The organism is Streptomyces hoynatensis (assembly GCF_003626535.1).
GTDB classification, from domain to species: Bacteria; Actinomycetota; Actinomycetes; order Streptomycetales; family Streptomycetaceae; genus Streptomyces; species Streptomyces hoynatensis.
In genome coordinates, this window is the sequence record NZ_RBAL01000005.1 from 226,534 (window position 1) to 281,667 (window position 55,134).

The following is a 55,134-nucleotide window of genomic DNA, read 5'->3' on the forward strand; positions in this document are numbered from 1 at the left end:
TACCGCCTCAGCCGCGCGCTGATGCGGGACCAGACGGCGGTGACGCCCCGGGGGGCCGACCTGGTGGGCACCGCGGGCAACGTGGTGACCGCCATCCCGGCCGAGGGCTTCGGCGAGGTCCTGCTGCACCTCGCGGGCCAGCCGCTGAAGCTGGCGGCCCGCAGCGCGGGCCCCGTGGCCCGCGGCACCGAGGTGTGGGTGGAGGCGGCACCGACGGCGACCTCCGTCGTCGTACGCCCCGTCGACCGCTGACCGCCGCCCTGCTCCAGGCCCCCGACCGCACCTGCCCGCCACCGGGCAGACCGACGCACCGGCCACACCCGGCCGCCCACCGGCCGGACCGACGCACCGGCCACACCCGGCCGCCCACCGGCCGGACCCGACGCGTCCGTCGCGCCCGGCGCATCCGTCGGCGCCCAGACCCCACCCCAACCCCAACCCCATCCCACCCAACCCACCCACACCCCACCGACCCACCATCACCACACGAATGCGGGGGTACCGCCATGAGTCCCGTCGTCGCGGCGGCCGTTGGAGCCGTCGTCCTGCTCCTCCTGATCGCGCTGATCGTCGTCAGCCGCTACAAGGTGGCCGGGCCGAGCGAGGCGTTCATCGTCACCGGGCGGCGCGGCAAGAAGGCCACCGACCCCGCCACCGGGCGGATCTTCACCGACAACAGCGGGCAGAAGGTCGTCGTCGGCGGCGGCGTCTTCATCGTGCCCTTCGTGCAGCAGCGGTTCACCCTCGACCTGTCCTCCCGGCACATCCCGATCGCGGTGCGCGGCGCGGTGACGCTGCGCGGCATCAAGGCGCACCTGGAGGGCGTCGCCATCGTCAAGGTCGGCGGCACCGAGGACTCGATCCGCGCCGCGGCGCAGCGCTTCCTCATGCAGCAGGACGGCATCGTCGGCTTCACGCAGGAGGTGCTCTCCGGCGCGCTGCGGGCGATCGTGGGCCGGATGTCCGTGGAGGACATCATCCGCGACCGCGCCGCGTTCGCCGGCCAGGTGGCGGAGGAGGCCGAGGCCAGCCTCTCCGGCCAGGGCCTGGTGCTCGACGCGTTCCAGATCCAGGACATCACCACCGAGGGCTCCTACCTCGAGGACCTCGGCCGCCCCGAGGCGGCCCGCGCCAGGCAGGAGGCCGACATCGCCGAGGCCGAGGCGCGCCGGGCCGCGGAACAGGCCCGGCTGAAGGCCGAGGAGGAGATCGCCGTGGCGCAACGCACCTTCTCCCTCAAGCAGGCCGAGATCAAGGCGGAGACGGATGCGGCGGCGGCACGGGCCGCGGCGTCCGGGCCGCTGGCCGAGGCCGCCCGCCGGCAGGAGATCCTCACCGAACAGGAGAAGGTGGCCCAGCGGCAGGCCGCGCTGAAGGACCGCCAGCTGGACACCGAGGTGCGCAAGCCGGCCGACGCCCGCCGTTACGCGGCGGAACAGGAGGCGGAGGCCAAGCGCGTGGCGCGGGTCAAGCAGGCCGAGGCCGAGCGGCTGGCCGGGATCGCCGCCGCGCAGGCGGAGGCCGAACGGGCGCGGCTGACCGGCGAGGGCGAGAAGCAGCGCCGCGGCGCGCTGGCCGAGGCCGAGGCCATCGAGGGCGTCAAGCGCGGCGAGGCCGAACGCGCCCGCCGGGCCGCGATAGCCGAGGCCCTGCGGCTGGAAGGCGAGGCGGAGGCGGCGGCGATCGGCGCCAAGGGCGCGGCCGAGGCGGAGGCGATGCGGCAGCGGGCCGACGCGTTCGCACAGTACGGCGACGCGGCGGTGCTGCAGATGCTGGTCGAGGTGCTGCCGCAGGTCGTCGCGAAGGCATCCGAGCCGCTCAGCGCCGTCGACAAGATGACCGTGATCTCCACCGACGGGGCCGGGCGCATCCCGCGCGCGGTCGCCGACAACGTCACCCAGGGCCTCGAACTCCTCGGCTCCGCCACGGGGATCGACCTCGCCGAACTCCTCGGCAACCTCACCCGGCGCAACGCCGGCGAGGCGGCGCCGGAACGGCCGCGGGACGCCCGGCACAACGGCCAGGTCGAGATCACCAACTGACGCGCCCCGCCCGGCCCGTGGCAGCACGGGCCGGGCGTTGGGCGGGGTACCGCTTGGGGGGCCGGCGAGGATACGGGGGGGCGCTCCGCGGGGGCGGCTCCCCGGTGCGGTTCGCGGGGCGGTTCGCGGGGCGGGTCGCGGGGCGACCCCACGGGGGCGTCCCGCGGCAGGTTGCCGCATGGCAGGCCGTCCCAGGGCGGGGGCGCAACCGGCCGCCGCGGGACGCCGGTCAGAGCTCCTGGCCCGGCCAGCCGAGCAGCCGGGCCCCGATGACCGCGGTCTGCAGGGTGTAACGGTGCACGGGGTCGGCCGGGTTGACGCCGGTCAGCTGGTGGATGCGCGCCAGCCGGTAGGTCAGGGCCCGCACGCTGAGGGCGAGGCGGCGGGCCGCCTCCGCCGAGGTGCAGCCGGACTCGAAGTAGACCTCGAGCGTACGCAGCAGGGGCTCGGCGCCGCCGCGGGCGCCGCGCAGCGGGCCCAGGGCGCTGAGCACGAGGTCGGCCATGGCCTGCCGGTCGCGCGTGAGCACCGGATACACCAGCAGGTCGACGGCGCGCACCACCGGCTCCTCAAGCCGCAGCCGCTCGGCCAGTTCCAGCGTGCTCAGCGCCTCCTCGTACGAGTGGGCCACGCTGCCGGCCCCCGGCTGCGGGCGGCCGATGGCCACCCGGCCGCCGGTCGCCGCGTGCGCCTGCCTGGCGAAGAAGGCCAGCACCTCCTCCTGCTGGCCCGGCGCGATGCAGATCAACTGCCCGTTCTTGGTGGCCAGCAGCACCCGGCGGTCCCCGAAGCGGGCGATCAGCGCGGTGCTCACCCGGCGGGTGACGGGATGGGTGTCGTCGTACGCCTCGGGCCCCTGCGCCACCGCGACCGCATGGGCCCGGGCCAGCACCAGGCCGAAACGCTCCGCCCGTTCGGCGAGCCGGCCCAGGTCGCTGCGGCCGTACAGCAGGTCGTCGATGAACTCCCGCCGCGCCGCCTCCTCCTGCCGCACGGCCAGCCGCTGCGCCCGCTCGTACCCTTCCGCGAACGCGTCGACGGCCTGGGCCACCGCCGCCAGCACGCTGTCCGCGGAACCGGCCCCCGCGGGCCACACCTCCCGCGTGACCTCCAGATGCCGCCGCACCAGGCCGCGCAGGTCGTGCCCGTCGTCGGCGGCCCGCTCCCCGAGGCTGCGCCGCTGCTCCAACTCGTCGCGCGTCGGCCGCCGCCCGGTCGCCCCGACCTCCGCGAGCATCTCGGCATACCCCCGCAGGTACGCCCGCCCCGCCTCGCCCTCACCCACCACGACCCCCGCCTCCCGAACTCCCCGTCGCACACCCCGGCCACGCCCCACACCACTCCCGGCGCGGCACCCCCTCCAGCCTGCCAGAACACGGCAACAACCAGTGGCGCCACCGGCCGGGCCGCAGGCCGGACGCGCCGGCCGGGGGAGGCTCCCGGCCGGCACGCCGTGCGGGGAGACGCCTCGCCCTCGCGGCCCGGGTCGATCGCGCGGCGCTTGCCCCACCACGTGCGGGGACGGCCCGCGGAGCAGTCCGCGCTTCGGCACGGCTCCACGGGCGGCGGTGCGGGGGCACGTTCGGCGGAACCCCGGGAGTAGGCCCGAGAGGAGTTTTCGGCAGCGCTGCGGGAGCACTCCGGAAGAACCCCGGGAAAATAAGGCCATGTTGCGGCTGGGGATCGTCGACGACCATCCGGTGGCGCGCCGGGGGCTCGCGGCCATTCTGGGCGAGGACCCGGAGATGGCGGTGGAGGCGTCGGCCGCCCTGCCCGCCCAGCTGCCCGACCCGGCCGGCCTCGACCTCGTGCTGTGTGACCTCTACCTCGGGGACGACGTTCCGGCCGTGGCGTCGGTGCGGGCACTGGCGGCCGTGACCCGGGTGCTCATGGTCTCGGCCGCCAGCCGCCCCTCGGACGTGCTGGCCTGCGTCGCCGCCGAGGCCGCCGGTTACGTCACGAAGGACGCCGACGAGGCGGCGCTGCGGGAGGCCGTGCGGCAGGTGGCCGCGGGGGGCTTCCACGTCTCGCCGCAGCTGGCCGGCATCGTCGGCGCCGCCTCGCGCAGCGCCTCCGCCGCCGGCCGCGCCTCGCTGCTGTCACCCCGCGAGGAGGAGGCGCTGGGCTGGATCGCCCGCGGGATGACGCACGGCCAGGCCGCGCGCCGCATGGGCGTGGCAACGTCGACGGTGGACACCTACATCCAGCGCATCAGGGCTCGGCTGCACCTGGGCAACAAGGCGGAACTGGCCTGGTTCGCCCGCAATCTGGCGGAGGCGATGGGGGAGGGAGCCCGGGATGGCGGAGCGGCGCTCGCGACGGGCGGCGGCGACCCGCGCACCGGAGACGAGGGCTGAGGCGACCGCCGCCCGCCCGCGGCCGGGTGGCGGCGACGCGGCAGGGCCCGGCGGCGATGTGGCAGGGCCCGGCGGCGACGGGCCGGCGCGTGGCACCGCGCACGCGGGGCTCCCGCAGCCGCCGGTGCGCCCCCGGTCCGGGCCGCCCGCGCCCGGTGAGGCAGGCGCCCGGGTCGTACGGATGGAGTGGTGGGCGCTGCTGGCCGGCCGGGCCGCCGCCCTGCTCAACGTGGGCGTCGCGCTGGGTACCGGAGCCGGCGGCGGGCAGGTCTTCGTGCTCGCCGCGGCGCTGGCCGCGGCGCTCGCGCTGGAGTCGGCGGCGCTGGTGGCGGCCTTCTCGCGGTGGGGCCGGTTGCCGCAGTGGGCGGGCTGGCTTGACCTCGCGGTGAGCTGTGCGGCGCTGGTGGCCAACGCCGCGCTCGTGCACGGGCAGGACGTCCACACGTGGGGCTTCTTCGCCTACCCGTACACCCTGGTCGCCTCGATCGCCTGCGGGGTGCTCCTGCGCGGGCCGTGGCGGATCGGCGCGGCGCCGGTGTGCCTGGCGGTGGTGTACGCCGTCAGCGACCACCTCTCCAGCGGGCAGCCGTGGCCCAATGCCGTTCCCAACGCCGCCAGTTACCTCGGCATCGCGCCTGTCGTCGGCGCGGTGGCCTGGCAGTTGCGGCGGATGGCGGCCGAGTTGGACAGCTCGCGGGCGGTCGCGGCGGAACTGGCCGCGCGCGAGGCCGTGGTGCGGGAGCGATCCCGGCACGCGCGGCTGCTGCACGACCGGGTGCTGCAGACCCTGGAGACGCTCGGCAAGGGCGCCTGGATCGCCGACCCGTGGATGCGCGACCAGGTGCGGGCAGAGGCCGGCTGGCTGCGGTGGCTCGTCGAGCGCGGTCCTGAGGCGGTACGGGTGGACGGGCAGGTCCCGGCCGAACGGGCGGCGCCGGACGGGCAGAACGGGCACGGCGGGCAGGCCGAGGCCGCCGGGCTGGAGGCCGGGCTCCAGGCACTGGCGCAGGAGCGGGTACGGCAGGGGCTGCGGGTCACCGTGAACCTGCCGCCGGCCGGGGCCGACTTCTCGCGGGTACCGGGTCCGGTCGCCGACGCCCTGCTCGGCGCCTGCTACGAGGCGCTGACCAACGTGGGCAAGCACGCGGGCGTCGACCGGGCCACGATCTGGGCGGCCGTGGACGGCGACGAGGCGGTGGTCGGCGTCGTGGACCAGGGAAGCGGGTTCGAGCCGGCAGCGCGCCCGGAACGGGCCGGGCTGTCCCGGTCGATCCGCGGCCGCATGGCGGAGGTGGGCGGGACGGTCCTGGTCGACTCGGCCCCCGGCGAGGGCACCAGCGTGGAACTGCGCGCCCCGCTGCCCCCGCCCCCGGTGCACGAGGGCGGCTGAGCGGACTTGGCCGCCGCGGCGGCCTGGGCTCACGAGGTCCCGCGCGGTACAACTCGCCCGTTTCGCAACGCCGTTGTCCCCTAAATTGAGACGTGGCCCGGCACCGCGTGCGGCCCGTACAACACCGGGTATGGACGCCTCGGATCTGGCCCGCCGCCTGCTCGGCCCGGCCCTCACCGCCAACGGCACCCCGCGCGCCTTCCCCCTGCCAAAGGAGGCGCTCGGCCGCGATCCCGCCCTCCGGGCGGCCTGGGCCTCGTGGCAGGAGTGCCCTGGGCGCCCCGAGTCGGTCACCGCCTTCCGCGTCGCCCTGGAGGAGGCGCTGAGCCGCGACGAGGAACTGCGCCGGCTGGCGTTGGCCGCGACGGCCCCGCCCACACCCCCGTCCCGGCCCCCCGCGCCGCCGCCCCGGCCCCCGCTGCCGCCGCCTTCCGCCTCGCTGCCGCCGCCTTCCGCCCCGACGCCGCCGGGCCCGCCGTCGTGGCGCCGCGCGAGTCGCCCGGATCGCCCCGGCCGCCCGGGTCGCGCGAGCCGCGCGAGGAGGGCGGCGGTGCTCGCGGCGGCCGGGGCACTGCTCGCGGCCGCGGCCACGGCCCTCGCGATGACCGGCGGCTCCCCTGCGGGCGGCGGGGACCGCACACTCCACCACACCTTCGACATCGCCGGTACGACGGACAGCGACGCCGTCCACGCCGACATGTCCCTGACCATCGGCCCGGCCGACCCGCACCCCGCCTGCGGCACGCCGGGCGCGGACAGTGCCGTCTACCCGGTGACGGTGTCCCTCCACAACCTCGACGCCCAGGGGTGGACGGACGCCGACGACCGCGCCACCTGGCCCGGCCTGCAACTGGCGCTGGCCGGCACGGACCGCGACACCCTCCCGTCGGCCGACGACAGCGACCCGTTCGCCGTGGCGGACCGGGGCTGCCGGGCGTTCGGCGACGTCTCCGCCGAGCTCACGGACCTCCCCGCCTACGGAAGCGCCGCCCTCCACCTGGAAGTCCGGGCCCCGCGCTCCGTCCCGGCGCGGCAGATGGAGATCATTGCGCTGCTGCAGGCCGACGGGTCCGTCGAGCCGACGACGGACGACATCGGCGTGTGGGAGGTGCGGTTGGACGGCACCGAGACGAGGCGGTACTCCACCCCGGGCCCGGACGGCACCGCGAGCCGTGAGACGAACGGGCCCGCCGCCCGCACGGCCTGCGTCTCGCTCGGCGTCGCCGCGGACGGGACGGCCACCGCCGAGGTCAGCGGCCTGCAGGACGGCACGGTCTCGATGGTCGTCGACAACGAGGGCGGCGACAACGACACCCCGGTCCTCACCACGCACGTCGCCCCCGGCCCCGGCCACCAGGTCGAGGCCGTCGCCTACGCCGAAGGCCACCTCGCCGGGAGCGTCCTGCTGCACACCGGTGACACGGCACGCGAGGCCTACCTGTGCATGGAAGGCGACGGCACCGAGATCCGGCGCGCATACGGCGGCTACGCCATCGACGGCATCCCCCAGCCCATCGGCATCGCGATCGACGAGACACCGCGGGAAGAACAGGCCCCGGACGGCGAAGGCGCCGTCACCGCCTTCCCCGTCGAGGGCGCCGGCACCGCCTACGGCGGATCGGCGGAACTGCTCAAGTCGGACGAGGACGGCAACGACGACGTCGACGGCGAGCTGTTCTTCGACTCCCCGATGTCCGGCTGACATGCGCGACGCCGGCCCGGATCGCACCGACCACAACGGCCGGGACGCCCCGAGGGCCGCGCGTCCACGAGGCTCATCGCCCCGGCGAGAGCCGGCCGGACCTCGTCGGCGTTGACTGCCCAAGTCCACGGCCCGGCGCCCGCGGTTCGGCCCGAATCCGCCGGGCCGATTCGGCACCGGCCGGCGTGCCGGCGAGCTCTCGTGGGCTGCGTCCTGATGAGTGGATCAGCGCAGGCCGGCGAAGAGATCGTTCTCGGGTACGGCCGCGCCGGTGGCGTCCCGGACACGGACGAAGGTCTCCACGCCCATCAACTCGCCGAACCTCTCCTTGCCCATCCTGAGGAAGAAGATGTTCTCGCCCTGACTGGCGTGCGCGGCCAGCGCATCGAACTTCCGGCCGCTGAACGCGGTGGTGTCCACCCACGTGGTGATCTCCTCGTCGGGGAGGCCGATCTCGGCCATCGCGGCGGCCTCGGCAGGAGCCGGCTCCGGCAGGTCCGGATGAAACTCGCGCATGATCTCACCGAACCGCTGCATCATCGAGCGGGGCGTCGTGGTCCAGTACACCTTCGGTGTCAGCGCGATCGTCTCCAGCGCCGCCATCGTGATGCGGTGGGCCTGGATGTGGTCGGGGTGGCCGTAGAAGCCGTTCTCGTCGTAGGTGACGACCACATCGGGCCGGTAGTGCCGCATGAGTTCCGCGAGTCGGGCCGCGGCTTCCTCCACGGGGGTCTGCCAGAAGGCCCCGGGAGCCTCGTTGCTCGGCCAGCCCATCATCCCGGAGTCGGCATAGTCCAGCGTCTCCAGATCGCTGACCGCCAGAACCTCACAGCTCGCCTTCAGTTCCTGCCGGCGCATCGAGGCGACGGCCGCCGGATCGTGCCCGGGATCGCCCGGCTTGACACCCCCCGGTCCGTCACCGCAACGGCCGTCGGTACACGTCACAAGAACCGTGCGGATGCCTTCCGCCGCGTACCGCGCGAGGATTCCTCCGGTTCCGGTGGCCTCATCGTCGGGGTGGGCGTGCACCGCCATGAGCGTCAAGGGCCGGTCGGTCATCAAGCAGTCCTCCTGCGGAAATACGTCCTGGTCCGAATGCGCGGCGGGCGGACCGCGATCCCGGGGCCCCGATCCCGGCGGGGCGGATGGCCTCGTGGTCTCCGAGTTGCCCGCCCCGTGCCGCGCCGATCCCTCGGCCAAGGCAACAGCGCCGGCCGGAGCCGCTGTTCCCCGTGCGGCTGCACATCTCGCCGCCAGGCCGGTTCCGACGTCCAGTCGGCAGCAGGGCGCGCTCCGGCTCTTGGCAGCCCCCCGCGAATAACCGAACCGTTCGCGGCGTCGTCCGCTCAGGCGGACATGGGGCCTGCTCCTCAGCCGTCGGCCCTGATCCGGGAGGCGGCTCGGTGAACACGGCGAGACATGGCGGAACTCGCCTCGGTGTCCGTCCTGCAGCGAGTACGGGCGCCAGTCGAGGGAGGAGGAGCCGCGCAGGGTCCGGGTGTTCCGCCGGGCCGGCTCGCTCCCGCCCGGGAGCCGGATGCACAAGCCGGCTCCCCAATGGCTCCCAAGGCATCCCCGGAAACGGATCAGGGCCCTGGTCCTCAGTGAGGATCAAGGCCCTGATCTGATACTCCACAGTCGGGGTGGCGGGATTTGAACCCACGGCCTCTTCGTCCCGAACGAAGCGCGCTGCCAAGCTGCGCCACACCCCGGTGTAGCGAGCCCTACTCTAGCTGACCTGCTCCCGTACGGGAAATCAGGTTTCGCGGGGGGTGAGGGTCAGGAGGGTGGCCTCCGGGGGGCAGGCGAAGCGGACCGGGGTGTAGCGGTTGGTGCCGCAGCCTGCGGAGACGTGGAGGTAGGAGCGGTTGCCCTCGGACTCGTGGGTGGACAGGCCCTTGACGCGGGCCGGGTCGAGGTCGCAGTTGGTGACCAGGGCGCCGTAGAAGGGGACGCACAGCTGGCCGCCGTGGGTGTGGCCGGCCAGGATCAGGGGGTAGCCGTCGGCCGCGAAGGCGTCCAGCACGCGCAGGTAGGGGGCGTGGACCACGGCGAGGGAGAGGTCGGCGGCCGGGTCGGGGCCGCCGGCGACCTCGGCGTAGCGGTCGCGGCGGATGTGGGGGTCGTCCAGGCCGGTCAGCGCGATCTCCGTGGTGCCGATCTTCAGGCGGCCGCGGGCGTTGGTGAGGTCGGCCCAGCCCGCCGCGTCGAAGGCGTCGCGCAGCTCCCACCAGGGGTTGCGGGGGACGTTGCGCGCGGGGGGCCTGCCGTTGAGCCCGTAGCGGCCGGAGGCGCGCTCGGCGAGGTAACGCGCCGGGTTGCGGAACCTCGGGGCGTAGTAGTCGTTGGACCCGAAGACATAGGCACCGGGGAACTCCAGCAACGGGCCGAGGGCGTCGAGCACCTCGGGGACGCCCTCCGGGTCGGAGAGGTTGTCCCCGGTGTTGATCACGAAGTCCGGGCGCAGTCCCGCGAGGGAACGCAGCCAGCGCTGTTTCTTGCGCTGACCGCTGACCATGTGGATGTCCGAGACCTGCAGTAAGCGCAGGGGCGGCATCCCGGCCGGCAGCACCGGCACGGTCACCCGCCGCAGGCGGAAGGAGCGGACCTCGTAGCCCGCGGCGTAGCCGACGGTGGCGGCGGTCACGGCGGTCACGGCCAGGGCGGCGTTCAGGGGAATGCGGTATCGCGCGCGCATGAGGCCATCGTTTCACGGCTGTCACAATGGTCTGCATGACCACCTTCAAGTCCCGGATTCAGAACGACCTGACCGCGGCGATCAAGGCGCGTGACGAGCTGACCTCCGCCACGCTGCGGATGGCGCTCGCGGCGATCACCAATGAGGAGGTGGCGGGCAAGGAGGCCCGTCGGCTCTCGGACGAGGAGGTGCTCAAGGTCCTCGGCCGGGAGGCGAAGAAGCGGCGCGAGGCGGCCGAGGCCTTCGAGAAGGGCGGGCGCCCCGAGCAGGCGGCGCGGGAGCGCGCGGAGGGCGAGGTGCTCGCGCGGTACCTGCCGAAGCCCCTGGAGGACGCGGAGCTCGCGGAGCTGGTCGACGCGGCCGTGGCCGAGGCCAGGGCCGGCGGCGCCGAGGGCCCGCGGGCGATGGGCGCGGTGATGAAGATCGTGAACCCGAAGGTCGCCGGGCGGGCGGAGGGCGGCCGGGTGGCCGCGGCCGTCAAGAAGGCCCTGGCGGAGGGCTGATCGGGAGGACGGCGCCGGCCCGGCGGGGGATCGCCGCGGCGGCCCGGACGGGGTGAACGGCCGCCGGATCGGGCGGCGGCCCCGCGGCCCGGGAGGAACGCGGCCCCAGACATACGTGGCCCCGGACGAACGTGGCCCCGGACGAACGCGGCCCCGGCCCCCCGGCGTGGTGCCGGGTGCCGGGGCCGGTGTCGTGTCGGCCGGGTGGGCTTACGGCCAGTTGCCGCCGTTCCCGTTGCCGTTGCCGCCGTTCCCGTTGCCGCCGGGCAACCCCGGGAGGTCGGGCCAGCCGTCGTCCCCGCCGTCGCCGGCCCCGCCGGCGTCGCCCCCGCCGCCGGCGCCGCCCCCGTTCCCGCCGTTGCCGCCGTTGTCCCTGTCGTCGTCCCCGTTGCCGTGGTCGTCGCGGTCCTCGTCGTCGTGATCGTTGCCGCGCGGCACGTTGACCTCGGCGAAGGAGGACGGGGGAACGCCCTGCAGCGCGCCGGTCATCGCCTGGCGCCAGATGGGTCCCGCGACGCCGCTGCCGCTGGCCTTCTCGACGTAGCGGCCGCCGATGTAGAGGTCCTCCATCGGGAAGGGCTCCGCGTCGCCGCCCACCCGGACCGCCGTGGACACCTCGGGGGTGTAGCCGACGAACCAGACGTCCTTGCGCTCGTCCGTGGTACCGGTCTTGCCGGCGTTGTCCCGGTCGGTCAGGCCGACCTGCGAACCGGTGCCGTCCTCGACGACGCCGCGCAGCATCACGGTGACGCTGTCGGCGGTGTGCTCGGACATCACCCGGTGGCAGTCCGCGTCGGGCACCTCCAGGTCCTCGCCGTCCGCGTTGGTCACCCGGGTGATGGAGACCGGGCTGCAGTACGTGCCGTGGTTGGCGAACGTGGCGTAGGCGTTGGCCATCTGCAGGGGGGCGATGGTCTGGCCACCGAGGGTCAGCGTGGGGAGGACCTCGAGAGGCTGGTTGTCGCCGCGTTCCACGCCCATGTCGGCGGCCAGGTGGGCCACCTCGCACAGGCCGGCGTCCCGTTCGAGGTTGGCGAAGTAGGTGTTGATCGACTGGCCGAGCGCGTCGGTCATGTCCCAGGTGCCGCGCTCGCTGTCGAGTTCGTTGCTGACCTCCCAGGTGCGCTCGCTCGCGGAGCCGAGCTCGTTCCCGTCGCAGTCCTCGTAGTCCGCCATGGGGATGGAGGTCTCCGAGTCGGTGTGGTAGGTCTGCGCCGGGCTGATGCCCTCCTCCAGGGCCGTCGCGGCGACGATCGGCTTGAAGGTGGAGCCGACCTGGAAGCCGTAGGCGGAACCGCCCATCTCGTGGGAGACGTTGAGGTTCAGCTGGGTCTGGTGCTCGTCCGCGTTCAGGCCGTAGGGGCGGCTCTGGGCCATCGACAGGATGTGGCCGCTGCCCGGCTCGACCTGGACGACGGTGGCCGCCGCCTCGTCGTCCGGGTTGGCGCCGTCCGTCGCGGCCTGGTTGGCGGCCTGCTGCGCCTGCGGGTCGAGGGTGGTGGTGATGGTCATGCCGCCCAGGTCCCACAGGGCCTGCCGCTCCTGCTCGGTCTCGCCGAAGACCGGGTTGCTCAGGAACTCCTCCCGCACGTAGTCGCAGAAGAAGCCTGCGCCGTCCTCCGCGGTGATGCAGCCGTTGCGCGGCTCGCTGAGGTTCAGGCCGAGGTCGTGCTGCTTGGCCTCCTCGGCCTCCGCCTCGCTGATGTCGCCCTCGGCGGCCATGTGGTCGAGGACCGTGTTGCGCCGGTTGAGCGCCGCCTCCTCGTTGACCGTCGGGTCGTAGGCGCTCGGCGACTGCACCAGGCCGGCCAGCAGGGCGCCCTCCCACAGTTCGAGGTCGGCGGCGTGCTTGGAGAAGTAGCGCTGGGAGGCGGCCTCGATGCCGTACGCCTGCTGGCCGAAGTAGGTGATGTTGAGGTAGTTCTCCAGGATCTCGTCCTTGGTGAGCTCCTGCTCGACCTGTATGGCGTACTTCATCTCGCGGATCTTGCGGCCGACGCCTTCCGCGCCGCTCTGCGAGGTGGCCTCGTCGATCGCCGCCTGGTCGTCGCCGGCGGCCTCCACCAGGACGTTCTTCACGTACTGCTGGGTGAGGGTGGAGGCGCCCTGCTCCACCCCGCCGGACTCGACGTTCTGCGTGAGCGCGCGGATGATGCCCTGCAGGTCGATCGCGCCGTGGTCGTAGAAGCGGGCGTCCTCGGTGTCGACGAGCCCCTGGATCACGTAGTCGGACATCTCCTCGAGCGGGATGACCGTCCGGTTCCGCGAGTAGACGTCCGCGATCTTGTTGCCCTCGGCGTCCAGGATCGTCGTCTTCTGGCTGAGCGGGGGCCGCTCCATCATGGCGGGGATGTCGTCGAAGCCCTCCATCGTGCCCGCCGCGGCCAGTCCGAGGGCACCGACGGCCGGCAGGGCCAGGCCCGCGAGCACCGCACCGGAGACGACGCTGACGCCGAGGAACTTGGCAGCCTGCTGCGTCGCGCTCAGTCCGCCACCCGGCCGTTTCCTACCCATGGCGCAAGCCTACGTTCTCAAACGCCGGACAGTGGTCCACCTGTTCGCCTAAGCTGCCTGACGGCCCGCGAACGCGACGGCCCGGGCGGCCCTCCGGGGCCGGATGTCGAACGCCTTCGAGTGAGGCGGTCGCGGAGGTCTCGCGAAGACGCGAGACAGCGCGCGGAGACACTGTGCCCTCCCGAGCACCACTCCCGCAACCTGCGCCTTCTCCCTCACCCACGCGGGTGATCTCGCCACGCGCATAGTCCGAACGGGCCATTCAAGATTAGGCCCCATGGGGGTGTTGTGGGGTGCCTGCCTTCCGTAACGTCCTCAACTGGCAAGGGACGAAACGCCCCTTGCCGCCGTGGGGGAGCCTCGATTCGGGAGAGGACGGCACCGGCATGAGCTGGGTTAGCGACTGGAGTGCGCAGGCGGCCTGTCGCACGACTGATCCGGACGAACTGTTCGTACAGGGCGCGGCGCAGAACCGCGCCAAGGCCGTCTGCACCGGGTGCCCGGTACGGACGGAGTGCCTTGCGGACGCGCTCGACAACCGCGTGGAGTTCGGTGTGTGGGGCGGGATGACGGAGCGCGAGCGGCGCGCGCTGCTGCGCAGGCGCCCCACGGTCAACTCCTGGCGCCGGCTGCTGGAGACGGCGCGTTCCGAGTACGAGCGCGCGGCCCGCCCGCATGGCGAGGCCGCCGAGGCCACGGGCGGGGAGCCCGCGGAGTTCCCCTACGCCCAGTACGCCAACGTCGGCTGATCCTCCCGCCGCCTGTGCCGGCCCTCCCCCGCGGCCGCGGGGGACGCGCCCGCGGGCGCACGCCGGGGCCGCGCGTACGCGGCGCCCGCGCGGGTGGGAGGGGCGTGCGGCGGCTAGTCCGCGCCGGAGGCCAGGCGTTCGCCGATGGCGCGCAGCCCCGCCAGATCGTGTACGTCGCCGGGCAGGGCGGCCACCTCCACCATGGGCACCCTGGGGTGCACCGCGGTGAAGCGGGCCCGCATCCGGCTCTCGCGCGCCACCTGCCGCATGCGTTCGGCGTGGACGCGCAGCAGCCCGGCGGCAAGGCCGTCGGTGTCCTGGCGGTCGGCGGCCTCCTCGGGCTGCGCGGGCCGCCGCGGATCTTCGGTTGTCTCCGCGGTCTGGGGGGTCCTCGGTGTGGGAGGGGCGTCCGCCGGGGGATGGGGCTCGGGAGAGGGACGGGCGCTCCGCAGTCGATCCTGCCCCCGCGAGTGATCCACAATGCCGCCCGGGGCAAGATTTTTTGCCCCGGGGGCCCCGGGCGCACCGCCGGCCCCGCCGGCATCCCCGGCCGGCCCGGCGGCGGCCGGCCCCGCGGGGTCGAGGATCTCGGCCGCGGCGAGGGCGCGTTCCGCGCTGAGCCGGGCCGCGGCCGAGGCGTGCACCCGGTTCAGCACGAGCCCGGCCAGCGGCATCCGGTCGGCGGCGAGCCGTTCCACGAAGTACGCGGCCTCCCGCAGCGCGTCCCGCTCCGGGGCGGCCACCACCAGGAAGGCCGTCCCCGGCGCCTGGAGCAGCCGGTAGGTGGCGTCGGCCCTGGTGCGGAAGCCGCCGAACATCGTGTCCATGGCGGCGACGAAGGTCTGCACGTCCCGCAGGAGCGCCGTTCCCAGGACCTTGCCGAGGGTGCCGGTGAACAGCTGCAGCCCGGCCATGCCCAGGCTCATCACCTTCCGGCCGGCCCGGCCGCCCGCCTTCGCCGGGGCGGTCAGCACCCGGATGAAGCGGCCGTCGAGGAAGGAGCCGAGCCGCTGCGGGGCGTCGAGGAAGTCGAGGGCGGAGCGGCTCGGCGGGGTGTCCACGACGATGAGGTCCCACTCGCCGCGGGCCGCGAGCTGGCCGAGCTTCTCCATCGCCATGTACTCCTGGGTCCCGGCGAAGCCGGCGGAGAGCGACTGGTAGAAGGGGTTGTCCAGGATCGCCCTGGCGCGCGCCGGGTCCGCGTGCGCCTCCACGATCTCGTCGAACGTCCGCTTCATGTCGAGCATCATGGCGAAGAGCTCGCCCCCGGCGGCCGGGTCCGTGCCCGGCACCGGCCGCGGCACGTTGTCCAGCTCGCCGAGCCCCATGGACTGGGCGAGCCGGCGCGCGGGGTCGATCGTCAGCACCACGACGCGGCGCCCGCGCTCCGCGGCCCGCAGGCCGAGCGCGGCGGCCGTGGTCGTCTTGCCGACGCCGCCGGCGCCGCAGCACACCACGATCCGGGTGCCGGGGTCGTCCAGCAGCGGGTCCACGGGCAGGCGCGGCACCTCGTCCGTGATGTCGGTAATGTCGGCAATGTCGGCGATATCTGCGATATCCGTGGTGTTCGCCGGGCTCGCCTGACCCGTGGGGCTCGTCGGGCTCACCGCGCCTCGCCTCCCTGCCGTCCCTCCCGCGCGCCGCCCCCGTCCGGCGCCTTCCGTCCCCCGCCCGCCGCGCTCGCCGCCGGGCGCACCGCCGCGCTCGCCGCCGGGCGAGTCGCCGCGCTCACCACTGCGCTCACCACCGCTGCTCCCGCAGCAGCCTGGCCAGCCGGTAGAGCCCGGCCAGGTCGACGCCCTCGGCGAGCAGCGGCAGTTCGTGCACCGGCAGGCCGAGTCCCGCGAGCTCGGCGCGCTGGGCCGCTTCGAGGGCGAGCCGCGCGGCGTACTCGCGGCCCTCGGCGAGCAGCGGCCCGGCGAGTCCCGCGGCGCCGCCGAGGCCCGCCCTGGCCAGTGCCTCGGCCAGGGCCGCGGGGTCGCCTTCCGGCCGCGGCGGGGCGGCGAGGACGGGCGGGCGGACCATGTTGACCGCGACCACGCCCACCGGCAGGCCGGCGGCGCGGAGTTCGGCGATGCCGTCCGCGGTCTCCTGCACCGGCATCTCCTCCAGCAGCGTCACCAGGTGCACGGCGGTCTCCGCCGACTTCAGCACCCGCATCACGGCCTGGGCCTGGTGGTGCACCGGGCCCACCCTGGCCAGCCCCGCGACCTCGTGGTGGACGCCGAGGAAGCGGGCGATCCGCCCGGTCGGCGGGGCGTCCATGATCACCGCGTCGTACGCCCAGCGGCCGTCCTGGCCGCGCCGCCTGACCGCCTCGCACGCCTTGCCGGTGAGCAGCACGTCGCGCAGCCCGGGGGCGATGGTGGTGGCGAAGTCGATGGCGCCGATGCGCCGCAGGGCCCGGCCGGCGCCGCCGAGCTTGTAGAACATCTGCAGGTAGTCCAGCAGCGCCCGCTCGGCGTCGATCGCCAGGGCGAAGACCTCGCCGCCGCCCGGCCCGATGGCGATCCTGCGCTCCTCGTAGGGCAGCGGCTCGGTCTCGAAGAGCTGCGCGATGCCCTGCCTGCCCTCGACCTCGACGAGGAGCGTGCGCCGCCCCTCCTCGGCCAGGGCGAGCGCGAGGGCGGCGGCGACGGTCGTCTTGCCGGTGCCGCCCTTGCCGCTGACCACGTGCAGCCTGCGCCCTGAGCTCACTTAGGCGAGCCTAGGACACCCCGCCCCCGGGGCAGGAGGCGGACTTCGGTGACTCCGGTCACCGAACGCCTGCCCGCCCCCGCCCCCGCCGGGCGCGGCGCCGTTAGAGTCTGGGGCATGACGAAGTGGGAATACGCGACCGTGCCGCTGCTCGTGCACACCACCAAGCAGATCCTGGACAACTGGGGTGAGGACGGCTGGGAGTTGGTGCAGGTGGTGCCGGGGCCGAACCCGGAGCAGCTGGTGGCCTACTTCAAGCGCGTCAAGGCGCAGGGAGGCCCCTCGTGAGCGCCGTGGAGGAACGGCTCGGCGCGCTGGGCCTGACGCTGCCGCCGGTGGTCCCGCCGGTCGCCGCGTACGTGCCCGCGCTGCGGACCGGGCCGTACGTGTACACCTCGGGGCAGGTTCCGCTGGTGGACGGCAAGCCGGCCGCGACCGGGAAGGTCGGGGCCGAGGTGACCGCCGAGCGGGCCAAGGAGCTGGCGGGGATCTGCGCGCTCAACGCGCTGGCCGCCGTCAAGTCCGTGGCCGGCGACCTGGACCGGGTCGCCCGGGTGGTGAAGGTCGTCGGCTACGTCGCCTCGGCGCCTGACTTCACGGGCCAGCCGCAGGTGGTCAACGGCGCCAGCGAGCTGCTCGGCGCGCTCTTCGGCGAGCGCGGGGAGCACGCCCGCAGCGCGGTGGGCGTCGCGGTGCTGCCGCTCGACGTGCCGGTGGAGGTCGAGATCCAGGTGGAGCTCGCCGATGACTGACCCGGCCGGCCGGAACCCGGAACCGCGCCCCGGCGGGGCCCCGGGCCGGGACCCGGGCACCGCACCCGCCTGGGAGCAGCGTTTCCTGGCCCCGCGGGTGAGCCTGCCGCAGTGGGCGCTGCACGCGCCCGCCCGCTCGCTGTTCGTCTCCAACGCCACCGGCACCTTCGAGCTGTACGCCTGGGACCGGGCCACGGGCGCGCAGCGGCAGGCCACCAGCCGGCCGAACGGGACGGCGCACGGGACGCTGAGCCCGGACGGCGAGTGGATCTGGTGGTTCGCGGACACCGACGGCGACGAGTTCGGCGTCTGGCAGCGGCAGCCCTTCGGGGGCGGCCCCGACGAGCCCGCGGTGCCCGGCCTGCCGCCCGGATACCCGGCGGGGCTCGCGCTGGGGCGGGACGGCACCGCGGTCGTGGGCCGGATGACCGAGGAGGAGGGGACCACGATCCACGTGGCCCGTCCGGGGGCGGAGCCCGTCGAGATCTACCGGCACCGCCAGTCAGGCGGGGTCGGCGACCTGTCGCAGGACGGGCTGCTGCTGGCCATCGAGCACACCGAGCACGGGGACGCGATGCACTCGGCGATCCGGGTGACGCGCCTGGACGGCAGCCCGGTGGCCGAGTTGGACGACACGAAGGGCGGCACCGAGGAACTGGGCCTCGCGGTCCTCGGCTTCGCGCCCGTCGAGGGGGACTCCCGGCTGCTGATCGGCCACCAGCGGCGCGGCCGCTGGGAGCCCGCGGTGTGGGACCCGCTGACCGGGGAGGAGACCGACCTGGGCCTGGAGCTGCCGGGCGACGTCGGCGCCCGGTGGTTCCCCGACGGCAGCGGCCTGCTGATCGACCACAGCCACCACGCGCGCGACGAGCTGTGGCGCTACGCGTTCGAGGGGCGCAGGCTGAGCCGGGTGACGACGCCGCCGGGCACCATCGGGGGCGCCACGGCCAGGCCCGACGGCAGCACCGAGTACCTGTGGTCCTCGGCGGCCGAGCCCCCGCGGGTGCTGTCGACGAGCGGGCGCACCGTGCTCGACCCGCCGGGCCTGAAGGCGCCGCCCTCCCTGCCGGTCGCCGACGTGTGGGTCGAGGGCCCGGGCGGGAAGGTGCACGCGCTGGTGCAGCGCCCGGCGGAGGGGGAGGGCCCCTTCCCCACCGTCTTCGACATCCACGGCGGCCCGACCTGGCACGACAGCGACGCGTTCGCCGCGGGCCCGGCCGCCTGGCTCGACCACGGCTTCGCGGTGGTGCGGGTCAACTACCGCGGCTCCACCGGCTACGGCCGGGAGTGGACGGACGCGCTGCGGCACCGCGTCGGGCTGATCGAGCTGGAGGACATCGCGGCGGTCCGCGCGCACCTGGTGGACACCGGCCTCGCCGACCCGGCGCGTCTCGTGCTGACCGGCGGCTCGTGGGGCGGGTACCTGACGCTGCTCGGCATCGGCACCCAGCCCGAGTCCTGGACGGTGGGGGTGGCCGCGGTGCCGGTTGCGGACTACGTCACGGCCTACCACGACGAGATGGAGGCGCTGAAGGCGATGGACCGCACGCTGCTCGGCGGCACCCCGGAGGAGGTGCCGGAGCGGTGGGCGGCCTCCTCGCCGCTCACCTACGTGGACCGGGTGCGGGTGCCGGTCTACATCTCGGCGGGGGTCAACGACCCGCGCTGCCCGATCCGGCAGATCGACAACTACGTGGCCAGGCTCGCCGAACGCGGGGTCGAGCACGAGGTCTACCGGTTCGACGCGGGCCACGGCTCGCTCGTGGTCGAGGAGCGGATCAAGCAGGTGGCCCAGGAGATCCGCTTCGCGCGAAGGCACCTGGGGCTGGACTAGCGGGCTCGGGGACGAGGCCGAGCGCGGCGTCGCGCCCGGCCTCGACCTCGCGCCGCAGCAGCCGGTACCACATGAAGACGGCGAAGCCGGCGAAGACGAACCACTCGGCGGTGTAGCCGAGGTTCTGGAAGGCCTGGGCGTCGAGCCCGGTGCCCTCGGGCGCGGTGGGGGGCACGGCCCGCATCGGGGGCTCGGCGTCCCGGACGGTGAGCCAGGCGTCGGTGACCTCGTAGGGCAGCACGTTGATCAGGGAGGCGGCGCCGATCACGCCGAGCTGTCCCGCGGGCAGCCCGGTCGTCGGGCCGGGCACCTTGCCGGCGGACTCGGCGGCCTGGAGGGCGCCGGAGACCGTGACCAGGCCCTCGGGGGGCGCGGGCACGGCGGCCGGGTCGGCGTCCCCCGGCAGCCAGCCGCGGACGACGGGCAGGGCGGGTCCGCCGTCCTCGGGCCGCAGCGGGGTCAGGACGTAGAAGCCGCGTTCGCCGTCCAGGGTCCGGTGCGGCACGAGGAGCTGGTGCGCGGCGTCGTAGCGGCCCCGCGCCGCGGCCTGGTCGCCGACGGTGTCGGTGGTGAGGGGCAGCAGTTCGGCCAGCGGGCGCGGCGCCTCGTGCGAGGTGGCCTGCCGCTCCTGTTCGCGGTGGTGGTCGACCCGGTCCTGGAACCGCGCCAGCTGCCAGAGCCCCGCGACGAGGCAGACGGGGACGGCCAGCGCCACGAAGACGTTGATCGCCCACCAGCGTGGCGTCAGCAGGAACCGGTACACGGCCTCAACGGTACTTCCGGCGCGCGGCCCTCAGACGGCCGGGGCCTGGAGAACGCCCGTACGGTAGACGGTGCCGGCGCAGGCCCCCTGGAGCCGGAGCGAGGCCGCCTCGGGCTCGCCCGCGGCGGGGGTGTAGCGCAGCAGCACGCCCTGCTGCGGCTCGGGTTCCTCGCCGCCGTCGCCGCCGCCCGCGTCGCCGCCCGAGCCGTCGCCCGGGTTCTCGGTGCTTCCGTCGTCCGGTGGCTCGGTGCTTCCGGTGTCGCCGCTGCCGCCCTCGTTGCCCTCGCCCGGGGTGCCGGTCTCCCCTGACGTGCCGCCGGTCTCGCCGCTGCCGCCCGCCGACTCCCCCCCCGTGCCGGTGTCCGGGGTGGGGTTCTCGCCGGTGTCGCTCAGCGTCTCCTCGCCTGCGGTCTCGCCGGTGCCCAGCTGGGTGGCGAGGCCGGAGCCGGAGTCGACGACGCAGCTGCCCACGCCGTCGGGCACCCAGGCGAACCGCACCTCGTACGCCTCCCCCGGCGGCAGCACCAGCTCCTCGTAGGTCTCGTCCGGGGTGGGCAGCCCGGTCGCCCGGTCGCCCGGGGTGCGCTCGACGACCTGCACCTGGGTGGCGAAGGCGGAGGGGTTCAGGGGGAGGACGGCCAGCTCGCCCCGGCCGGAGACGCGGCAGGGGTCGTCGGAGACGTTGACGAGCCGGAAGTAGCCGTAGACGTTGCCCTGCGCGTCGGGCGCCTGCGTCGCCGTCTCGGCGGCACCGAGCTGGGCGCGTTCGCAGGTCGGGGCGGAGACGACGAGGTTCGAGGGGTCCTCGGTGTCCTCCCCGCCGAGGGGGGACTCGTCGGAGCGGTCCTCGCCCTCGCGGCCCGGGGTGGAGCCGTCGGCGTCCCGGGGAAGGGTTCCCGGGTCGCTCGGGTCCGTCTCCCCGCTCCCGGCGCCCTCGCGGGACCGGTCGCCGTGGGCTCCGGCCGCGGCCTCGTCGCCGCCCCCGACGACGCCCTCGGCGGCGGAGAGCATGACCGGGGTGCCCAGGCCCAGCACGGCGAAGGAGGCGGCCACGCCGAGCAGCACCTGACGGCGCCTGCGCCGCCTGGCGGGCACGGCGTGCCGCAGGTGCTGGAGCGAACCGGTGGCCGGCTCGATGCCGCCGACCGCCTCGCGCAGCAGGCGCCGCAGCTCCGCCTCCTCCCCGGCGGCCTCGGGGTCGTGCGGGTCGCCGAGGTCCGTTTGCTCGTGCGGGTCGCCGGGGTCCCCGGGGGCGTGCGGGCCGGCGGGGGGCGCGAAGGGTGCCCGGTGCACGCGGTCGAGCAGCGCGTCGAGGGCCGAAGGGGGCGCGGCGGCCGCTGCCGGCTCCGCCTCCGCCCTATCCGGCTCCGCCCCCGCCTTCGGGGCCGCCTCCGCCCTATCCGGCTCCGCCTTCGGGGCCGCCTCCGCCTTCGGGGCCGCCTCCGCCTTCGGGTCGGCCTTCCGGTCTGCCGGGGCGGCGGGTTCCGGCTCGGGGGCGGGGCGGTGGGGCAGTGACTCGCGGGGACCTGGGCCCGGTTCGCGGTCGCTCATCTCGCCGACTCCAGGGCGGCCCGCAAGGCGGCGATGCCGCGCGAGCCGTACGCCTTGACCGAACCGGCCGAGATGCCCAGCGTCCTGGCCACCTCCGCCTCCGTCATGTCCGCGAAGTAGCGCAGCACGAGCACCTCGCGCTGGCGCCGCTGGAGGCCGCGCATCGCCTTGATCAGGTCGGCGCGCTCCAGCTGCTCGTACGCGCCCTCCTCGGCGCTCGCCATGTCCGGCAGCGGCTTGGTGAGCAGCTTCAGGCCCAGGATGCGGCGGCGCAGCGTGGAGCGGGAAAGGTTGACGACGGTCTGCCGCAGGTAGGCCAGGGTCTTCTCCGGGTCGCGCACCCGGCTGCGGGCGGAGTGGACGCGGATGAACGCCTCCTGGACCACGTCCTCGCAGGAGGCCGTGTCGTCGAGGAGCAGGGCGGCGAGCCCGAGGAGCGAGCGGTAGTGCGCCCGGTAGGTCTCGGTCAGGAAATCGATGGTGGTGCCTTCGGCCGTCGCCACGTCCGCGGCCTCAGGGCTGCCCTGGGCACGGGAGGGGGAGGGCCGCGAGGCGGGCAGGGGAGCGATCACGGGCATGCCCCCGCCCCGGCCCGGGTGCGGGAGTCGTCGCGGGCGTGCTGCCGTGATACCAAGGACCTCTGCCACGCCAGTTGGACACGCTCTCCCCCGCAAAGGTTGTACGGTGCGGGCAGGGCGATGGGTGCCGGCATCCGCGCCCTCACATCTGTCACCTGCCCCCAATGTCTCGCGCTTTGCGCGCCTGGTGAGGCGGAAGGGCCTCTAAAGACGCTCCCCGCACCGCAGTTGGTTGTTCAGCGGTGCGGGGAGTTGAAATCGTGCCCCGGGCAATTGGTCCGGAGCAAGCCATCCGGCCCTACGAATTGGTCACGAGAGCTTCACATCCGGCCAATACGTGACTATTCCCCGGCCGGGTCCTCGTACGGTCCCCGGCGGTTCCCCGTGCGGCCCCGGCCGGGCGGGGGCGGCTCAGCGCCCGGTGCCCCCGTAGACCACGGCCTCGTCCGTGTCGCTGTCGAGGCCGAACGCCGTGTGGACCGCGCGCACCGCGGCCTGCACGTCGTCCTTGCGGGTCACCACGGAGATCCGGATCTCCGAGGTGGAGATCAGCTCGATGTTGACCCCCGCGTTCGACATGGCCTCGAAGAAGGTGGCGGTGACGCCGGGGTTGGTCTTCATCCCCGCGCCGACCAGGGAGATCTTGGCGATCTGGTCGTCGTAGCGCAGGGCCTCGAAGCCGATGAGCGGGCGGCGCTTCTCCAGGGCGTTGATGGCCTGGCGGCCCTCGTCCTTGGGCAGCGTGAAGGAGATGTCGGTCAGGCCCGTGGCGGCGGCGGAGACGTTCTGCACGACCATGTCGATGTTGATCTCGGCGTCCGCGATGGCCCGGAAGATCTTGGCGGCCTCGCCGGGCTTGTCGGGCACGCCGACGACCGTGATCTTCGCCTCCGAGGTGTCGTGGGCGACGCCCGAGATGATTGCCTGCTCCACCGGTTGACCCCCTGGCGGTTGGTTGCTTACCCAGGTGCCCTTCAGGCCGGAGAAGGACGACCTCACGTGGATCGGGATGTTGTAGCGGCGCGCGTACTCCACGCAGCGGTGCAGCAGCACCTTCGAGCCGGAGCTGGCAAGCTCCAGCATGTCCTCGAACGAAATCCAGTCGATCTTGCGGGCCTTCTTGACCACGCGCGGGTCGGCGGTGAACACGCCGTCGACGTCGGTGTAGATCTCGCACACCTCGGCGTTCAGCGCGGCGGCGAGCGCCACGGCCGTGGTGTCGGAGCCGCCCCGGCCCAGCGTGGTGATGTCCTTGCTGCTCTGCGAGACGCCCTGGAAGCCGGCGACGATGGCGATGTTGCCCGCGTCGACGGAACTCTGGATGCGGCCGGGGGTCACGTCGATGATCCGCGCCTTGTTGTGCACGGCGTCGGTGATGACGCCGGCCTGGCTCCCGGTGAAGGACTGCGCCTCGTGGCCGAGGGAGCCGATGGCCATCGCCAGCAGCGCCATGGAGATCCGCTCGCCCGCGGTCAGCAGCATGTCCAGCTCGCGGCCCGAGGCGACCGGGGACACCTGACCAGCGAGGTCGATCAGCTCGTCCGTGGTGTCGCCCATCGCGGAGACCACGGCGACCACCTGGTTGCCGTGCTTCTTGGCCTCGACGATCCGCTTGGCGACACGCTTGATGCCCTCGGCATCGGCGACGGAGGAGCCGCCGTACTTCTGCACGACAAGGCCCACCTGTGCTCGCTCCTCGTTCTCTCACACTCCGTGACCGAAAGGACGGTCACGGCCGGATGAATTCTACCGAGCGGCACCGACCGCCGCCCGCCAGCGTGCACCCCTGCCCGCACCCGCGGGACCACACACGAAAACGCCGCGGAAACGTGCCGGAACTCACACCGTCACCGCGCCGCGGCGAGCGTCGCCCCCGGCCCCGGGGCGGATCGGCCGGACGGGCAGCCGAGTGGGGAACCGGCATATCGGTGCATATGGTTCTCTCATGGGAGTAACCGATCCCGGCGTGCGCCCTGCGGGGCCCGGCACGGACCCCGAGGTGCTGGAGTCCGGCCTCGAATGGGTCGTGCGCGAGTCCGGCGCCTCGGTGGGCGGCGTCGCGCTGCTCGACCCCGAGGAGCGGGTGCTGCGCATGGCGGCCCTGGCCGGGCTGCCGCCCGACATGGCCGCGCCCTGGCTCAGGATCGGGCTCGACGAGGACGTCCCGCTGGCCCAGGTGGTGCGCAGCGGGCGGCCGAGCTGGGTGCCGGTCGGGGACCTGCCGCGCCGCTACCCGCAGCTCTCCCTCCTGCTGCCGTACCCCTTCGCGCTGGCCGACGTCCCGATCTCCGCCGGCGGCACCTGCTGGGGCGCCCTCAGCCTCTTCTTCCCGAGCAACCACCCGCGGGAGCTGTCCCGCCGGCAGTGGGCCGTGCTGGAGGCGGGGTGCCGCCGCATCGGCACGATGCTGTGCAGGGCGGCGGAGCAGGGCCGCCCGGTGCGCGCCGGGGACAACCCCCACCTGTGCCGCCCCCGCGGGTACGTCCACTCCCCCGAGGCCGCCCAGGCCGCGGCGGAACTGCTCGACCTGCTGCCCGAGGGGCACTGCCGCCTCGATCTGGAGGGCCGCGTCACCTACGGGGACGCCGCCGCCGCGGAACTGCTCGGGACCGACCTGCGCGCGCTGCTCGGCAGGCCGCCGTGGCAGGCGCTGCCCTGGCTGACCGACCCGGTCTACGAGGACAGGTACCGCTCGGCGCTCTTCAGCCGCAGGGCGACCTCGTTCACCGCCCTGCGCCCCCCGGACCGGGCGCTGCGCTTCCAGCTCTACCCCGGCGCTTTCGGCTTCAGCATGCGCATCAGCCCGGCGCCGCAGGCCCCCGCCGAGCGCCGGCCGCCGGCCGAGAGCCGCGCGCCCGTGGGGGCGAACGCGCCGGGCGAGGGGCGGGCCGAGGGGGGTGCGCCGGGCGAGGGTGCGCCGGGCGAGGGGGGCGCGCAGGCCGCCGGGGGCGTGACCGCCGCGCCCGGCGGGGGAGTCGCGCCGGTCGAGGGGGTGGAGCCGACCAGGGCCGGGGTGCTCTACCAGATGATGCGGCTGGTCAGCACGCTCACCGAGACCTTCGGGGTCAAGGACGTGGTGTCGGTGGCGACCGACCAGATCATGCCCGTGCTCGACGCCCAGGCCCTGGTGCTGTTCGTGGTGGACAGCGGCAGGCTGCGCATCGTCGGGCAGCGCGGCTACGAGCCGAGCGTCCTCGACCGGTTCGACGCCGCCCCGCTGCGGCCGCCCGACACGCCCTCGGCGCGCGCGGCCGAGGAGGGCAGGGCGCTCTTCTACGGCTCACCCGGCGAGCTCGAACGGGACTACCCCGACGTGGTGCTCGTCGCGGGCAAGGGCGCCTGGGTGTTCCTGCCGTTGATCGTCTCCGGGCGCCCGGTGGGCGCGTGCGCCGTCGCGTACGACCGGCCGCGCTCCTTCACGCCCAACGAGCGCACGCTCATGCCCTCGATCGCCGCCCAACTCGCCCAGGCCCTCGACCGCGCGCTGCTCTACGACGCCACGCAGCAGTTCGCGCGCCGCCTGCAGACCGGACTGCTGCCCAGGACCCTGCCCCAGGTGCCGGGTCTCGAGGTGGCCGCCAGGTACCTGCCCGCGACCAGGGGCATGGAGATCGGCGGCGACTTCTACGACGTGATCCGGCTGAGCGGCAACGAGGCGGGCGCGGCCATCGGCGACGTCCAGGGCCACAACATCAAGGCGGCGGCCCTCATGGGGCAGGTGCGCACCGCCGTGCACGCCGGCGCGGGCACCGCCCCTGGCGCCGTCCTGGCCCGGACGAACCGGCTGCTCATCGACCTCGACCCCGGCCTGTTCACCAGCTGCGTCTACGCCCACATCGACCTGGGCAACCGGTGCGCCACGCTGGCCAGCGCCGGGCACCCCCCGCCGCTGCTGCGCCACCCGGACGGGCGAGTGACGGTGCTGCGCATCCCGCCGGGGCCGCTGCTCGGCGTCGTTCCCGAGGCCGGATATCCCGAGATCGACGTGCAACTGGCGCCGGGCACCGTGCTGTTGATGTACACCGACGGGCTGATCGAGCGGCCGGGGGGCGACCTCGACGAGGCGGCCGGGGAGGTGGCCGCCTACCTGACGCGGGAGACCGACTCCGGCGGGCCCCTGGAGGACCTGGCCGACGCGCTCATCCGCCGCTACACCGGCGCCGAGGAGGTCCGCCGCGACGACGTCGCCCTGCTCCTGCTCGGCGTCAGGCAGTAGCCCGCCGCGCCGCCGGGGCGGCGGCCACCGCCGTTCCCGTTCCCGCCGTTTCCGGCTCCGCGGTGCCCGCCGTTCCCGCCTCCGCGGTGGCGGCGTCGTAGGCGGCACGGGCTTGCAGGACCTCGTCCATGTGCTCCTCGGCCCAGCCCTTGATCGCCCGCATCAGCGGCAGCAGGTCCCGGCCCAGGGGCGTGAGCGCGTAGTCGACGCGGACCGGCACGGCGGGGGTGACCGTGCGGGTCAGCAGGCCGTCGCGCTCCAGGCCGCGGAGGGTCTGGGTGAGCATCTTCTGGCTGACGCCCGCGAGCCGCGTGGCGAGCTCGCCGTACCGCCGCGGGCCGTCCGCCAGGGCGGTGACGACCAGGCTGACCCACTTGGCGGCGATGCGGTCCAGCAGCTGCCGCGCGGGGCACTCGGCGAGATAGGCGTCGTAGGCGGCGGCCGCCTCGGCCCGCCGCTGGGACGCCGTGCGCGTGGCCATCGACGGCTCTCCTTCCGGTGCCCTGGGCACCTTGAGGTGCCTACTTCCCGATGGAGAGTAGCTCTCCATAGGTTCCTTGCGGAAGACGGGAGGGCCGGGAGCGCGGATCGCCGCGGCGCCGGCCACGGAGAAGGGAACCGATCAGACATGCGCGCACTCGTGGTGAGGCGATACGGCGGCCCCGAGGCCATCGAGGCGGTGGACGTGCCCGTTCCGCAGGCCGGTCCCGGACGGCTGCGCATCCGCGTGGAGGCCGCCACGGTCAACCCCGTGGACCTGGCGACCAGGTCGGGTGCGCTGGCGAGGAACGGCCTGATGGCCGCGCGCGAGGTCACCGGACTCGGCTGGGACGTGGCGGGCGTCGTGGACGCGGTCGGGCCCGGGGTCACCGGCTTCGCGCCGGGCGACCGGGTCATCGGGCTGCGGGACCTGCTGGACTCCTCGCTCGGCACCTACGCCGAGCAGGTGGTCCTCGACGCCTCGGCCGTCGCCCCCGCGCCGGCCGGCCTCACGGCAGCCGAGGCCGCCACGCTGCCGCTCAACGGGCTGACCGCCCACCAGGCCCTGGACCTCCTCGCCCTGCCGCCGGGCGAGACGCTGCTGGTCACCGGGGCGGCCGGGGCCGTCGGCGGCTTCGCCGTCGAACTCGCCGCCGCCCGGGGGCTGCGGGTGGCCGCGGTGGCGGGCGCGGGCGACGAGGAACTGGTGCGCGGCCTCGGCGCCACGTGGTTCCTCCCGCGCGACGTGGCGGACCTGGCCGCCGAGGCGCGGGCGCTGGTGCCGGGGGGCGTGGCGGGAGCGCTGGACGCGGCGCTGCTCGGGGTGCGGGCACTCGCCGCCGTCCGCACGCGGGGCGCGTACGTCACGGTGCGCGAGTCGGCGCCGCTGCCGCTGCGGGGCATCCGGGTGCTGACCGAGTGGATCGCGGCCGACGGCGCCGCCCTCGCCGCGCTCTCGGGGCTGGCCGCGAGCGGCCGGCTGACGGCGCGCGTCGCGGAAACCCTCCCCCTGGAACGCGCCCCCGAGGCGCACGCCCGCCTCGCCGCGGGCGGCCTCCGCGGCCGCCTCGTCCTCGTGACGGCATAGGCCAGGCGGCCGGCGCGACGGCGGGGCGGCGCGAGGCCGGGCGGCGGGGTGGCCAACGCGGTCAGGCGCGGCCCGACTTGAGGCCCAGCGGGGTGGCGATCTCCGCCTCCATCACCCGGCCCGCCTGCCGCTCCAGGTCGCCGTCCTCGGCATCGCTGTCGGTGTCGAGGCCGTTCAGCTCGGCCAGGGGCGTGTCCAGCCGGACGTGCGCCACCACGGACTGCAGCGCCCGCAGGGCCGCGCTCGCCGTCGGCCCCCAGTTCGACAGGTAGGAGAACTGCCACCACCACAGGGCCTCGCTGACCCGGCCCTCGCGGTAGTGCGCCATGCCGTGCCTGAGGTCGGAGATGATGTCCGCCAGGTCGTCGGAGATCCGCGCCGCCACCGGGGCGCTGCGCGGCACGTACGGGTCGAAGACCTCGGAGTAGACGTCGACGGTCGCCAGCAGCCCGGCCAGCCGCTCCCGCAACTCGTCCATGTCGGGCTCGGGGCCGGTGTCGGGCTCGTACCGCTCCTCGGGAACGATGTCCTCGTGCGCGCCGAGTCTGCCCCCGGCGAGCAGCAACTGCGAGATCTGCAGCAGCAGGTACGGCACCGCGCTGTCCGGGTCGTCGCCCTTGGCGACCTCCCGCACGGCCATGGTGAAGCTCTCGATCTGGTCGGCAATCTGCACGGCGAAGTCGTCCGGGCCCGAGCCGTTGCCCATCGGATGATCCTGCGGCTGCGTGGCCTTGGCCATCACGCGGTCGCCTCCCCAGCGGTCACTGCGTCCCTGCGCGCCTGCCCTACACGTCGAGCAGCCGCCTGCCCTCGAAGGCACGTCCCAGCGTGACCTCGTCGGCGTACTCCAAGTCTCCCCCCACGGGCAGGCCGCTGGCTAGCCGGGTGACCCGCAGGCCGAAGGAGCCGACCATCCGCGCCAGGTAGGTGGCGGTCGCCTCGCCCTCCAGATTGGGGTCGGTGGCCAGGATCAGCTCGGTGACGGAACCGTCCGCGAGGCGGGCGAGCAGCTCCCTGATCCGCAGGTCGTCGGGGCCGACGCCGTCGATGGGGCTGATCGCCCCGCCGAGCACGTGGTACCTGCCCCGGAACTCCCTGGTGCGCTCCACCGCCACCACGTCCTTGGGCTCCTCGACCACGCAGATCACGCTCGGATCGCGCCGCGGGTCCTGGCAGACCCGGCACCGCTCCTCCTCCGCGACGTTGCCGCAGACCTCGCAGAACCTGACCTTCGCCTTCACCTCGGTCAGCGCGTGCGCCAGCCGGCGGACGTCGGCCGGCTCGGCCTGGAGGATGTGGAAGGCGATCCGCTGCGCGCTCTTGGGGCCCACCCCGGGGAGCCTGCCCAGCTCGTCGATGAGGTCCTGGACCACGCCTTCGTACACGGAATCCCCCGCTCTCCTACCGGTTCCTCGGCTCCGTCGCTTCCCTCAGATCCCTCAGAAGGGCAGGCCGGGGATGGCCCCGCCGCCGCCCAGGCCCTGTGCGAGGGGGCCGAGCCTGGTCTTGGCCAGCTCCTGGGCCGCGTTGTTCGCATCGCGGACGGCGGCGACCACCAGGTCCGCGAGGGTCTCGGTGTCCTCGGGATCGACCGCCCTCGGGTCGATCTCCAGGGCCGTCAGCTCGCCGGAGCCGGTGACCGTCGCCTTGACCAGGCCACCGCCCGCCGATCCCTGGACCGGCGTCTCGGCCAGCTCCTGCTGCGCCGCGGCGAGCTCCTGCTGCATCTTCTGGGCCTGCTGCAGCAGCTGCTGCATATCGACCCCACCACCGGGGAACACGGCCTCACTCCTGCTCGTCTGCGTCGCGTACGTCGTAGCGGCCGGCGCTGGCACGGGCCCGCCGGGGCGCCGCCGTGGGCGCGTACCGCCGGGCCGCCACCGCGACCGCCGCGGCTTTCCTTACCCCCCGAGCGTACGGGCTCCGGCCACGGAGGTCTCACTCGTGGTGGAACTCCTCGATGACCGTCGCCCCCAGCTCCCTGACGATCAGCTCGTAACCGGCGAGGGCCGTGTCCTCCAGATCGGGGTCGTCCTCGGCCGGCACGTCGTCGTCGGCGGAGACCGGCGCGGCCGCGGGGGCGGGCGCCGTGGGCCCCGCGCCCGCCGCGCGCGCCGCGGCGGCCGCGCGCCCGGAGCCCGCCGGGGGCCCGGAGGGCGCGGGCGAGGCCGGGGACGGGTCGGCGGAGGGCCCGGGAGCCTGCGGGGCGGCGGCCGGGCGCGGCACCGCGGGGGCCTGCGGGGGCGCCTGCCCCGCGGGGCGGCCACCCGGCCGGGCGCCGCCGAACCCGCCCGGAGGCCCGCCGCCGGGGCCCGGGCCGCCGGGGCCGCCGCCCTGGCCGGAACCGCCCGGGTCGACGACGGCCTCGATCCGCCACTGCACGCCCATCGCCTCGCCGAGCGCCTGCCGCAGCACGTCCTCGCTGCCGCTGTTCACGAAGCTGTCCCGGGCGCCCGCCGTGGCGAAGCCGAGCCGCAGCACGCCTCCATCGAAGCCGGCGACCTGGGCGTTCTGGCTGAGCAGAATCCAGCTGAACCTGCGCTTCCCCTTCACCGCCTCCAGGATCTCCGGCCACAGCTGACGCACCCGGGCCGCGTCCCGATCCGAGCCGCCCGTGGGCGCCGGCGGCGCGGAGGAGGCCGCCGCGGGGGCCGCCGCGGACGGGGGGGCGGCCGGGGGCTGCCCCTGGGCGGGGGGCGGCGGGGCCTGCCGGGCGGGCTCGCCGCCCGCCGCGCCGCTCCCCGTGGGCCATGCCCCGGGCCGGGCACCGCCCGCCGGGCCGCCGCCCGCCTGTGGGCCGCCACCCGCAGGGCCGCTCCCCGTCGGCCAGGCACCGGGCCGGGCACCGCCGCCCGGCGCGGCCCCGCCGGGGGCGGGGGCGGACGGGGCAGGGGCGGGCGCCGGGGCCGCGGGCGCTTCGGGCGCCGGCGCGCCCGGCCCGGAAGCCGCGGGCGAGGCCACGGCCGGGGCGGCGGGCGCGTTCGCGGGCGGCGGCGCGGCAGACGGCGCGTTCGCAGACGGTACGGGGGCGGACGCCGGGGCGGCGGCCACCGGCCCCGGGCCCGCCGCCACGGGCGGCGCGGCGGACGTGCCCGCCCCGCCACCGCCGAACGCCGCCCCGCCGCCCGCGAACGCCGCCCCACGCTCCAGCCGGTCGATCCGGCTGAGCAGCGCCTGCTCGCCCCCGTACGCCGCGGGCAGCAGCACCCGGGCGCAGATCAGCTCCAGCTGCAGCCGCGGGGAGGTCGCCCCGCGCATCTCGGTGAGGCCCGCGTTCACCAGGTCGGCGGCCCGGCTCAGCTCGGCGGGCCCGAGCCGGCCGGCCTGCGCCCGCATCCGTTCCAGCACGTCCGCGGGAACGTCGATCAGCCCCTTCTCCGCCGCGTCGGGCACGGCGGCCAGGATCAGCAGGTCCCGCAGCCGCTCCAGCAGGTCGGCCACGAAGCGCCGCGGATCGTGCCCGCCCTCGATCACCCGGTCCACGACCCCGAAGGCCGCCGCCCCGTCCCCCGCCGCGAAGGCCTCGACCACGTCGTCGAGCAGCGCCCCGTCCGTGTAGCCGAGGAGTGAGGTCGCCATCTCGTACGTGACGCCGCCCTCGTCCGCGCCCGCGAGCAGCTGGTCCATGACGGACATCGAGTCGCGGACCGATCCGGCGCCCGCCCTGACGACCAGCGGCAGCACCGCGCCGTCCACCGCGATGGCCTCCCGCTCACAGACCTCGCGCAGGTAGTCACGCAGGGTGCCCGGGGGCACCAGCCGGAACGGATAGTGGTGCGTGCGCGACCTGATCGTCCCGATGACCTTCTCCGGCTCGGTGGTCGCGAAGATGAACTTCAGGTGCTCGGGCGGCTCCTCGACCACCTTCAGCAGGGCGTTGAACCCCGCCGAGGTGACCATGTGCGCCTCGTCGATGATGTAGATCTTGTACCGGCTCGCCGCCGGCCCGAAGAACGCCTTCTCCCGCAGCTCCCGCGCGTCGTCCACACCCCCGTGCGAGGCGGCGTCGATCTCGATCACGTCGATGGAACCCGGCCCGTTGCGCGCCAGGTCCAGGCAGGACCTGCACTCCCCGCAGGGCGTCGGCGTGGGGCCCTGCTCACAGTTCAGGCAGCGGGCGAGGATCCGCGCGCTCGTCGTCTTGCCACAGCCGCGCGGCCCGCTGAAGAGGTACGCGTGATTGACCCTGTTGTTCCGCAGGGCCTGCTGAAGCGGGGTGGTCACGTGCTCCTGCCCGATGACCTCGGCGAAGGTCTCGGGTCGGTAACGACGGTACAGCGCGAGGGACGACACGCCTCCGACGATATCCGCCGCCACTGACAGCGCCACAGACACGACAGGGCCCCTCACGCACCCGCCAGAGCTCACCTACCCTTGCTGCCTTCCGGCCCTGGGGGAGTTCAGCGAGATGACGCCACGCGAGGGGCTGCGCCCAACCCTACCGGATCTCCGGACCGTGCAAGACGGTTCGCGACCACACAGGCTCGTCTTGTATCGTTTCCCGCGGAGGATTCGCCTAGAGGCCTAGGGCGCACGCTTGGAAAGCGTGTTGGGTTCACACCCTCACGAGTTCGAATCTCGTATCCTCCGCACCCGCCTGAACAGGCGAAACGAGGGGCCCCGTTGATCATCGACGGGGCCCCTCGCCATGGGGCGCTACCCCTCGTTGTCCTGGTTTTTGTCCACAGAAGGTGTGCCCGGAGCTCCCCACAGGGCGTCGGCGATCTTCCGGGCCACGTCCTTGAGCATGGCGTCCGGCACGTGGAGGTACCTCGCACGCATGCGCGCCGAGGTACCCGGCTCCCATCCCATGATCTGGTCGATGACGCGATCCGGGACACCGAGCAGCATGAGGACGGTGGCGGCGGTGTGCCGGGCATCGTGCAGCCGCGCGGCCCGAACCCTCGCGTCCACGAGCAGCTGCTTCCACTCGTGATAGTCCGTGTTCGGGCTCAGCGGGCCGCCGAGCCGCTTGGTGAACACGTAGTCCGACTCAGCCCACAGGTCGCCGGCCGACGCGCGCTCTCCCGCCTGGGCCTCGGCGTGCAGGCGGAGCATGGCGACCAGCGGCCCCGGAAGCGGCACCGAGCGTCGCCCAGCTCGGGATTTGGTGTTCTTTGTCTCACGCCGGACCTGCACCCGGGCCGGGCAGTACCCCGCCTTCCGGCCGCACGCCGCGGCTTTCCCGCATCCGTGCTCGTACCGGGGGCGCAGACGATTCCGGCGCAGCTTCAGGTACTCGTTGTCCAAGTCGACGTCGGACCAGCGCAGCCCCAGCGTCTCGCCCTGCCGCAGGCCGAGCGCCAGCGCCAGCACCCAGCGGGCGCTGTTCCGCCTCTTGTTGGCCTCGAGTAGCAGGCGCTGAACCTCCTCCACCGAGTACGGGTCGACCTCGGTTTCGTCCTCTTCGATCCGCGGCGGTTTCGCCAACGCGGCAGCGTTCTTGGCAGCATGGCCGCGCCGCACCGCCTCGCCGAGGGCGGTCCTGATGGTCCTGTGCACCTGATGAGCCGTGCCTGCCCGGCTCCCGCTTTGCTGCATCCGGCGATACAGACTTTCCAGGTGCTCGGGCTCCAAGCGGTCGATGCGGTGTTTTCCCACGCCGGGCACGAGGTGCACGCGAACCGCCACCTCGTAGCCGTCGTACGTGTTCTCGCTCACAACCGGCTTGGCGATGTTCTCCACCCAATGCCAAAGCCACTTCTCGACCGTCCAGGGCTTGCCGGGCTGACGCGCCGAGCCCTCGTCACGCTGCTTCTCAAGCCGCCGGACTTCCTCGACCAATTCCCTGCGGGTCGGGCGCGTCAGGTGCCGGCGGTACGGCGTTCCGTCGTCCTTGTAGCCCATCGGGACGCGGGCGTGCCAACGGCCGTCCTGCCCGAAGTAGATGGCCGATTCGCCGTTGGCGCGGCGAGTGCGCTTCTTCTCCTCCGCCACGGGCGGCTCCTTCTTGGATGCGCGGAAAAAGCACGGAGCGCCGCCCGCTGGGGCGGCGCTCCGGCCGAAGTTGAAAAGGGTCAGGCGGCGCGCAGGCGGGCGCGTCGTCGGGCGACGTATTCCGAAAGGGCGTCGACAGGAATACGCCGGAGACTGCCGATCGGGATGGATTCCAGTTCTCCGCTCCGGATGAGCTGATAGCAGGTGGTCCGGCCAATGCGGAGTCGGCGAGCGGCCTCTTCGACGGTCAGCAGCACGAGCGTGGGATCGATGGCGTCGGCAAGCCGAGGCGTGTCCATGGATGGGGCACTCCTTCGTCTGACTGCGGGGTGAGCCGGGTGGTTCGTCCCTCCCCTTCCGAGGGAGCCGCTACATCCGCTTTTCCGCTACATCGCAGGTCAGGGGCCTGTTTCGGGTAGCGGGGGGTGCGGATGTAGCGGCTACGTCGGCTTCCGGTGCGTGTGATGCGGATGTGGGGCGGAAGCCGGTGTTGTGGATGCGTAGCCGCTACGCGCGGCGGTCCGCGCTACAGCGGCATGGGCTCTGAGCTGGGCTGTAGCGGTTGTGGCGCTTGTGGCGGAACTCCGGGCGGCGGGGGGCAGTACCTCTGCCAGGCGTCGTGAAGGTCGCCGGCGTAGTAGCCCTTGAGCACGCCGCCGCTCGTGCGGATGTTGCGCGAGGCGATCGGTTCGTTGTCGGCGGTCACGTACTCGCTGAGCATCCGGGACAGGCGGCGGGAGTCCAGCGGCTTGCCGTGCAGGTCGGCCCACGGGGCGTCGTCGAGGGCGTTCAGGCGGTCGATGATGGCCACCGTGGGAAGGCGGTCCATCCCCACCATGACGTGATCGCGCAGATCCGTGAGCAGCCGCACGCCGAGGCTGCCCTTGTCTGTGGCTTCGGCGGCCTTGACCAGGGTCAGGCAAGCTTTTCTTGCCCGCCGGGGCCAGTTGCCGCCGGCCGCGTCCGCCACCGCGAGCAGCGGTTCCCACACATCCGCCGGGCGGTCGGTGACGCCCTCGGGCATCTCCGGCCACAGGCCGGTGACCTGCTCGCGGACCTGCTCGGCCCACGCGGCCAGGCGGTCACGCAGGGCGTGGCCCTCCTTCTCGTGCACGCGCGCACGGAACGCCTCGACCTGCTCCGTTCGCGCCCGGCGGCGCATGCGGATGATGACGGAGCGGGTGAGGATGGTGTCGGGCAGGGAGCCGAGTCCCGCGAGGGCGACGGCGCAGTAGGAGGGGAAGGCGACGACGGACTGTGTGGAGCCGTCTCCGACGCAGCGGTAGGTGACGCCGGAGCGGCGGTGTCCGGCGTTGAGGAACCCCCTCAGCTCTTCGTTCTCCCCGGCTTTGGGGCCGAAGACGGTGTCGATCTCGTCGAAGAGGATCGTCGGGCGTCCTTCCAGGCCGGAGACGGCGCGGAAGAGCGCGGCGGCCGAGGCGTTCACGGCCACCATCGGGTGGGGAACCAGGGTCTCGACAATCTCCAGCGCGCGGGACTTGCCCGAGCCCGGTTCGGGGCTGAGGAAGGCCAGGCGGGGGGTGGAGTCGAAGGCGTCGAGCAGGTGGGCGTGTGCGTCCCACAGGACGACGGCGACGTAGGCGGCTTCGGTGGGGAAGGCGTTGAACCGGCGGTGGAATGCCTCGACTTCGTGCAGCAGCGCGGCGCCGTCCACAAACTGTGTGCTCATGCGGCCTTCCTCCTCTCGGGGGCGGGCGTGCGGAGGGGGCAGGTGTCGCGGTGGGCGGTGTGGTCGGCGATCAGGGCGGCCACCCGGCGGCGGCCGATGACGCGTTCGTCCCGGCCGCACACGCACCACGAACGGGCCGTCGGCACCGTCTGCCAGTCGGGCGGGGCCACGATGTGGAGCCATGCGGCGGGGCGGCGGCCGTCGCTCTGGTGCGGGTCAGGGCTTGAATCGGACGGCCTTCGGCCGACGTTCTTCACGGCGCCCTCGACAGTGGGGGGTGCGGGCGTGTGCGCGGCGCCGGGCCGGGGCGGGGCAGGAAGGCTTTTCAGCCGGGGATGTGGGCGGGGGCGGGCGTTCATGCCGCGTCCCGGGGGCGGGCGGTGCGGAGGGACCACTCCAGGGCGCTGCGCAGGGTGGAGCGGCACTCGTGCGGCGTGAGTCCGGCCGCCTGCCCCGCCGCCTGAAAAGCCTCCTCAACCGCGTGGCGGGGGATATCGCCCCAAGCCACGAACCGCCCCATGGCGCGCGCGGCCACGAACAGCCGGTACTCACGCTGCCCCTGCGGCGCCGAGGCAACCGCGGTGCTCTCGCGTTCCAGGGCCACGACCGCCACCCGCCTGCCGTCCCGGACGGGGGCGAGGGCCACCGGGGTGGCGGGCGGAGGCGGCGGGGTGAGCGCGTCCCGCAGCCACCCGGGCAACGGCGCCACCGCGGCGGGATCGATGACCTCGTAGGTGCCGCGGGGGGTGATGCTGCCGGGGGCGACGACGTAGCCACCCCAGGCGCGGGTGTCGATCCGCGGGCCGAGCCTGCCCGCGCTGTTCCGCAGCCGCACCCCGGTGGGTGCGGCGAAGTACAGGTGCTGCCCGCCGCTCGCAGTCCGGATGCGGTATGTGGTGGGGACGGCAGCTCCGGCGCGCTCGCAGAGCGCCTGGAAGGTCGTCACGCCGCAAGGCGTGCCCGCTTCATCCCCGGGCTTCGCCGCGTCCAGGTCGACCACGACCAACCCGGCCGGACCCGTCGCAATCCCGACGTTGTAGGGGCGGCGGGCCCAGGCGGCGCGGATCAGGCCGGGGTCGAGGGTGGCGCGCTGTTCCCACTTCAGGTGCCCGCCCGCGCACCGCCCGGCGCGCGGGCAGCGGTCCTCGGAATGCCCGGCGGGCCGCTTGTCCCCGGGCCGCAGCGGGAAGACGGGCCAGCCGCGCTCGACGGCGGCCAGTGCGGCATTCAGCAGCGCCACACGAGGGTCATGGGCCATAGTGGAGGTGTCCTGTTCTCTCGTTGGGACGGGTCGAATCGGGGCGGCGGGAAGTCCTTGGCGTGGAACCCGCCGCCTCGCCTTTGTTCGTGGTCAGAACCAGTTGTCGGGGTCGTCCTCCTGGTCCTCGTAGGCGCGCTGGTCGCAGTCCGGGCAGCCGCAGTAGGTCCACGAGCCGTCGATGAACTCGGCGTAGCACTCGAAGTCGTCGTCCATCAGGGGCCTTTCAGCGGTGGTGGATGGTGCCGTTGGCCTTGCCGAACAGGCCGGTGGCGGTGATGTTCTGCGTGATGTGGGTGGTGGGCTCCTGCTCGGCGGCCTCGGCCAGGCGGCGCCGGAAGGCGGTGCGCAGGAGCATCGCGGCGGCCCCGACGCTGCCCGAGGCGATGGCCAGGGCGACGGCCGCGGTCATGAGTCCCCCCGAGGCGGATGCGATGAGTCCGGCGCCGACGCCCACACCGGCGCTGGCCGCGCCGAGGCCCGTGCCGCCCGCGGCGACCATCAAGGCGGTGTCTTTGGCGCGACCCGACATACGTGCGTCGGCCGTGGCGACCGGCGCGGCCACGGGTGCGGGCGCGGGCGCGGGCGCGGGCGCGGCGGCCTGCTGGTGGATGAGTGCGGCGAGGAGGGCGAGTTGCTGAGGGGTGAGTTCGGCCGTTCGCCCGGGGTGGTGGGCGAGGGGGTAGGTCGGGGTCGGGGTGGGGTGCTCGGGGCGGTAGAGGGTGACCTCGGGCGAGTCGGGTGCGGGGTTCACGGCGTTCTCCGGCTTCGGGTGTGGCTTGTCGTCCGGGTTGTCGTGCGCCTTGTCGCTTGTCTTGTCTTGTCGCTTGTCGTCTCGCAGGTCAGAGGGGCGTTTCAGGGGGCCGCACGGGTGTGCGGCCCCCTGACGGCGAGGGGACGACAAGGGGTGCGTCAGGCGCCGGTGGGGGGCTTGGGGGCGTGCTGGCAGTGGACGTAGCGGGCCTTGGTTCCGGTGCCGACGCGGACGGCTTCGCCGCTTCGCACCCATGCCTTGAGCCAGCCGACGACGGTTTGCCGGGAGGTGCCGAACTCGCCGGCCAGCTCCCGCGCGATGGCCGAGGCCCCGGTTCCCTGGGGTCCCGCGGCGAAGAGAAGGGCGAGCGCGGCCTCGCGGGCATCGGTCTGCTCGGGCTGCTCGCTCTCGCGGCCGGTGGTCCAGGTTGTGGGGTCCGACCAGTCCGTGCCGTCGTCCTGCTCGTGGTCGTCACCGCGCTCCGGGATGGCGTCGGGGGCCTGGAACATGGCCTCCAGCTCCTTCACGCTGGGCGTGGTGACCTCCCGGGGCTGGTCCCAGGAAGCGGTCGCCTTCCACTCGCGCACCGGCCGCCCTTCCCCCGCTTCGGTCGTGCGGCCGGCGGCGAGGGTGGTGGCGTGCTGGTCGGCCCACAGGTGGCCGCAGCGCTCCAGCGTCCAGCGGTCGGTGTAGTCGGCCCCGGCGGCCTTGAGCGAGGGGCCGTCGAGGGTGGGTCGGCGGGTGGCGGTGGCCGCACAGACCTCCTCGATCAGGGAGGGGGTGATGCGTTCCTGCCGCCCCTTCTCGGGGGCCTTGCCCTCGGTGCCCACGAGCAGGGAGCCGGGTCCGTCGAACGCGTCCTCGATGCTCAGGGCCCGCCAGCCGAAGGTGTAGCCGAGTTCGGAGTCCTCGGTGGCGCCGGTGCACACCCGGTTGGACGCCTGCTTGCGCACCATGGGATCGGGAAGCACGTCCTGAGTGACGCGCAGCACGGAGACGACCGCGCGGATCGCCATGGCGCGGGCGATGCGGATGACCTCGGAGATGCCGGCCATGACCTGCCGGGCCTCGCGGGTGGCGGCGACTTCGGCGCCCTCGTCCACCACGATCACGATCTCGGGCAGGGTGGGGCCGACGGGAAGCTTGTCGTCGTCGGCGTCCCTCATGTGCTGCTGGTAGGCGACCTTGCGGGCCTTGGCGATGCGCACCGCGGCCCGCAGCATCCTGGTTGCCTCCTTCGGGGTGGAGGCGGCCCAGTCCACGCCGGGGGCAGGGATGTCGGCCCCGGACCAGCGGGAGCCCTCGGCTCCAGTCTGCGCCTCGCGCCAGGCGTGCAGCCAGGGCAGGGCCAGGGAGCCGCCGTTGAGGTCGATCACCCACACCAGCGTGTCGTTGGTCTGGTTCAGGCGGGCGATGAGGCGGTGCAGCCAGTTCGTCTTGCCCGTGCCCGTGGTCCCGGCCACGATCGTGGAAGCCTGCCGCAGGTCCAGCTCCGCGGCCCCGCCGTCGGACAGCAGGGCCAGCGGGATCGGGTTGTTGACCGTGGTCACCTCTGCCATCTCGGCGACGGGGAAGGGGAGTTCCTGTCCGGCCAGAGACTTGGTGGTCACCTTGATGAGGACCAGACGGCGCGAAAGCCCGTCGTGAACGCTGATCCCGCAGCCCGTGGGCAAGTCGAGGTCGGCGGCCAGCGCCGGGCCGCGCTCGGCGATGGCCTTGCGGGTCACCCCTCCGGCGGGGAGCTTGACTTCGAGGGTGTAGCCGCAGCCGGTGGGCCAGTGCTCGATGCCGACGACTTCCACGCCGTCGATGCGGCAGACCCGGGCGATCCGGTCGATCCAGTCGGCGGCCATCTGGCGGCGGGTGCCGATGGCCAGCAGCGTGGCGCGCCGCGACTGCTCGGTCACCTCGTGCGCCGCGAACCCTGCCCCGAGCGTTCCCGCGGCGACGCCGCCGACGGCGAGGACGCCGAGGGCGGTCAGGGAGGCGGGCCCGCCGGTGGCCAGAGCCCACGAGGACCAGCCGCCGGCGGCCAGGCAGCAGGTGGTGCGGAAGGCGACGCTGGCACGAGACAGGCGGCGGCGGATACCGGCGGCGGCCGTGCCGAGGGCTCCCGCCGCTCCGGCCGCGGCGGCCCAACCGGCGGGCATCCCGGCCGCCGAGGCCAGGGCGGTGGTGGTGAACGTCCCGGCGGTGGCGTTGAGCGTGCCGGACACCATGCCGTGTCCCGCACTCCAATCCACCCGGGCCGTAGGGTTCTTGCTGCTCAAGACGCTGCATCCTTCCTGGAACAAGGCCGCGGCCCCGGCCTCGTTGCGAGGTCTGGGCCGCGGCGGCCGTTGTTCGGTGTGGGGTGGGTGGGTCAGACGTTCCACTTCCGCTCGGCGTCCAGGCCGTTGCGGGGGTTCTCGCCGCGCTCGATGTCCGCGGCGTGGACGCGGCGGTAGACCACCGGAACCTCCTCGAGGGCGGCCACCACGCGGTTCATCACGCGGTACCCCTCGCCCATCTCCTCGACCACCTTCGGGTCGACCGGAAGCTTCTCCCGGGAAATCTCGGCCAGGACCCGCAGGGTTTCCTGCACGGTGCCGAGGGCGGTGGGCAGGTCGTCGATGAGCGCCTGGAACTCGGGCATGTACTCGGGGTCGAAGGTCTGGGCGGCCTGAAGCATCACCTCTGCCGCATCCGACAGGCGCGTGAAGGCCGTGCCGGTCGTCTCGGACATGGAACCCTCCCTCGGGGTGTTGGACTTGCCGAACTCCACGCGGCCCGCCGCCTGGCCCGCGCCCACCGGTGCCTTCGTCCGCTGCCGGCGGCGGGCGGGGTCGTTGACCTGCTCGGCGGGAACCGGCACCTCCTTGGGCGGGTTCGTGCCGAGGACGGCCGCGTCCCTCTTTGCTCGCGCGGCGCGCGCCCGGTTCGACAACCGGGCCCACACCGCGCGCATGTGGCCGAAGGCGCGGCCGGGGTGGCGCCAGTTCCACAGGCCCGACAGCACCCCCACCGCGCTGGCCATCAGACCCGCACCGGCCATCCGGGCCCGGTAGCGTAAGCCGGAACGACGCAGCGCCTTCGCCGTGGCCCGCGGCCCCGGCGCCTTCTCTCCCTGCAGCGGGGCGCCGGGCTTGGGGTCGAGCCCCGCGCTCTTGCGGGCCCTCTCCACCCCCTTGGCCACCCGCCGCGCCGCACGCCGGTCAGCCTTCGCCGCACGCGCCGACGCCCCGGCCTGCCAACGGTTGCGGCCCTGCGCGACCCACGCGCCCGGGCCCTGCCGACGACCGGCACCCGCGCGCTCGCCCCGGCCGGGGGAAGCCGCCCGGTCGGCCCCGGCCGGGCCCTTGTCCGGACGCCTCGGGAACCCGCCCGTCGTCGGCCCGGCCCCGCCCGCGCCCTGGGACACGCGGCGAGGTGAGGGCGACGGGCCGCGGCGCGGCGAAGGCACCGGGCCCCTACGGCCCGCACCGGGCGCCGGGGCCGGGGTTCGGGCGAAGGTTCCCCACCCAGCCGCGGCGTGGTATCCGCCGGCCGGGGCACGGTGACGGCCGTGCGGCCTTGGCGGGCGGGCCGCCGAGGCCGGAAAGCTGAAGGCGCCACGGCGGCGGTTGACCACCCGCCTCACGGCACCACCCGCCGCCGCCACGCCCACCGCCGCACCCGCCGCGGCCAGCCCCACGGGGCCCGCGACGGACAGCGCTCCGGCGGCCACCAGACCGGCCGCGTTCGCCCCACCGGCCAGCAGCGGCCTTCCCGGCAACGCGCCCGGCACGGCGGCCGGAGTGGCCGGACTCGGCGGTTCCGGTGGCGGAATCGGTGCTTCCACCACCACCTGCGTGCTCGTATCCGACATGCTGAAGTCCTCCATCACCCGTCGTGGTTGTTGGGGACCGGCGCGGCCCACGTGCTGCCAGGCCAGGGGGCCGCGCCGGGAATACTCACAAGCCGAACAGGTCGCGCTGGGCCGCTTCCGGGCGGCCACGGGCGGCGCGGTTGGCGGTGCGTCGGGCGCCGTCGCGGCAGGGCGGGCACCATGCGCGCAGGTGCTCGCGGGCAAGGCGGGCGGCGGCGAGGCCGGTGACGGTCGGGTCGGCCGGGGCGGCGATCAGGCGCACGGGGCCGCCGCGCTTGCGGGCGGGCCGGTCGTGCTCGTGCGGGCAGCGTCCCTGCCCGGACTTGTGCGGGTTGCCGCACTCCCCGCGGCACTGGCAACGCCACCCGGCCGCACGCATCACCCGACGCCACGCGTCGGCGTAGGCGATCGGCTCGCTCATGCCGCCTCCCAGGCGATATCGAAGGCGAGTTGGTGCGGGCGCGGGCAGGAGATGACCTTCAGCACCCGTTCCCGCCACCTGTGTGCGTAGCGCAGGCAGTTGGCGCAGTTCTTGTGTCCCGAGCAACCGGGCAGTGGTGGCCGGCGCCGGGCCTCGAAGGACCAGGCCAGGGAGTCAGCGGAGGTCAGGGAACTGCCGCATTCGGCAAGTCCGAGTACCTTGAACCCGAAGCCATGCAGCCGGTAGCCGCGCCCGGCCAGCGTGCCAACGATCTGCGCTGCTTCACCCGTAGCCTGGCGGCGGCACACCGAGCCGAGGCCGACGACCGGTTCGGCGGCGAGATCGATCCCGGCCCGCTCGTAGCGGTCGGCACAGTCCTCGTAGTCCTGCCTGCGCCATCCCTGAATGACCGGGATGATCTTTAAGGCGGGGTCGATGGACTTCAGATCCAGGTAGTTGCCCACCGTGCGGGCCAGGTGTTCAGATAGCGGCAGGCCGGTCTTGGCCACAATCCACGGCTCGCACATCCAATCCTGAGGAGCCGCCCAGGCCATCTGGCCGATCTCCCCGGCATACCGGCGTACCGCGGCGGCGTACTCGCGCGGCGGCACGGTCCAGGCACCATGCATCGACAGCTCCGTGAACCCGCCAGAGTCCAGCGCCCACCGGGAAGCCGCGCGAGGCAGTCCCTTGCGCCCCTTCAGCCGACGGTGCGAGACGAACAGTGGCACGCCCGCGGTAGCCAGCCACGCCGGGTGATGGGTGCCCAGATAGAACAAGACACTCACGCCCCCACCCCTTCCAGCTCTCCATTGGCCTTCCGAACCTCAGAGAGACGGGCGCAGACCCAGCCGACCGACCAGCCGGTCTGGGCGGCCAGGTCACGTACCGGGGTGCCGTGAACGGCGCCCTGACGGATCGCCTCGCGGGCCTTGGCCTCGGTCATCTTCACGCGTTCACGCGTCACCTGGCCTTGCCCGGCAGGCTCCCCGCTCTGTTCACGAGGGGCCTGTTCCGGCACCCCGCCGGACTCGTTGCGCCGTTCATGAACAGCCGGAAGCGCGGGAGCGGGGGCTGCCTGTTCACGCCGTTCAAGCGCCTCCGCCGCCCGCTCCGCCTCCCGCTCGGGCCGCTGCTGGGCGGACGCCTGGCGGGCCTGCCCGCGGGGCGCTTCCGGCCGCTGAGGCGCCTGTCGGTGCTCGGCTCGGGCCAGGGCGGCGGCGTGTTCGAGGCGCTGCCGCTCCATACGGGCTTCGTGCTCACGCTCCTCGCGGCGCCGGGCCGCCTCCCACTCGGCGCGTTCACGCGCCAGCCGTTCGGCGTGCTCGCGATCCTGCCTCGCCTGTTCACGCGCGGCCTGTTCACGGCGTTCAAGCGCGGCCTGTTCACGCTCCCGCTCCTCACGGGCCAGGCGTTCACACTCCCTGCGCTCTTGGCGCTCGCGCTCCTCGACGGCCCGCCGCTGGTCCTCCAGCCGGGCCAGTGCCCGGGTGATGGCGCGGCGGTAGGCAAGGCTAGTCTCCGCGGTGACGATCAGCAGCAGCGGGGCCACCGCATGGACGGCGACGCCCACCGGGTCACGGGCAAGCGCGGAATCGGCGACGTTCAGACCGAGGGTCATCAAGCCGGTCATCCACCGCAGCAGCAGCGGCCAGCCCCCGCCCTTGGCATCCAGCCGGGCGAGCACGGCGTCCAGCCGCACCACGATCACGACGGCCGCGTCCACCACCAGCGGAAGAATCGGCGCCGTGGCCTCCCAGCCCGAGGGCGTGTGCCCGAGCATCAGCGGCGTGACCGTCAGGATGCTGTAGAGCATCGCCCCGGCCACGATCAGCCACGTCCCGGCGTTCAGCGCGCGCTCGGCAGCCACCACCGACTTCAAGTCCGACCGCGTCCCCGCGCCGGCGGGGAACCGGGCGCTCACGGCGTCCCGCCTTCGACGTAGAGGAAGCGGAAGAGCGCCTGCTGAAGTTCGAGCAGATCCTCGCCGCTCTTCACGGGCGGGTAGCCGTGCCGCTCAAGCACCGCGGCCACCTCGATCGCCAAGCCGAAGGTGAACCGCCTGTCGTCGCTCGGCACGGGCCGAATCGGGTAGGCGCGTTCGCTCACCAGACACCCCCGGCACCGAGCAGCGCGGCCAGCGGCAGGGTGACCGCGCTGCCGACCGTGCCGAGGACAGCCGCGGCAACGTCGAGCAGCGCCAGCGCGATCGAGACCTTCGCCTTCATCGCGCGACCACCGGCCCCCCACCCCACCGCGCGGCGAGCGCGAGGGCGTGAGTCTCGATCGCGGCCAGCGCCAGCGTGGTGACCGGCGCGGCAAGGTCGGGGTCGTCGGCCAGGATGTCCGCGCCGGCGTCCAGCCGCGCGGCCCGCTCCTGCTCGCTCTCGCCCTCGACGCCGAGCCACAGCTCGGGGTCGGTGCCCATGCCGAGCGCCAGCTCGACTAGGTCCTCGTCACTCAGCACCTCGTGGGTGCCGACGAACTCTCGCATGTCAGTGTCCTGCTTCTCTCGTTGGGACAGGCAGGCGAGGCCGGTGGGCGTCCTGTTGGCGTGGAACCCACCGACCTCGGGGAATCGCTCGTCAGCGGGCCGTGCCGCCGAGCGGGGTGGTCATGCTCGCCTCGAACAGCTCGGCAGCCCTCCGGCAGTCAGACCGTCAGCGGGTCGAGGGTGAAGAACACCGGGTTGGCATCGGCCATCTCCGGGTGCTTCTCGGTGATCTGGGCGCGCAGGTAGTCGTAGACCTCCTTGCGGCGCGCCCCCGGGCGCAACCGCAGCTCCCCGGCCCAGCTCGCCTGGCCGCGGCCGGGAAGGTTGAGCGTGAGGATGTAGAAGTGCGTCAGCTCGGGGGCGGACTGCTCGGGCATGCGGCCTCCAGGGATGCCACGGAACACGGGACTGTCCCGGCTCCCCTCACCGCCGGTACGCGACCGGCGGATCGGGCAGCCGTCAGGCCGCGATACCGGCAGCGACGGCCAGCCACCCCTTGTGCCAGGACTGATCCAGCAGGTAACCCGCCGCCGGGTCCCGCCGAAGCCACTTCCCCTTACCGAGGCGGTGGGCGGCCCGGACCAGACCCCTCGGGGTTTCGTCGCGCCAGTGCCCACCGTGCCGGTCGGCGTAGTAGTGCGTGACCGCGGACACGGCCAGCGCGGCGGCGGCGCGACCGGGGCGAACGCCGAGCTTCAGCGTCCGGTTCGCGGCCCACAGGGCGGCGGCCTGAGTCGCGGTGTACGTGGCCACGTGCCGCAGGCAGGCACGGGCCCCCTCCGGCCCGTTGTTGCCCTTGGCGCCGGCGTCTTCGTCCCGCTGCCCCCAGTGGTCGGCCACCTCGTGCGAGGCGGTCAGCACCGCATAGACGGCGGCAAATCGGGAAGCTCGGCGGCTCATCGGGAACCGCCCCTCGACGTGGTCAGCGCGGCGACGGCCTGACCGTGCCGCCTGAGCTCGGCCTCGGCCTTCTTCCGGGCCTCCTCAGCCTTCTTGGCGGCCTCGGCCGCCTCCTGCGCGCTCGGCGCACTACGATCCACGAAGGATCACTCCCTATGCCTGTAGGTGAGTTGGTCTCAGGCCCCGGCCGGTGTTGCGAGCGCCGGTTCGGGGCCGTCTCGTGGGGCAGTCCTGCATCCCCCCGCGCATCACCGCGGTCGCGCCGATGGACGGCGGTGCGCGGTGATCACGGGCAGCTCAGGCGTCTGCGGGTTCGTGTGGCCCGAGGTGACGCGGCGGGCGTTGCCTCCTGCGCTGGTCCGGCGCCAGGCGGCACGCCCCGGTACTTCGACGAATCACTGACCCTCCCTTCGGCCGACGTGACGGGGAAAACGCACTGCAAGGGGGACTCGCGGTCCCCACCCTCCGGCCGTTGCTCGCGGTCGCCGGGCCACCTCGCCAGTACGGGCCGAAACCCTGTTTCACCTGGCCTTTAGCGGGATTGCAGCGTCCCCGCCCTCAGCTTCGGAGCAGCACAAAGAAGGCCCTCCGCGGCCCGCAGTCCCGGGACTGCGGGCCGACGAGCAAGAGCATGCACCCGCAGTCCCGGGACTGTCAACAATCCCGGGACTGTGACGTTCTGTGTTTCACTGGCAGGGTCGAGAGGAGTCCCCGCATGGCGCCGAAGTGGCAGGAGCTGGCCGACGAGTTGCGCGCGCTGATTGTCAATGGCGACCTCAAACCCGGTCAGACATTGCCGCAGATCAGGGACCTCGTCGAGCAGGGAAAGGGCTCAAAGACCACGGTTCAGGCCGCATACAAGGCCCTCGAAGCGGAGGGGCTTATCGCTCCGTCGCGCGGACACGGGACCGTCGTGCTGGAGCGGCCGGTCCTCAAGCGCCTCGGCACGGAGCGCTACGACAAGGCGAAGTGGCGCGACGGCGACGAGGTCGCCTTCATCGCGGATCGGAAGGCGTCGAACCGGCCCTACCAGCGCAGCGACCAGACACAGACCGTCAGTCGAGTGCCGGCCCCCGCACAGGTCGCCGAGGCGCACGGACTTCCGGCCGGGGCGGAGGTCTACGCGCGCGCCCGGCTGGTCAAGGAACAGGGGCGGCCGACGCACACCCTCACCAGCTATTACCGACCCGAGCATGTGGAAGGAACGCGGTTGGTCGACCCGACGCCCGGGCCCGCTGGCCGCGGCGGCGGGTTTCGTGTCCTCTATGAGGCCGGATACGAGCCGGACTCGATGAAAGAGGTACTGCACTCGCGCATGCCGACCCCCCAGGAGAGGGAACTTCTCCAATTGCGCCCCGGCGAACCGGTCGTTGAGTTGCACAGGACCACGTACACAGCTGACGGCACGGTGATCGAATACGCCATCGGCGTGCACGCGGCGTCTCGCTTCTCATGGGAGTACCGATTCCAAATTCCAGATTCGGCCCACGTCCAAAAGGGGGTGCCGCAGAAATGAGCAGCGAGGTGTCGCCACAAAACTGGGCGGACGCGGGCATTATCTGGGAATTCCATCAGATGCACCATGCGCTGCGTCCCTGCTCGGTCGCGATTGGACTCGGTAGTCACGACCTCGGCGTCGCCGAGACCACCGCCGAACTGTACGGAATGGGCCTCGCCCCCATCATCGTGTTCACCGGATCAAGCAGCCCAACGAGCCGCAGCCGCATGCCCAGAGGCGAAGCCGTCCACTACCGGGAGCGTGCACTGGAACTCGGCGTACCCGGCTCGGCCATCCTGGTGGAGCCGGAAGCGAGAAACACGGGCGAGAACATCCGTTTCTCTCGACGCCTCCTTGAGAAAAAGGGGGTCGAGGTGTCCTCGGTCCTGCTGATCAGTAAGCCGTACGAGGAACGAAGAGCGTTCGCTACCGCCCGCAAGCTGTGGCCTGAGGTGGATACCGTCAGTGCTTCCACGCCTATGACGTTGGAAGAATACGTCGCCTCGATCGGAGATGCGCGACTTGTCATTGACATGCTGGTCGGCGCATTGCAGCGGCTCATCATTTACCCGCGGCACGGATTCATGATCGAACAGGCGATCCCGCCAGAGGTCACCGCGGCTTTCGACGCACTCTGCCAGGCAGGCTTCACCAGCCGACTCGTGCCCAGCACGGCGAAGTGATTCGCCTCGCGCCGCCGACAGCGCCGGGCAACCACAACACACCGAAGCGCCCAACAGCGGCACGTCATCAGCACGAGGTCATGCTCGCCCGCTGGCGCGTCTCATTGAGCACGGGCCGTTGTCCTGGTCTTTGTCCAGTTCACGGACGAACGTCGCCGTTCACCGCCGTACGCGCATCCCGCCTGAGCTGCGCGGCGTACGCCCGCGAACGCCCCCGAACGGCCAGGCGGACAGTTGGAAAGCGTGTTGGGTTCACACCCTCACGAGTTCGAATCTCGTATCCTCCGCACCGGCTACCAGCCAGGATGAGGCCCCGACCGTGATCACGGCCGGGGCCTCGCCCGTTCTCCGTCTCACTTCCCGTCTCGGTCGGCCGCCGAGTCTCGCCGGAGCGCGCCACCCGACCTGGCCCGCGACCTGCTTCAGCACCGGGACCTGCTTCAGCACCGGGCCCGGTGACGCGCACGTTCCGCGCCCGGCAGCCGAGCCGCCCCACGAGAGACCCACCGCGTGATCGCGTCCACGACGGCCTCCGGGACACCGAAGATCTGCAACGCCGTCGTGGCGGTGTGACGAGCGTCATGCCCCCACGCGTCTCGGACCCCGGGGTCCCACAGGAGCCGCTTCCACACCTTTTAGTCGGTGTTGGGACTGAGCGGCCCACCGCTGGGCGAGGCGAAGAGGCAGCCCTTGCCGTTCCATACCAGACCGGTCGCCAGAGGTTCGGCCTCCTGCTCTTCCCGGTGCTTGCGGAGCAGCCTGACACGCACTCCGCCCATGCGTCACAATGGCCGGCCTCCTCTGCCGGGTCTGCGGAGGCGCCGCCGACCGCAACGCACATGGCATCCTGTGGCTACTGGGTGAAGCATCCGATGCTCCGAACACCTGGCCCCAGGGCCTGGAGACGAACTCACCCCCGGTGTGCCACCCCTGCGCAACAGCCGCAGTCCGAGGCCGCCCCCACCTCAAGCGGCGCCACGTCGCCCTACGAGTCCGGCTGGACCCCGGCCGGAGTCCACGGCGCCCTCTACGAACCAGCCCGAGCCGTACCGGGGCCGGCGCCCCGGGCGGTCGGCCGCGTTCCCGAACGGGAGGCTGCCGCATACGGTGATTCCCAAGCTCAGAGCGCGAGTTCGATTCTCGTCGCCCGCTCCAACGATAGTGGCCCAGGTCAGGGACATGGTCCCCAGCCTGGGCCGTTGCGTTGTTGGGATAATGGGGGGCGGTGTGCCAGAGCGATCAGGCGACCGTGAACTCCGCGTCGCCGAAGTCCGCGACCACGCGCAACCGTCCGCCGAGGGCCTCTACGTAGGACCGGAGCGTCGCCAGCTCCGCGCGGTCGATGTCACCATGCTCGATCGCCGACACACGTGGGGCGGAAACCCCCATGGCCGTGGCCACGGCGCGCTGAGTGAGTGCCTGTTCCTGTCGGATCTCCGCGAGGCGGTGGGCGCGCACCTCGGCGACAAGCCGGTCCATCGCCTCCCGCTTCTCCGCCGACGAACGCACGGGCAGCCCGGCAGCCGCACGGCGCTCACGCGCCCTGCGCTTCGTTTCCTCCCAGCTGACCGCACTCATTGGTACTCCCTGCCCTCAAGATCGGCTATATGTTCCCGGTAACGCTCTTCTGCGATGGGGATATTGGCCTCATACCAACCCCGCCAATTGCCGGCCTTATCACCTGCCACCAGCAGCACCGCCCGGCGTACGGGGTCGAAGGCGAAGAGAATGCGGATCTCGCTGCTCCCCGACGAACCCGGTCTCAGTTCCTTCAGATGGTGGTTCTCGGCACCCTTGATCCGGTCCACCAACGGCCGACCCAGCGTAGGCCCCGTCTCGGCCAGCAGATCAATGGCGTCCTCTACCTGCTCGGCGCTCTCCCAGTCCTCTTCAGCCAGCCTGTCGAACCACGCCGCGACCTCCGCGACAAGTACTACCTCCCATTGAGCCACGACCGGGATGTTAACGCAAGTATTAACCTCGTCCGGGCTCCCCGTCGTCACGCTCGGTGCCCGGCACTCACCTCCCACGTGCCCGTGCCGTGCCCGATGAGGCGGCGAACCGTGGTCATCAGCGGGCACCGCGGCGCACGTGCTTTTTCCACCGGCGGTGGTCGAAGTTCGGTCAGGGGCTCGCCCGTGGGCGAGGCGCACGCGTGTCTCGCCCGGAGATCGCCCGCGATCCGGCGCTCCCGCTCCTGCCGGCCCTGGTGCCGGACGAGCGGTTCGAGCAGGACCCGGGGACGCCGACGGGCTGACGGGGGGACCAGCGGCATCGCTCGCCTGCATCGTGCCGGGGCCGGTTCCGCTTGGCAGGCTCGCCGCTTTGCCCCGGCCCGGCGGTGCGCTTCGACGCTGCCTCGGCGCTTCCTCGGCGCGGGACGCGGTGGGGTGCGGGAACGCGCGGCTGCGTGTGGGCGGCCGCTCCGGGTCCCGACGGTGCCGGTGGAGGGCGCCGGAGTCGGGGCGTTCGGGCGGGTGTGCCGGAACCAGGGCACAGATCGGTGAAGTTGCCGAAGAGTCGCGTGATGTTCGGTAACGTGCCGCCCCTTCACTACGTCGAGAAGCCGGAAGGTCACCGAACGCCATGCAACCTCCGATGCCCGCCCCGCCACCGCCGTTTCCGCCCGCCCGGCCGCCGTCGGTGTGGCGCCGTTCCTCCGTGATCGTCCTTCTGCTGGTGCTCTTCCCGCCGGCCGGCATCTGGCTGGCCTGGCGGAGCGGCTGGCCGCAGCGAAGAAAGATGGTGGCCAGCGGGTTATCGGCCCTGTGGCTCGCGCTGCTCGTGTTCGCCGGTCCCTCCGAGGAGGAGGGCTCCCCCGACGCCGAGTCGGCGTCCGCGGACGCCGACGCCGGGCAGGCGGCGGAGGGCGAGGCGGAAGAGCCGCGCGAGGTGCCGGACTACGCCGGCCAGAACCTCGCCGTCGCCGTCGACGCCGCCGAGGCGGCCGGGTACCGGGCCGCCTCCCACGACGCGACCGAAGGCGACGCCTCGCAACTCGCCGCGGCGGACTGGACGGTGTGTTTCCAGGACCCCGAGGCCGGCGCCGCGATCACGCCGGGGAGCACGATCGACTTCGCCGTGGTGCGTGCGGGCGAGCCGTGCCCGGCGGCCGACGGCCTGGCCGTGCTGAGCCCGACCGTTCCCTCCGTCGTCGAGTTGCCCTACGCGGAGGCGGTCGAGCGGCTGGCCGACGAGGAGTTGACCGAGGTCGAGGCGCGCAGCGCCTACCGGGACGTCGACCTGCCGGACGAGCACGGCGACTGGCTCGTCTGTTTCCAGAACCCCGGTGCGGGCGAGGAGATCGAGAGCCCGGAGACCATGACCGTGCGCCTGTCGCTCGTCGAACCCGGCACGGACTGCCCCGCGGCCGACAACGACCGGCTCCACCCCGAACCGGAGCCCGAGCCCGAACCGGAACCGGACCCCGACCCCGATCCGGACGCGGGCCGCACGACAGGCGGCGGGGACTCCGGCGGTTCCGGCGGCAGCTCCGGGGGCAGCTCCGGCGGGTCAGGCGGCGCGGAAGACGACTCCGGCGGCGGCGGATCGGTCTACTACCGGAACTGCGACGCGGTCCGTGCCGCCGGCGCGGCCCCGCTGTACGCCGGTCAGCCCGGGTACGACGGCCACCTGGACCGCGACGGCGACGGCGTGGCCTGCGAGTCCTGAGTCCCTCGGGCGGCCTCCTGGTTTCCCGGCCACCGGCCGGGAAACCAGGGCGGGTTGCGGCCGGGGGAGGCGGGTGGTCTGCGCGGTCAGCCGGCGAGGCGGTGGAGGGCTGCGGCGGTGATGCCCTGGATGTAGGCGGGGTCGTCGGTGGGCTGGCCGGCGAGTTCGACGATGCCGAACCTGCTGCCGCTGCGGATGACCGCGACGCCGCCGGTGGCCTCCTCGTCGCCGCTGAAGGCCGGGTACCACGTGCCCTCGCCGGCCGGGACGGTGAGCGCGCGGCCGCGGCCGTAGTACCAGTGGCCCTTCGGCTCCTCCTGGCAGTCCCGCACCAGTTCGTTGAGCCGCTCCGCAGAGGCGGCCGCCGCGGCCTCGGTGGTGCCCTCCGCGAGGGATTCGGTCAGCAGGGAGTCGGGGGTGTCGAAGGTCCAGATCACCTCGGCGTAGGCGCCGGCCCCGCCCGCGGTCAGTTCGCGCATCGTCTCCTCGCCGGAGCAGGCGGAGAGGGCCTGGTTCCCGGCCGTGGCCACGGTCGCGTCGAGCGGGGAGAGGCCCTGCTGGTAGAAGTCGTCCCGCTGGATCAGGTTGCCGGGGCCGAGCCGGGGCTCGGAAGTGGCGGCAGCGGTGGCAGCGGTGGCAGCGGTGGCGGCGGTGGCAGCGGTGGCGGTAACCGGGTCGGCCGGCGAGCCCGGGTGCGTGCCGGCAGCGGTGGCCGCGGCGGCGGGGTGCGTGCCGATGCCGGCCGCGAGGAGGGCGGCGCCGAGGAGGGCCGCCGCGCCCGCGGTACGGCCGCGGCGCGAGAACGTTGTGCCGGGTGCCTGGTTGCCGAACATCTCATCCCCTGTGTGATTCACGACGCGGTGTGCGTCTCGTAGGCGGAGATGCCGGGCGTTCCGGAAAGGTTGGCCGCCGGCCTGCATCGGGCACCGCACCCCGGCCGGTGCGCCCGACCCCGGCCGGTGCGCCCGACACCCCGGTCGGCGCGCCCGACGCCGCGGCCGGCGGGGGCGAGGCGGTGTCAGAGCCGGGTCACGGCGGTGCGGACGACCCGCGTCATCGTGGCCGTGTCCAGGCAGGCGTTCACCTCGAGGACGCCGTAGTGGGAGCCGTTGCGGAGGATGGCGATGCCCCCGCACGGTTCCTGGTCCTGGGGCGCGGTCCCCGTGGTGTTCAGGTCACCGTCGTAGAGCCCCATCCAGCTCGCGGTGATGCCGGGGGCCACGTCGATCGTCTGGGTCGGGCCGTAGACCCAGTGGGTGGCCGGTTCGTTCTGGCACGGCACTTCCTCCAGCAGGAGGCGCTCGGCGAAGTTCTCCGCCAGGGTGGCGCTTCCGGCGTCGGCGGCGACCTCGCGCGCGACCTGGTCCTCGATGTCCACGGCCAGGGTGGGGTCGGTGGCGTCGGCGTACGCCGTCTGCAGGAAGCCGCGGAAGTGCGCCTCCGGCCCGCCCAGGGTCTCGCCGAGCGTCTTCTCCCCGGCACAGGCCGCGTTGGCGTACCTGCCGTCTCCGACCCGGTCCCGCACGCGGATGTGGCCGGTGATCCCCGCCTCCTCGAAGGTCGTCACCTCCAGGAGGTGCTCCTCGGTCATGGGGCCTGTTGCAGGCTGTGGCGCGGGGGAGCCGGTGCCCGGCGACTCGTGGGCCGTCGGCTCGCGGCCCGGTGACTCCTGGCCGGGTGACTCCCGGCCCGGTGACTCCCGGCCGGGTGCGGAGGGCGCCGCGTCCTGCGGTGTCCCGGAGCCGCCGGAGGAGCGGGCGGGCAGGACGAACCGGCCGGTCAGCACGCCGAGGCCGATGGCCGCCGCCAGGATGACGACGATCGTCCGAACTCGCACGGCAGCACCTCCCTGGCCCTACTCAAGCCGATGCCGGCGGGGAGGGGAAAGTTGGGGTCGATCGGGGGCGGGCCGGACCCGTGCGGCCGCCCGGCCCCGCGGACGGGGTGGCTCAGCGGCCGCCGGCCAGGCGGTCCCGCATGAAGCGGCGGGCCTGGTGGATGCGGTCCTTGACGGTGCCCAGCGGGGCCTGGGTGATCTCGGCGATCTGCTGGTAGGTCAACCCCCCGAGGTCGCGCAGCACGAAGGACTCCACCAGGGCCGGATGCCGTGCTTCGAGCGCGGCCAGCGACTCCATCAGGTCCAGGCGGGTTCCCGCGATGACGCTCGTCGTGCGCGGGTCGGTGCCCTCGGGAACCACCGCGTGGCTCTCCTCCGCGCGCCGGCGCATCGAGCGGTAGGTGGCCCTGGCGGCGTTGGAGGCGATCACGGTCACCCACCCGAGGAACGAGCCTCGCCCGCGGTAGGTGTCCAGGTGGGTGCTGATGGACAACAGGGCGTCCTGCGCGGCCTCTTCGGCGTCGGCGTGGTGCGGCAGGAACCTGGAGCAGCGGCGCATCACCACGGGCCGCAACCTGACGAGGAGGCGATCCAGGGCCACCCCGTCGCCCGCCTGGGCGGACGTCACGAGCCGCCTCAGCTCCTCCTCGTTGCTCACCCGCTGTCCCCCGTCCCTCGTGCCCCGGCGTCCCTCGTAGCCCGGCATCATCCCTCGTAGCCCGGCGTCCCTCGTCGCCCCGGGCCCGTGCCCCGGCCTCGTGCCCCAGACCTCGTCCCGCCGCGCCTTCCGCCCGGCGGCACCGCGCCCGGGGCCCAGTGCCTCCGGCGGGCCCCGGCGCCTCCGGCAGAATGAGGCCACATGCGGAAGCTAGGTCGTTACGTCCTCGAGGACAGGCTGGGAGCCGGCTCCTTCGCGACCGTCTGGAAAGCATACGATCCCGAACTCGACACGGATGTCGCGGTCAAGGTGCTGGCCGACAACTGGGCCGCGAACGCGGACGTACGCGAACGGTTCCTGGCGGAGGCGAGGCTGCTGCGCAGGATCTCCAGCCCCCGGGTCGTGCGCGTGCACGACGTCGGCGTCCAGGACGACCGGCCGTTCTTCGTCATGGACTACATACGCGGCGGCACGCTGGCCGAGAGGATCGGGCACTGCGAGCCCGCCGAGGCTCTCCGGCTGGCGGCCGAGGCCGGGTACGCGATTCAGGTGCTGCACGGCACGGGCATCGTCCACCGCGACATCAAGCCCTCGAACCTCCTCCTCGACGCCGGCCGCACGCCCCCCGCCGTGCTCGTCGCCGACCTCGGCAGCGCGAAGCAGCTCGCCGACGCGTCGGGGCTGACGGTGACCACCGGCACCCCCGCCTACATGGCGCCGGAACAGGCCCTCCAGGCGGGGGGCTTCGACGGCCGGGCCGACGTGTACGCCCTCGGCGTCGTGACGTTCGAGCTGCTGACCGGGCACAAGCCGTTCGGTCCCGGCGGGCGCGCGGCGCATTCGGCAGAGCGCGCGCCGGCCTCTTCGGCGCCCGCGCTGCCCAAGGGGCTCGCGGTCCCCGAGGGCGTCGACGCCCTGCTGCGCGCCGCGCTGTCCGTGCGTCCCGAGGACCGGCCGCAGTCCGCGCGGGCCTTCGCGGACGCGCTGCTGTCGCGAGGGGGAGGGGAATGGGCGCCCCCCGGACCCTCCCGGCGGGCACGGCTCGCGGTCTGGCTGGCGGCGGTCGCCGTGTTTCTGGTCTCGGCGGCGCTGACCTGGCTGACCCGCTGAAGGCGGCTTGCCGCCGTCGTACGGGGTCCCCCGCCCAGGTGGGCTTGCCGCCACTCAGGCCGGCCTGGCGTCGGCGGATTGGCCTGGCGTCGGCGGGGTTGGCCCGTCGCCGACGGGGTTGGCTGCCGCCGACGGGGTTGGCCTGGCGTCGGTGCGGTTGGCTTGCCGCCCGGTGAACGCGGCTCGCCGCAGGCGTGACTCTGCCTGTCGCCGCGGAGTTCGGCTTGCCGTCCGGCTAACGCGGCAAGTGCGCAGCCGAATTGGGCTCGCCCCGGGAGAACGCGCCCTGGCACCACCGAGTCCGGCTCGCCGCGAACGAACGCGCCCTCGTGCCGCATGCTTTGGCTCGCCGCGGGCGAACGCGCCGTGCCGCTGCCGGGTTTGACTTGCCGCCGGTGGACTCGGTTTGCCACCCGCCGCGTTGGGCCTGCCGGCGGGAGAACGCGGCCTTCCGAAGCGCGG

General features: G+C 73.8%; 53 protein-coding genes, 2 tRNA genes, 1 other RNA gene and 1 pseudogene (1 of these 57 only partly in view). 17 read left to right on the plus strand and 40 right to left on the minus strand.

Features of this window, described 5'->3' with window-relative positions; genetic code table 11:
* Together D7294_RS11285 and D7294_RS11290 are read left to right on the plus strand one after the other, a co-directional pair.
* Positions 1 to 252 carry the end of a hypothetical protein gene (locus D7294_RS11285; RefSeq protein ID WP_120678336.1) on the plus strand. Its footprint begins 258 nt before the window's first position, so the window shows 252 of its 510 coding nt (coding positions 259–510); the start codon falls outside the window, past its left edge; its stop codon occupies positions 250 to 252.
* A gap of 254 nt (positions 253 to 506) precedes the next feature.
* A complete protein-coding gene (locus tag D7294_RS11290; protein WP_120678338.1) occupies positions 507 to 2,042 on the plus strand; it encodes a flotillin family protein in 1,536 nt (511 codons plus the stop codon).
* Positions 2,043 to 2,271: 229 nt separating this feature from the next.
* Here the strand turns inward: D7294_RS11290 and D7294_RS11295 are convergent, their stop codons facing one another.
* Positions 2,272 to 3,279: a PucR family transcriptional regulator gene (locus D7294_RS11295; RefSeq protein ID WP_120678672.1), complete on the minus strand. Its 1,008-nt coding sequence runs from the start codon at positions 3,277 to 3,279 to the stop codon at positions 2,272 to 2,274.
* 430 nt (positions 3,280 to 3,709) lie between these two features.
* Between D7294_RS11295 and D7294_RS11300 the strand changes: the two genes are divergently transcribed.
* From D7294_RS11300 to D7294_RS11310, 3 genes are all read left to right on the plus strand, one after another.
* The gene (locus D7294_RS11300; RefSeq protein WP_120678341.1) at positions 3,710 to 4,399 is read left to right on the plus strand and encodes a response regulator; all 690 of its coding nucleotides are present in this window, start codon (positions 3,710 to 3,712) and stop codon (positions 4,397 to 4,399) included.
* 181 nt (positions 4,400 to 4,580) lie between these two features.
* Complete coding sequence (locus D7294_RS11305) at positions 4,581 to 5,789, plus strand: sensor histidine kinase (RefSeq protein ID WP_147450818.1); 1,209 nt, start codon at positions 4,581 to 4,583, stop codon at positions 5,787 to 5,789.
* A gap of 130 nt (positions 5,790 to 5,919) precedes the next feature.
* Positions 5,920 to 7,491, plus strand: coding sequence for a hypothetical protein (locus D7294_RS11310; RefSeq protein ID WP_120678346.1), 1,572 nt, complete (start codon positions 5,920 to 5,922; stop codon positions 7,489 to 7,491).
* A 225-nt stretch (positions 7,492 to 7,716) separates the two neighbouring features.
* Here D7294_RS11310 and D7294_RS11315 read toward each other — a convergent pair whose 3' ends face one another.
* The 3 genes from D7294_RS11315 to D7294_RS11325 form a co-directional block, all read right to left on the minus strand.
* Positions 7,717 to 8,550 carry a PIG-L family deacetylase gene (locus D7294_RS11315; RefSeq protein ID WP_120678348.1) on the minus strand — a complete coding sequence of 278 codons (834 nt, stop codon included), beginning with the start codon at positions 8,548 to 8,550 and terminating at the stop codon, positions 7,717 to 7,719.
* A gap of 579 nt (positions 8,551 to 9,129) precedes the next feature.
* Positions 9,130 to 9,203, minus strand: a tRNA-Pro gene (locus tag D7294_RS11320).
* A 44-nt stretch (positions 9,204 to 9,247) separates the two neighbouring features.
* Positions 9,248 to 10,189 carry a metallophosphoesterase gene (locus D7294_RS11325; RefSeq protein WP_120678350.1) on the minus strand — a complete coding sequence of 314 codons (942 nt, stop codon included), beginning with the start codon at positions 10,187 to 10,189 and terminating at the stop codon, positions 9,248 to 9,250.
* A 35-nt stretch (positions 10,190 to 10,224) separates the two neighbouring features.
* On the opposite strand from D7294_RS11325, the gene D7294_RS11330 reads away from it, so the two are divergent.
* Positions 10,225 to 10,692 (plus strand): GatB/YqeY domain-containing protein, encoded by a 468-nt coding sequence (locus D7294_RS11330; protein WP_120678674.1) that lies wholly within the window; start codon positions 10,225 to 10,227, stop codon positions 10,690 to 10,692.
* Between the two features lie 210 nt (positions 10,693 to 10,902).
* On the opposite strand, the gene D7294_RS11335 is transcribed toward D7294_RS11330, so the two are convergent.
* Positions 10,903 to 13,206 (minus strand): transglycosylase domain-containing protein, encoded by a 2,304-nt coding sequence (locus D7294_RS11335; protein WP_120678352.1) that lies wholly within the window; start codon positions 13,204 to 13,206, stop codon positions 10,903 to 10,905.
* Positions 13,207 to 13,592: 386 nt separating this feature from the next.
* Between D7294_RS11335 and D7294_RS11340 the strand changes: the two genes are divergently transcribed.
* Positions 13,593 to 13,955, plus strand: coding sequence for a WhiB family transcriptional regulator (locus tag D7294_RS11340; RefSeq protein ID WP_241562276.1), 363 nt, complete (start codon positions 13,593 to 13,595; stop codon positions 13,953 to 13,955).
* A 113-nt stretch (positions 13,956 to 14,068) separates the two neighbouring features.
* On the opposite strand, the gene bagB is transcribed toward D7294_RS11340, so the two are convergent.
* Both bagB and bagA read right to left on the minus strand, forming a co-directional pair.
* On the minus strand, positions 14,069 to 15,511 hold the full coding sequence (bagB, locus tag D7294_RS11345; RefSeq protein ID WP_422070684.1) for an ATPase BagB: 1,443 nt from the start codon (positions 15,509 to 15,511) through the stop codon (positions 14,069 to 14,071).
* 184 nt (positions 15,512 to 15,695) lie between these two features.
* Positions 15,696 to 16,652, minus strand: coding sequence for an ATPase BagA (bagA, locus tag D7294_RS11350; protein WP_120678356.1), 957 nt, complete (start codon positions 16,650 to 16,652; stop codon positions 15,696 to 15,698).
* 117 nt (positions 16,653 to 16,769) lie between these two features.
* Between bagA and D7294_RS11355 the strand changes: the two genes are divergently transcribed.
* Genes D7294_RS11355 through D7294_RS11365 form a run of 3 tightly spaced genes read left to right on the plus strand, consistent with a single transcriptional unit; the run spans position 16,770 to position 19,238 of the window.
* The gene (locus D7294_RS11355; RefSeq protein ID WP_120678358.1) at positions 16,770 to 16,940 is read left to right on the plus strand and encodes a Sp36 family protein; all 171 of its coding nucleotides are present in this window, start codon (positions 16,770 to 16,772) and stop codon (positions 16,938 to 16,940) included.
* The gene (locus D7294_RS11360) at positions 16,937 to 17,404 is read left to right on the plus strand and encodes a RidA family protein (protein WP_120678359.1); all 468 of its coding nucleotides are present in this window, start codon (positions 16,937 to 16,939) and stop codon (positions 17,402 to 17,404) included. The genes D7294_RS11355 and D7294_RS11360 overlap by 4 nt, the downstream gene beginning before the upstream one ends.
* Positions 17,397 to 19,238 (plus strand): S9 family peptidase, encoded by a 1,842-nt coding sequence (locus tag D7294_RS11365; RefSeq protein ID WP_120678361.1) that lies wholly within the window; start codon positions 17,397 to 17,399, stop codon positions 19,236 to 19,238. The genes D7294_RS11360 and D7294_RS11365 overlap by 8 nt, the downstream gene beginning before the upstream one ends.
* Here D7294_RS11365 and D7294_RS11370 read toward each other — a convergent pair.
* The 4 genes from D7294_RS11370 to D7294_RS11385 all read right to left on the minus strand — a co-directional run bounded on the left by D7294_RS11370 (position 19,183) and on the right by D7294_RS11385 (position 23,813).
* Positions 19,183 to 20,001, minus strand: a complete 819-nt coding sequence (locus tag D7294_RS11370; protein ID WP_120678363.1) for an SURF1 family protein — start codon at positions 19,999 to 20,001, stop codon at positions 19,183 to 19,185. The two genes, D7294_RS11365 and D7294_RS11370, sit on opposite strands and share 56 nt — an antisense overlap.
* A 30-nt stretch (positions 20,002 to 20,031) precedes the next feature.
* Positions 20,032 to 21,552, minus strand: coding sequence for a hypothetical protein (locus tag D7294_RS31890; RefSeq protein WP_158674608.1), 1,521 nt, complete (start codon positions 21,550 to 21,552; stop codon positions 20,032 to 20,034).
* Positions 21,549 to 22,199 carry a SigE family RNA polymerase sigma factor gene (locus D7294_RS11380; RefSeq protein WP_422070679.1) on the minus strand — a complete coding sequence of 217 codons (651 nt, stop codon included), beginning with the start codon at positions 22,197 to 22,199 and terminating at the stop codon, positions 21,549 to 21,551. The genes D7294_RS31890 and D7294_RS11380 overlap by 4 nt, the downstream gene beginning before the upstream one ends.
* 342 nt (positions 22,200 to 22,541) lie before the next feature.
* The gene (locus tag D7294_RS11385; protein WP_120678367.1) at positions 22,542 to 23,813 is read right to left on the minus strand and encodes an aspartate kinase; all 1,272 of its coding nucleotides are present in this window, start codon (positions 23,811 to 23,813) and stop codon (positions 22,542 to 22,544) included.
* Positions 23,814 to 24,075: 262 nt separating this feature from the next.
* Here D7294_RS11385 and D7294_RS11390 point away from each other — a divergent pair, with 262 nt between their 5' ends.
* Entirely contained in the window at positions 24,076 to 26,346 is a 2,271-nt protein-coding gene (locus D7294_RS11390; protein WP_147450819.1) for a SpoIIE family protein phosphatase, read from the plus strand.
* 76 nt (positions 26,347 to 26,422) lie between these two features.
* On the opposite strand, the pseudogene D7294_RS11395 reads toward D7294_RS11390, so the two are convergent.
* Positions 26,423 to 26,827: pseudogene (locus tag D7294_RS11395) on the minus strand (winged helix-turn-helix transcriptional regulator); the annotation flags it as partial.
* 147 nt (positions 26,828 to 26,974) lie between these two features.
* Here D7294_RS11395 and D7294_RS11400 point away from each other — a divergent pair.
* Positions 26,975 to 27,913 carry an NADP-dependent oxidoreductase gene (locus tag D7294_RS11400; protein WP_120678373.1) on the plus strand — a complete coding sequence of 313 codons (939 nt, stop codon included), beginning with the start codon at positions 26,975 to 26,977 and terminating at the stop codon, positions 27,911 to 27,913.
* Between the two features lie 61 nt (positions 27,914 to 27,974).
* Here D7294_RS11400 and D7294_RS11405 read toward each other — a convergent pair whose 3' ends face one another.
* From D7294_RS11405 to ffs, 5 genes are all read right to left on the minus strand, one after another.
* Positions 27,975 to 28,652, minus strand: a complete 678-nt coding sequence (locus tag D7294_RS11405; RefSeq protein ID WP_120678375.1) for a DUF5063 domain-containing protein — start codon at positions 28,650 to 28,652, stop codon at positions 27,975 to 27,977.
* A 46-nt stretch (positions 28,653 to 28,698) separates the two neighbouring features.
* Positions 28,699 to 29,298 carry a recombination mediator RecR gene (gene recR / locus D7294_RS11410; RefSeq protein ID WP_120678377.1) on the minus strand — a complete coding sequence of 200 codons (600 nt, stop codon included), beginning with the start codon at positions 29,296 to 29,298 and terminating at the stop codon, positions 28,699 to 28,701.
* A 54-nt stretch (positions 29,299 to 29,352) separates the two neighbouring features.
* Positions 29,353 to 29,694: a YbaB/EbfC family nucleoid-associated protein gene (locus tag D7294_RS11415; RefSeq protein ID WP_120678379.1), complete on the minus strand. Its 342-nt coding sequence runs from the start codon at positions 29,692 to 29,694 to the stop codon at positions 29,353 to 29,355.
* Between the two features lie 157 nt (positions 29,695 to 29,851).
* Positions 29,852 to 32,206, minus strand: coding sequence for a DNA polymerase III subunit gamma and tau (locus tag D7294_RS11420; RefSeq protein ID WP_120678381.1), 2,355 nt, complete (start codon positions 32,204 to 32,206; stop codon positions 29,852 to 29,854).
* Positions 32,207 to 32,248: 42 nt separating this feature from the next.
* Positions 32,249 to 32,343: signal recognition particle sRNA small type (ffs, locus tag D7294_RS11425), an RNA gene on the minus strand.
* Between the two features lie 75 nt (positions 32,344 to 32,418).
* Between ffs and D7294_RS11430 the strand changes: the two genes are divergently transcribed.
* Positions 32,419 to 32,503, plus strand: a tRNA-Ser gene (locus tag D7294_RS11430).
* Positions 32,504 to 32,569: 66 nt separating this feature from the next.
* On the opposite strand, the gene D7294_RS11435 is transcribed toward D7294_RS11430, so the two are convergent.
* From D7294_RS11435 to D7294_RS31895, 18 genes are all read right to left on the minus strand, one after another.
* Complete coding sequence (locus tag D7294_RS11435) at positions 32,570 to 33,850, minus strand: tyrosine-type recombinase/integrase (protein WP_120678383.1); 1,281 nt, start codon at positions 33,848 to 33,850, stop codon at positions 32,570 to 32,572.
* 80 nt (positions 33,851 to 33,930) lie between these two features.
* Positions 33,931 to 34,149 (minus strand): excisionase family DNA-binding protein, encoded by a 219-nt coding sequence (locus D7294_RS11440; protein ID WP_120678385.1) that lies wholly within the window; start codon positions 34,147 to 34,149, stop codon positions 33,931 to 33,933.
* 227 nt (positions 34,150 to 34,376) lie between these two features.
* Positions 34,377 to 35,540 carry a DUF3631 domain-containing protein gene (locus tag D7294_RS11445; protein ID WP_120678387.1) on the minus strand — a complete coding sequence of 388 codons (1,164 nt, stop codon included), beginning with the start codon at positions 35,538 to 35,540 and terminating at the stop codon, positions 34,377 to 34,379.
* Entirely contained in the window at positions 35,537 to 35,710 is a 174-nt protein-coding gene (locus tag D7294_RS11450) for a hypothetical protein (RefSeq protein ID WP_174248318.1), read from the minus strand. The genes D7294_RS11445 and D7294_RS11450 overlap by 4 nt, the downstream gene beginning before the upstream one ends.
* A 185-nt stretch (positions 35,711 to 35,895) precedes the next feature.
* On the minus strand, positions 35,896 to 36,798 hold the full coding sequence (locus D7294_RS11455) for a bifunctional DNA primase/polymerase (protein ID WP_120678391.1): 903 nt from the start codon (positions 36,796 to 36,798) through the stop codon (positions 35,896 to 35,898).
* A gap of 93 nt (positions 36,799 to 36,891) precedes the next feature.
* Entirely contained in the window at positions 36,892 to 37,014 is a 123-nt protein-coding gene (locus D7294_RS33700) for a hypothetical protein (RefSeq protein ID WP_277751080.1), read from the minus strand.
* A gap of 10 nt (positions 37,015 to 37,024) precedes the next feature.
* Positions 37,025 to 37,552, minus strand: a complete 528-nt coding sequence (locus tag D7294_RS11460) for a hypothetical protein (RefSeq protein ID WP_120678393.1) — start codon at positions 37,550 to 37,552, stop codon at positions 37,025 to 37,027.
* Positions 37,553 to 37,710: 158 nt separating this feature from the next.
* Positions 37,711 to 39,822 carry a type IV secretion system DNA-binding domain-containing protein gene (locus tag D7294_RS11465; protein ID WP_158674609.1) on the minus strand — a complete coding sequence of 704 codons (2,112 nt, stop codon included), beginning with the start codon at positions 39,820 to 39,822 and terminating at the stop codon, positions 37,711 to 37,713.
* A gap of 92 nt (positions 39,823 to 39,914) precedes the next feature.
* A complete protein-coding gene (locus D7294_RS11475) occupies positions 39,915 to 40,586 on the minus strand; it encodes a hypothetical protein (protein ID WP_147450820.1) in 672 nt (223 codons plus the stop codon).
* An 898-nt stretch (positions 40,587 to 41,484) separates the two neighbouring features.
* Positions 41,485 to 41,820: a hypothetical protein gene (locus tag D7294_RS11480; RefSeq protein ID WP_120678399.1), complete on the minus strand. Its 336-nt coding sequence runs from the start codon at positions 41,818 to 41,820 to the stop codon at positions 41,485 to 41,487.
* Positions 41,817 to 42,608: a deazapurine DNA modification protein DpdA family protein gene (locus D7294_RS11485; protein WP_194117740.1), complete on the minus strand. Its 792-nt coding sequence runs from the start codon at positions 42,606 to 42,608 to the stop codon at positions 41,817 to 41,819. The genes D7294_RS11480 and D7294_RS11485 overlap by 4 nt, the downstream gene beginning before the upstream one ends.
* Positions 42,605 to 43,636, minus strand: a complete 1,032-nt coding sequence (locus D7294_RS11490; RefSeq protein ID WP_120678676.1) for a DUF2637 domain-containing protein — start codon at positions 43,634 to 43,636, stop codon at positions 42,605 to 42,607. Before D7294_RS11490 ends, D7294_RS11485 begins: the two co-directional genes overlap by 4 nt.
* 104 nt (positions 43,637 to 43,740) lie before the next feature.
* Positions 43,741 to 43,929: a hypothetical protein gene (locus D7294_RS11495; protein ID WP_120678401.1), complete on the minus strand. Its 189-nt coding sequence runs from the start codon at positions 43,927 to 43,929 to the stop codon at positions 43,741 to 43,743.
* Positions 43,926 to 44,048 (minus strand): hypothetical protein, encoded by a 123-nt coding sequence (locus D7294_RS33705; RefSeq protein ID WP_277751081.1) that lies wholly within the window; start codon positions 44,046 to 44,048, stop codon positions 43,926 to 43,928. Before D7294_RS33705 ends, D7294_RS11495 begins: the two co-directional genes overlap by 4 nt.
* Entirely contained in the window at positions 44,045 to 44,314 is a 270-nt protein-coding gene (locus D7294_RS11500; RefSeq protein WP_120678403.1) for a hypothetical protein, read from the minus strand. Before D7294_RS11500 ends, D7294_RS33705 begins: the two co-directional genes overlap by 4 nt.
* 158 nt (positions 44,315 to 44,472) lie before the next feature.
* A complete protein-coding gene (locus D7294_RS11505; protein WP_120678405.1) occupies positions 44,473 to 44,691 on the minus strand; it encodes a hypothetical protein in 219 nt (72 codons plus the stop codon).
* 82 nt (positions 44,692 to 44,773) lie between these two features.
* Positions 44,774 to 45,214, minus strand: a complete 441-nt coding sequence (locus tag D7294_RS11510; RefSeq protein WP_120678407.1) for a hypothetical protein — start codon at positions 45,212 to 45,214, stop codon at positions 44,774 to 44,776.
* Positions 45,211 to 45,354, minus strand: a complete 144-nt coding sequence (locus D7294_RS31895; protein WP_158674610.1) for a hypothetical protein — start codon at positions 45,352 to 45,354, stop codon at positions 45,211 to 45,213. Before D7294_RS31895 ends, D7294_RS11510 begins: the two co-directional genes overlap by 4 nt.
* Positions 45,355 to 45,929: 575 nt before the next feature.
* On the opposite strand from D7294_RS31895, the gene D7294_RS11515 reads away from it, so the two are divergent.
* Positions 45,930 to 46,730, plus strand: coding sequence for a GntR family transcriptional regulator (locus D7294_RS11515; protein WP_120678409.1), 801 nt, complete (start codon positions 45,930 to 45,932; stop codon positions 46,728 to 46,730).
* Positions 46,727 to 47,395 carry a YdcF family protein gene (locus D7294_RS11520; protein ID WP_120678411.1) on the plus strand — a complete coding sequence of 223 codons (669 nt, stop codon included), beginning with the start codon at positions 46,727 to 46,729 and terminating at the stop codon, positions 47,393 to 47,395. The genes D7294_RS11515 and D7294_RS11520 overlap by 4 nt, the downstream gene beginning before the upstream one ends.
* A 1,239-nt stretch (positions 47,396 to 48,634) precedes the next feature.
* Here D7294_RS11520 and D7294_RS11525 read toward each other — a convergent pair.
* Both D7294_RS11525 and D7294_RS11530 read right to left on the minus strand, forming a co-directional pair.
* On the minus strand, positions 48,635 to 48,973 hold the full coding sequence (locus tag D7294_RS11525; RefSeq protein ID WP_120678413.1) for an XRE family transcriptional regulator: 339 nt from the start codon (positions 48,971 to 48,973) through the stop codon (positions 48,635 to 48,637).
* Positions 48,970 to 49,356, minus strand: coding sequence for a type II toxin-antitoxin system RelE/ParE family toxin (locus D7294_RS11530; RefSeq protein ID WP_120678678.1), 387 nt, complete (start codon positions 49,354 to 49,356; stop codon positions 48,970 to 48,972). Before D7294_RS11530 ends, D7294_RS11525 begins: the two co-directional genes overlap by 4 nt.
* Positions 49,357 to 50,056: 700 nt before the next feature.
* On the opposite strand from D7294_RS11530, the gene D7294_RS11535 reads away from it, so the two are divergent.
* Positions 50,057 to 51,067 (plus strand): excalibur calcium-binding domain-containing protein, encoded by a 1,011-nt coding sequence (locus D7294_RS11535; RefSeq protein ID WP_158674611.1) that lies wholly within the window; start codon positions 50,057 to 50,059, stop codon positions 51,065 to 51,067.
* An 86-nt stretch (positions 51,068 to 51,153) separates the two neighbouring features.
* Here the strand turns inward: D7294_RS11535 and D7294_RS11540 are convergent, their stop codons facing one another.
* The 3 genes from D7294_RS11540 to D7294_RS11550 all read right to left on the minus strand — a co-directional run bounded on the left by D7294_RS11540 (position 51,154) and on the right by D7294_RS11550 (position 53,562).
* Positions 51,154 to 51,900: a hypothetical protein gene (locus D7294_RS11540; protein WP_158674612.1), complete on the minus strand. Its 747-nt coding sequence runs from the start codon at positions 51,898 to 51,900 to the stop codon at positions 51,154 to 51,156.
* Positions 51,901 to 52,085: 185 nt separating this feature from the next.
* Positions 52,086 to 52,904, minus strand: a complete 819-nt coding sequence (locus D7294_RS11545) for a hypothetical protein (RefSeq protein WP_120678418.1) — start codon at positions 52,902 to 52,904, stop codon at positions 52,086 to 52,088.
* 112 nt (positions 52,905 to 53,016) lie between these two features.
* Positions 53,017 to 53,562, minus strand: a complete 546-nt coding sequence (locus D7294_RS11550) for an RNA polymerase sigma factor (protein ID WP_241562277.1) — start codon at positions 53,560 to 53,562, stop codon at positions 53,017 to 53,019.
* Between the two features lie 201 nt (positions 53,563 to 53,763).
* Here D7294_RS11550 and D7294_RS11555 point away from each other — a divergent pair, with 201 nt between their 5' ends.
* Complete coding sequence (locus D7294_RS11555; protein ID WP_120678420.1) at positions 53,764 to 54,672, plus strand: serine/threonine-protein kinase; 909 nt, start codon at positions 53,764 to 53,766, stop codon at positions 54,670 to 54,672.
* Positions 54,673 to 55,134 lie beyond the last annotated feature (462 nt).

Bases quoted from the DNA above. Each gene is read 5' to 3' on its own strand.
- D7294_RS11295 (WP_120678672.1), bottom strand. From the start codon at position 3,279: ATGCTCGCGGAGGTCGGGGCGACCGGGCGGCGGCCGACGCGCGACGAG.
- D7294_RS11555 (WP_120678420.1), top strand. From the start codon at position 53,764: ATGCGGAAGCTAGGTCGTTACGTCCTCGAGGACAGGCTGGGAGCCGGC.
- D7294_RS11355 (WP_120678358.1), top strand. From the start codon at position 16,770: ATGACGAAGTGGGAATACGCGACCGTGCCGCTGCTCGTGCACACCACC.
- D7294_RS11325 (WP_120678350.1), bottom strand. From the start codon at position 10,189: ATGCGCGCGCGATACCGCATTCCCCTGAACGCCGCCCTGGCCGTGACC.
- D7294_RS11340 (WP_241562276.1), top strand. From the start codon at position 13,593: ATGAGCTGGGTTAGCGACTGGAGTGCGCAGGCGGCCTGTCGCACGACT.
- D7294_RS11440 (WP_120678385.1), bottom strand. From the start codon at position 34,149: ATGGACACGCCTCGGCTTGCCGACGCCATCGATCCCACGCTCGTGCTG.
- D7294_RS11510 (WP_120678407.1), bottom strand. From the start codon at position 45,214: ATGAGCCGCCGAGCTTCCCGATTTGCCGCCGTCTATGCGGTGCTGACC.
- D7294_RS11520 (WP_120678411.1), top strand. From the start codon at position 46,727: ATGAGCAGCGAGGTGTCGCCACAAAACTGGGCGGACGCGGGCATTATC.
- D7294_RS11505 (WP_120678405.1), bottom strand. From the start codon at position 44,691: ATGCCCGAGCAGTCCGCCCCCGAGCTGACGCACTTCTACATCCTCACG.
- D7294_RS33700 (WP_277751080.1), bottom strand. From the start codon at position 37,014: ATGGACGACGACTTCGAGTGCTACGCCGAGTTCATCGACGGCTCGTGG.
- D7294_RS11290 (WP_120678338.1), top strand. From the start codon at position 507: ATGAGTCCCGTCGTCGCGGCGGCCGTTGGAGCCGTCGTCCTGCTCCTC.
- D7294_RS11315 (WP_120678348.1), bottom strand. From the start codon at position 8,550: ATGACCGACCGGCCCTTGACGCTCATGGCGGTGCACGCCCACCCCGAC.
- D7294_RS11490 (WP_120678676.1), bottom strand. From the start codon at position 43,636: ATGCTCTACAGCATCCTGACGGTCACGCCGCTGATGCTCGGGCACACG.
- D7294_RS11500 (WP_120678403.1), bottom strand. From the start codon at position 44,314: ATGCGAGAGTTCGTCGGCACCCACGAGGTGCTGAGTGACGAGGACCTA.
- D7294_RS11475 (WP_147450820.1), bottom strand. From the start codon at position 40,586: ATGGCCGGTGCGGGTCTGATGGCCAGCGCGGTGGGGGTGCTGTCGGGC.
- D7294_RS33705 (WP_277751081.1), bottom strand. From the start codon at position 44,048: ATGAAGGCGAAGGTCTCGATCGCGCTGGCGCTGCTCGACGTTGCCGCG.
- D7294_RS11540 (WP_158674612.1), bottom strand. From the start codon at position 51,900: ATGTTCGGCAACCAGGCACCCGGCACAACGTTCTCGCGCCGCGGCCGT.
- D7294_RS11300 (WP_120678341.1), top strand. From the start codon at position 3,710: ATGTTGCGGCTGGGGATCGTCGACGACCATCCGGTGGCGCGCCGGGGG.
- D7294_RS11365 (WP_120678361.1), top strand. From the start codon at position 17,397: ATGACTGACCCGGCCGGCCGGAACCCGGAACCGCGCCCCGGCGGGGCC.
- D7294_RS31890 (WP_158674608.1), bottom strand. From the start codon at position 21,552: ATGAGCGACCGCGAACCGGGCCCAGGTCCCCGCGAGTCACTGCCCCAC.
- D7294_RS11405 (WP_120678375.1), bottom strand. From the start codon at position 28,652: ATGGCCAAGGCCACGCAGCCGCAGGATCATCCGATGGGCAACGGCTCG.
- D7294_RS11480 (WP_120678399.1), bottom strand. From the start codon at position 41,820: ATGAGCGAGCCGATCGCCTACGCCGACGCGTGGCGTCGGGTGATGCGT.
- D7294_RS11445 (WP_120678387.1), bottom strand. From the start codon at position 35,540: ATGAGCACACAGTTTGTGGACGGCGCCGCGCTGCTGCACGAAGTCGAG.
- D7294_RS11515 (WP_120678409.1), top strand. From the start codon at position 45,930: ATGGCGCCGAAGTGGCAGGAGCTGGCCGACGAGTTGCGCGCGCTGATT.
- D7294_RS11335 (WP_120678352.1), bottom strand. From the start codon at position 13,206: ATGGGTAGGAAACGGCCGGGTGGCGGACTGAGCGCGACGCAGCAGGCT.
- D7294_RS11400 (WP_120678373.1), top strand. From the start codon at position 26,975: ATGCGCGCACTCGTGGTGAGGCGATACGGCGGCCCCGAGGCCATCGAG.
- D7294_RS11330 (WP_120678674.1), top strand. From the start codon at position 10,225: ATGACCACCTTCAAGTCCCGGATTCAGAACGACCTGACCGCGGCGATC.
- D7294_RS11525 (WP_120678413.1), bottom strand. From the start codon at position 48,973: ATGAGTGCGGTCAGCTGGGAGGAAACGAAGCGCAGGGCGCGTGAGCGC.
- D7294_RS11310 (WP_120678346.1), top strand. From the start codon at position 5,920: ATGGACGCCTCGGATCTGGCCCGCCGCCTGCTCGGCCCGGCCCTCACC.
- D7294_RS11455 (WP_120678391.1), bottom strand. From the start codon at position 36,798: ATGGCCCATGACCCTCGTGTGGCGCTGCTGAATGCCGCACTGGCCGCC.
- D7294_RS11305 (WP_147450818.1), top strand. From the start codon at position 4,581: ATGGAGTGGTGGGCGCTGCTGGCCGGCCGGGCCGCCGCCCTGCTCAAC.
- D7294_RS11390 (WP_147450819.1), top strand. From the start codon at position 24,076: ATGGGAGTAACCGATCCCGGCGTGCGCCCTGCGGGGCCCGGCACGGAC.